The organism is Butyricimonas sp. DFI.6.44 (assembly GCF_022132345.1).
GTDB classification, from domain to species: domain Bacteria; phylum Bacteroidota; class Bacteroidia; order Bacteroidales; family Marinifilaceae; genus Butyricimonas; species Butyricimonas muris.
This window is the reverse complement of record NZ_JAKNJD010000010.1, coordinates 115,344-173,014: the sequence shown is the minus strand read 5'-3', so window position 1 is coordinate 173,014 and position 57,671 is coordinate 115,344. Positions and strand designations below refer to the sequence as shown.

40 protein-coding genes (1 of these 40 only partly in view) are annotated in these 57,671 nt (G+C 44.9%); 13 read left to right on the top strand and 27 right to left on the bottom strand.

Features of this window, described 5'->3' with window-relative positions; genetic code table 11:
* Nucleotides 1–76: 76 nt before the first annotated feature.
* The 13 genes from L0M98_RS14925 to L0M98_RS14865 form a co-directional block, all read right to left on the bottom strand.
* Nucleotides 77–1,063: a hypothetical protein gene (locus L0M98_RS14925; RefSeq protein ID WP_227216752.1), complete on the bottom strand. Its 987-nt coding sequence runs from the start codon at nt 1,061–1,063 to the stop codon at nt 77–79.
* Between the two features lie 75 nt (nt 1,064–1,138).
* A complete protein-coding gene (locus L0M98_RS14920) occupies nt 1,139–2,515 on the bottom strand; it encodes a hypothetical protein (protein ID WP_227216753.1) in 1,377 nt (458 codons plus the stop codon).
* An 11-nt stretch (nt 2,516–2,526) separates the two neighbouring features.
* Nucleotides 2,527–4,053 (bottom strand): RagB/SusD family nutrient uptake outer membrane protein, encoded by a 1,527-nt coding sequence (locus tag L0M98_RS14915; RefSeq protein ID WP_227216754.1) that lies wholly within the window; start codon nt 4,051–4,053, stop codon nt 2,527–2,529.
* Nucleotides 4,054–4,066: 13 nt separating this feature from the next.
* Entirely contained in the window at nt 4,067–7,564 is a 3,498-nt protein-coding gene (locus tag L0M98_RS14910) for a SusC/RagA family TonB-linked outer membrane protein (protein WP_227216755.1), read from the bottom strand.
* 139 nt (nt 7,565–7,703) lie between these two features.
* Complete coding sequence (locus tag L0M98_RS14905) at nt 7,704–8,825, bottom strand: FecR family protein (RefSeq protein WP_227216756.1); 1,122 nt, start codon at nt 8,823–8,825, stop codon at nt 7,704–7,706.
* 46 nt (nt 8,826–8,871) lie between these two features.
* Nucleotides 8,872–9,426, bottom strand: a complete 555-nt coding sequence (locus L0M98_RS14900; protein WP_186978247.1) for an RNA polymerase sigma factor — start codon at nt 9,424–9,426, stop codon at nt 8,872–8,874.
* 202 nt (nt 9,427–9,628) lie between these two features.
* On the bottom strand, nt 9,629–10,723 hold the full coding sequence (locus tag L0M98_RS14895) for a TlpA disulfide reductase family protein (RefSeq protein ID WP_227216757.1): 1,095 nt from the start codon (nt 10,721–10,723) through the stop codon (nt 9,629–9,631).
* Nucleotides 10,724–10,881: 158 nt separating this feature from the next.
* Nucleotides 10,882–12,264 (bottom strand): hypothetical protein, encoded by a 1,383-nt coding sequence (locus L0M98_RS14890; RefSeq protein ID WP_227216758.1) that lies wholly within the window; start codon nt 12,262–12,264, stop codon nt 10,882–10,884.
* 20 nt (nt 12,265–12,284) lie between these two features.
* Nucleotides 12,285–13,781, bottom strand: coding sequence for a RagB/SusD family nutrient uptake outer membrane protein (locus L0M98_RS14885; RefSeq protein WP_227216759.1), 1,497 nt, complete (start codon nt 13,779–13,781; stop codon nt 12,285–12,287).
* 10 nt (nt 13,782–13,791) lie between these two features.
* Nucleotides 13,792–17,295, bottom strand: a complete 3,504-nt coding sequence (locus L0M98_RS14880) for a SusC/RagA family TonB-linked outer membrane protein (RefSeq protein WP_227216760.1) — start codon at nt 17,293–17,295, stop codon at nt 13,792–13,794.
* Between the two features lie 146 nt (nt 17,296–17,441).
* Nucleotides 17,442–18,545, bottom strand: a complete 1,104-nt coding sequence (locus L0M98_RS14875) for a FecR family protein (RefSeq protein ID WP_227216761.1) — start codon at nt 18,543–18,545, stop codon at nt 17,442–17,444.
* A gap of 51 nt (nt 18,546–18,596) precedes the next feature.
* A complete protein-coding gene (locus L0M98_RS14870; RefSeq protein WP_237961740.1) occupies nt 18,597–19,133 on the bottom strand; it encodes an RNA polymerase sigma factor in 537 nt (178 codons plus the stop codon).
* A 688-nt stretch (nt 19,134–19,821) separates the two neighbouring features.
* Nucleotides 19,822–22,125, bottom strand: a complete 2,304-nt coding sequence (locus L0M98_RS14865; protein ID WP_227216763.1) for a sensor histidine kinase — start codon at nt 22,123–22,125, stop codon at nt 19,822–19,824.
* Between the two features lie 111 nt (nt 22,126–22,236).
* Here L0M98_RS14865 and L0M98_RS14860 point away from each other — a divergent pair, with 111 nt between their 5' ends.
* From L0M98_RS14860 to L0M98_RS14845, 4 genes are all read left to right on the top strand, one after another.
* Nucleotides 22,237–23,601: a glycosyltransferase family 2 protein gene (locus tag L0M98_RS14860; protein WP_227216764.1), complete on the top strand. Its 1,365-nt coding sequence runs from the start codon at nt 22,237–22,239 to the stop codon at nt 23,599–23,601.
* A 56-nt stretch (nt 23,602–23,657) separates the two neighbouring features.
* On the top strand, nt 23,658–24,599 hold the full coding sequence (locus L0M98_RS14855) for a DUF4922 domain-containing protein (RefSeq protein ID WP_227216765.1): 942 nt from the start codon (nt 23,658–23,660) through the stop codon (nt 24,597–24,599).
* 55 nt (nt 24,600–24,654) lie between these two features.
* Nucleotides 24,655–26,064 (top strand): SpoIID/LytB domain-containing protein, encoded by a 1,410-nt coding sequence (locus L0M98_RS14850; RefSeq protein ID WP_227216766.1) that lies wholly within the window; start codon nt 24,655–24,657, stop codon nt 26,062–26,064.
* Between the two features lie 154 nt (nt 26,065–26,218).
* Nucleotides 26,219–27,496, top strand: a complete 1,278-nt coding sequence (locus L0M98_RS14845; protein ID WP_099294245.1) for an MFS transporter — start codon at nt 26,219–26,221, stop codon at nt 27,494–27,496.
* Here the strand turns inward: L0M98_RS14845 and L0M98_RS14840 are convergent.
* The 12 genes from L0M98_RS14840 to metG all read right to left on the bottom strand — a co-directional run bounded on the left by L0M98_RS14840 (nt 27,486) and on the right by metG (nt 46,838).
* Entirely contained in the window at nt 27,486–28,847 is a 1,362-nt protein-coding gene (locus L0M98_RS14840; protein WP_099294246.1) for a TIGR00341 family protein, read from the bottom strand. The two genes, L0M98_RS14845 and L0M98_RS14840, sit on opposite strands and share 11 nt — an antisense overlap.
* Before the next feature lie 118 nt (nt 28,848–28,965).
* A complete protein-coding gene (locus tag L0M98_RS14835) occupies nt 28,966–31,641 on the bottom strand; it encodes a TonB-dependent receptor (RefSeq protein WP_099294247.1) in 2,676 nt (891 codons plus the stop codon).
* Between the two features lie 253 nt (nt 31,642–31,894).
* Nucleotides 31,895–34,195: a Gldg family protein gene (locus tag L0M98_RS14830; protein WP_227216767.1), complete on the bottom strand. Its 2,301-nt coding sequence runs from the start codon at nt 34,193–34,195 to the stop codon at nt 31,895–31,897.
* Between the two features lie 12 nt (nt 34,196–34,207).
* Nucleotides 34,208–35,137: an ABC transporter ATP-binding protein gene (locus L0M98_RS14825; protein ID WP_186978276.1), complete on the bottom strand. Its 930-nt coding sequence runs from the start codon at nt 35,135–35,137 to the stop codon at nt 34,208–34,210.
* 76 nt (nt 35,138–35,213) lie between these two features.
* Nucleotides 35,214–36,635 (bottom strand): hypothetical protein, encoded by a 1,422-nt coding sequence (locus L0M98_RS14820; protein ID WP_227216768.1) that lies wholly within the window; start codon nt 36,633–36,635, stop codon nt 35,214–35,216.
* Nucleotides 36,636–36,666: 31 nt separating this feature from the next.
* Entirely contained in the window at nt 36,667–37,359 is a 693-nt protein-coding gene (locus tag L0M98_RS14815; RefSeq protein ID WP_227216769.1) for a DUF4843 domain-containing protein, read from the bottom strand.
* 11 nt (nt 37,360–37,370) lie between these two features.
* Nucleotides 37,371–38,849: a RagB/SusD family nutrient uptake outer membrane protein gene (locus L0M98_RS14810; RefSeq protein ID WP_186978282.1), complete on the bottom strand. Its 1,479-nt coding sequence runs from the start codon at nt 38,847–38,849 to the stop codon at nt 37,371–37,373.
* A 23-nt stretch (nt 38,850–38,872) separates the two neighbouring features.
* A complete protein-coding gene (locus tag L0M98_RS14805) occupies nt 38,873–42,109 on the bottom strand; it encodes a SusC/RagA family TonB-linked outer membrane protein (RefSeq protein ID WP_227216770.1) in 3,237 nt (1,078 codons plus the stop codon).
* Between the two features lie 139 nt (nt 42,110–42,248).
* The gene (locus L0M98_RS14800) at nt 42,249–43,409 is read right to left on the bottom strand and encodes a FecR domain-containing protein (protein ID WP_227216771.1); all 1,161 of its coding nucleotides are present in this window, start codon (nt 43,407–43,409) and stop codon (nt 42,249–42,251) included.
* 68 nt (nt 43,410–43,477) lie between these two features.
* Complete coding sequence (locus L0M98_RS14795; protein ID WP_237961738.1) at nt 43,478–44,071, bottom strand: RNA polymerase sigma-70 factor; 594 nt, start codon at nt 44,069–44,071, stop codon at nt 43,478–43,480.
* 137 nt (nt 44,072–44,208) lie between these two features.
* The gene (locus tag L0M98_RS14790) at nt 44,209–44,433 is read right to left on the bottom strand and encodes a hypothetical protein (RefSeq protein WP_099294257.1); all 225 of its coding nucleotides are present in this window, start codon (nt 44,431–44,433) and stop codon (nt 44,209–44,211) included.
* A 374-nt stretch (nt 44,434–44,807) separates the two neighbouring features.
* Nucleotides 44,808–46,838 carry a methionine--tRNA ligase gene (gene metG / locus L0M98_RS14785; RefSeq protein WP_227216773.1) on the bottom strand — a complete coding sequence of 677 codons (2,031 nt, stop codon included), beginning with the start codon at nt 46,836–46,838 and terminating at the stop codon, nt 44,808–44,810.
* Nucleotides 46,839–47,228: 390 nt separating this feature from the next.
* Between metG and L0M98_RS14780 the strand changes: the two genes are divergently transcribed.
* The 6 genes from L0M98_RS14780 (at nt 47,229) to mnmA (ending at nt 53,054) form a co-directional block, all read left to right on the top strand.
* Nucleotides 47,229–48,119 carry a S66 peptidase family protein gene (locus L0M98_RS14780; RefSeq protein ID WP_227216774.1) on the top strand — a complete coding sequence of 297 codons (891 nt, stop codon included), beginning with the start codon at nt 47,229–47,231 and terminating at the stop codon, nt 48,117–48,119.
* 99 nt (nt 48,120–48,218) lie between these two features.
* On the top strand, nt 48,219–49,985 hold the full coding sequence (locus tag L0M98_RS14775) for a gamma-glutamyl-gamma-aminobutyrate hydrolase family protein (protein WP_227216775.1): 1,767 nt from the start codon (nt 48,219–48,221) through the stop codon (nt 49,983–49,985).
* A 27-nt stretch (nt 49,986–50,012) separates the two neighbouring features.
* Entirely contained in the window at nt 50,013–50,645 is a 633-nt protein-coding gene (locus L0M98_RS14770) for an NUDIX hydrolase (RefSeq protein WP_099294265.1), read from the top strand.
* Nucleotides 50,645–51,112 (top strand): gliding motility lipoprotein GldH, encoded by a 468-nt coding sequence (locus L0M98_RS14765; RefSeq protein WP_099294267.1) that lies wholly within the window; start codon nt 50,645–50,647, stop codon nt 51,110–51,112. Before L0M98_RS14770 ends, L0M98_RS14765 begins: the two co-directional genes overlap by 1 nt.
* Before the next feature lie 11 nt (nt 51,113–51,123).
* Nucleotides 51,124–51,864, top strand: a complete 741-nt coding sequence (gene trmB / locus L0M98_RS14760; protein WP_099294269.1) for a tRNA (guanosine(46)-N7)-methyltransferase TrmB — start codon at nt 51,124–51,126, stop codon at nt 51,862–51,864.
* A gap of 116 nt (nt 51,865–51,980) precedes the next feature.
* On the top strand, nt 51,981–53,054 hold the full coding sequence (gene mnmA, locus L0M98_RS14755; protein WP_227216776.1) for a tRNA 2-thiouridine(34) synthase MnmA: 1,074 nt from the start codon (nt 51,981–51,983) through the stop codon (nt 53,052–53,054).
* Nucleotides 53,055–53,063: 9 nt separating this feature from the next.
* On the opposite strand, the gene L0M98_RS14750 is transcribed toward mnmA, so the two are convergent.
* The gene (locus L0M98_RS14750) at nt 53,064–54,038 is read right to left on the bottom strand and encodes a D-alanine--D-alanine ligase (RefSeq protein ID WP_227216777.1); all 975 of its coding nucleotides are present in this window, start codon (nt 54,036–54,038) and stop codon (nt 53,064–53,066) included.
* A 92-nt stretch (nt 54,039–54,130) separates the two neighbouring features.
* Between L0M98_RS14750 and L0M98_RS14745 the strand changes: the two genes are divergently transcribed.
* Nucleotides 54,131–55,546 (top strand): MATE family efflux transporter, encoded by a 1,416-nt coding sequence (locus tag L0M98_RS14745; protein WP_227216778.1) that lies wholly within the window; start codon nt 54,131–54,133, stop codon nt 55,544–55,546.
* 249 nt (nt 55,547–55,795) lie between these two features.
* On the top strand, nt 55,796–56,734 hold the full coding sequence (gene mdh / locus L0M98_RS14740) for a malate dehydrogenase (RefSeq protein ID WP_099294277.1): 939 nt from the start codon (nt 55,796–55,798) through the stop codon (nt 56,732–56,734).
* 16 nt (nt 56,735–56,750) lie between these two features.
* Here mdh and L0M98_RS14735 read toward each other — a convergent pair whose 3' ends face one another.
* Nucleotides 56,751–57,341, bottom strand: a complete 591-nt coding sequence (locus tag L0M98_RS14735; protein ID WP_186978296.1) for a dual specificity protein phosphatase family protein — start codon at nt 57,339–57,341, stop codon at nt 56,751–56,753.
* Nucleotides 57,342–57,450: 109 nt separating this feature from the next.
* Between L0M98_RS14735 and L0M98_RS14730 the strand changes: the two genes are divergently transcribed.
* A protein-coding gene (locus tag L0M98_RS14730; RefSeq protein WP_099294281.1) for a hypothetical protein crosses the window boundary here: on the top strand, nt 57,451–57,671 show its start. It continues 418 nt past the right edge of the window; 221 of the gene's 639 nt are visible here — the first part of the coding sequence; the start codon lies at nt 57,451–57,453; its stop codon lies off the right edge, out of view.

Here is a 57,671-nt window from a genome sequence, read left to right as displayed (position 1 = left end):
CAAAAAACAATATCATTTTACTCATAAACATTATCTTCCACAATATCGCTATTTTAACATAAAGCCAAATCTCACATTAAAATCTCCAACAATAAAATTCAGTTAATGAAGTTGTTCTATCACTGACAAATCCTAAATATCCCCAAAGGTCACCAAATATGTTATCATCATAAGATGAAGTCACAACACTTTTCTCTATAACAATAGCACGATAATCACGCCCTTTAGCCTGTAATTCTGAAATCGTTAACAACTCCGGCTCAAAATAAGCTTCTGATAAATAATCATATAAAGTTTTAAAAGCGACCAAATAAAATCTACCTTCAGAATCTATCTGACCACCCAAGTGTTTAACTCTATTCGCACTAATCGGATCATCACTTTGTTGAAAAGCATAACAAATCCTTAACAAATATTCGTCAAATTCATTCATCAACCAAGTTGTTTCAACATCTCCACCAATTTCTTCCAATAATTTTTGCGTACTTCGGTTTAAAGTATATTTATATGTTCCCACAATATCGGGAAGTTTAAAATCATGTGCTCCTCCACCTCCACCCGTCGAATCCTTTGGAGTTTCTTGCCAATTCTTACATTTTCTAATGCCCGCAACCTCTAGGGCGCAGCCCACTGACCATTCAATATTCCTCAACCATGAATACAATGCAGACGTGATTGAATTTCTAACATCCATAAATACTTCACATTGTGGACACGTCATTTTTCCAGTATACTCAATAGCCTTTATTTGTGCATTAATCCTATCGCCATATGAATTATTATGAAACTCTACATACTTGTTAAAATCAAGATTGAAACAATCTTTACAACATCCTTTTTTTTCCTTATAAACTTTGTATCCTTCATCCATTATTTCCCTATACTGACCATATGTCTTATTAAAAGCACTACAAATATCACACGAATCAGACCACAAATTAATAGAACGAGAAATAGAACCTTGCAATTCTTCTATTTCCTTTTCTTCATTCAAAAACTCTTCATTTCCTCCATAACATCCTATAATTAGGAAGAATATTAATACATACCAATTCTTTTTCATAACTTCGATTTTTAGTAAAAATCTCCCCTCCTGTCCGTTTGACAGGAGGGAGATTCACACACACTATTAAAATTATTACTTCCCGGTAAACGCCCAATCGGATTTATATGCCCAACGGGACGGACATTGTTTCAACACTTTACGCATCCGCAATGCTTGATCAATACTCACGGAATTTTTACGACTATACCGGTCTATCACGTTAAATGAGGTAAACCATTCCAATTCGAGTTCCTCTGGTTGACCTTCTAAATTATTTGCTTTGAACACCAAAGGATAATAATTAGCATAAGAAGTATACGTGTCGGGGCAATAATCAATATCCCCATCAGAATTCAAATTCTTATAATAACGTGTATTCGTTGATAACAAACCATAATATTCAGCCAATACAGTTGCTAGTGTAAATGTATTTGTCCCTTGTACCGACGGGTTTAAAAAAGTCATATAATTTACAAGCACACCAACCTCCAAACAACTCGTTACATCGGATAAAGTAAATCTATCTTTTGTTTGTACATCAGACAATCCGGGAATAGACTCAATATCATAATCTGAGTGCATCACAGTAGGCGATGCAGTTTCATAAGAATACGTCCCGGCTTCATCTGAATACATTGAAAATCTTGTCAACCAGATATTCAAATATCTTTCAGGATTCCAAATGCACGTACTTTTATATCTCACGATAAATTTATCATATCCAGTGACATAACTTGCAGTACTGGTACTTTGATCCTCTATATATTTTATATTAGACTCCGACAAATTTATCACATTCTTTCCCGCCTCCTGCAATTTCACCCCGGAAGGATCATAAACTGCCAATTTAAATGTCAATTTCACGTTTCCTCCATTCGGATCTGTCGTTATCCGTCTATTAAATATATTATTTACCCCCTCCAAAACTTTTTCCATATATTCTTGAGAAATGTCATACGTCGGACCGGCCGATGCGGGCGGCAGCAACATATGGAATATCACTGGAACGACGATTTCATCGTACGATTCATCCGGTAAATCCCGGATTGTTATCGGCAAACGATTACTTTCAATCGCACCTGCCTTCGCATAAAAATTTAAAACCGTCCCCGGAATCTCCGTTGTTGTAGAATAAACATTTTCTTTTATTTCATTCCCCGCCTGATCATATACCTTAACGCATCCTTTCGGCAACTGGTCATCCGGAATCAGATACTCTTCCTCAACCATTTCTGAGATATACTCCCCCTCTTCATCTTTTCCATACTTCATCACGTTCTTTTTACCATAAACAAACGGATAAAACTCCATTTTTGCCTCCCCGTTTGGCAAAAGCGTTTTATGATCTGCCCGCAATTCGATTCTCGAAATATCATCCACGGATGCTTCAAAATCCCAAATTGTAGTTTTCTCTTTTGCACAAGCACAAAAAAGAATTGACATCAATATATATTGTAAAATCTTTTTCATATCACAACAATTTAATCTTCTTTACTTGCCGGCCAACCCGGGTTTTGAGAAATATTATTATACATCAATTCCGATTCCTCCGGAATAGGCAATGCATACCTGTAATCATTTGCTTCTAACGTGTAAACTTGAACTTTATTATCATCGTCCAAAGCTTCCCGACTCACCGATACACCCAAGCGCTTCATATCCAACCACCGCATCTGCTCTTCCAAAGCAAACTCCTTACGCCGTTCCCGTAAAATCTCATCCAATACATCATTGCCTTGATAACCGGCATATCCCGGTATCTTACTACTCTTGAACTCATTCAACAGTGAAAGAGCTTCCGGATCATTTTGCCGAGCCTTAGCCTCGGCTTCAATCAAAAGTAAATCCGAAAACCGGAACAAAGGATGGGACTCACTACAAACATCCACGCTACCGCGGCTCTGCAATTTTACCCAACAAGGAGAGTTATTTACGACTTTGAAAAAAACTGAAACACGAATATCTTCTGCATCATACATCGCAAACAATTCCGGATTTACCTTTTGTTGCGGATCAGAGGGTATACCCCAAGGAGCGTAATTATTCCCCCCGTCTCCCGGGTGAGCGATTCTTAACAAAGCAAACAAATGAGGTTTATCTAACGTATAATAAGCTTTATCCGCCGGAGCATAATTCAACTCCTTTTGTTCGTCTACAGTGTTTTCAATCCGAGCTCCGTCACGAGCCTCCCGGGCATAAGTTTCCGCCTTACTCCAATCATCGGGTTCTCCGGCACATGATTCTGCTTTATATTGGTAAATTTGCGCCAGAATTGCTTTAATAATTCGCTCGTTATAGAATATATTCCACGAAACCTTAGGCACCGTTTCGTATTCCAATACCTCCGTCAATTCATGAATCAAAGTCTTGTAAATATCTGTTTGCTTCCATCTGGAACTACCGCTAGTCACTTCGGCATCAAGCGTCATCGGAATACCGTAATTATTATTGTCATAAGGAGCAAAAAGAGCATTTAACCTAAAAAGATAATATGCCCGAATCACCCTCGCTTCCCCAGAAATCCTTTCGTGTTCTGTTTTGTCATAATCCGGCACCTTACTCAAATCATTTAACACGTTATTCAAATATCCCACCGCCAGAAAAGCCGCTTTCCAAGTCTGATTCGCGAACCGATAACTCTCCCAGTTTCTAATTTCACTAAACTCTCTCGCATAAGTAGAGCCTCCACGGGCTGGACTACTCATATTTTCGTTCACGAACCCCAACATCTCGACGTCATCGGATGCCATCGCCGCACAAATATTCACGTACCGGGAAAAAGGATAAATAATTCTTCCTCCCCCATAATAAACAAGGTTGTCTAACGACTTTGGACTATATCCTCCCGCATTCGATTTTGTCGTTCCAACTAGAAATAAGCTCATAGCTTCCTTCACGTCCTCAGTTGTATAAATAACTTTTACATTCTTTGGCGGCATATCCAAAAAATCTTTACACCCGGTCATAAAAAGACCTATTGCCAATATAAATAATAATATTCTCTTCATAGTCATTTTCATTTTATATACCAATAGAAACCGAAAAATTATACCTTCTTGCACTAGGATACCCGAAAGCTCCTCTATTCTCGGGATCGATCCCCCTGTATTTGGTTAACGTGAACGCATTAGACACATTAAAATTCAGACGCATCCGAGTCAAACGCAACAAAGAACAAAGACGAGGTGAAAGATTATACCCCAAAGAAATATTCGTGCATTTCAGATAATTCCCTTTTTCAAACCTAAAATCATAAATATCATATAAATAAGAAGAGTTATCCGACTGATATTTAGGCTTATCCGTAATATCTCCCGGTTTCCTCCACCGATTAGCTTCCATTGCCAATACATTCTGTGAAGTAGCATAAATATCTCCGCTACTCGTCATACTTTGGAATGATGGAATAAGATGCCCCGCCATAAAAGAAAAATTAGTAGAAAGACTGAGGCTTTTATAAGTAAATGAAGTACTGAAACCTCCGGTATAAGGCGGATATTTTTCACCTAAAAATACTCTGGCTAACATCTTCTCTTGGCCTGTCGGATTTGCATCCATATTCACCACGTACCGTCCGTCCTTGTACAAACTTCCCAACTGATTCCCCTCCTCATCCAAGCGATCGATATAAGCCAAAGCTCCCCCTGTTGCCGGATCCACGCCTGCATATTTAAAACCATAAAACGCAGACACCGGTTCATCCTCAATATACAAACTGTACAAATAGCTCATGTTGGAATGTACACTCACGGGCAGTTCATCCACGCTCTTGTAATAAGTTTCCGTCACAACACTTTTATTGGTCGCGAAATTAAAAGAGGTCGTCCAGCTAAAATCATCCGTTCGGATATTCAAAGTTTTAACTGAAAACTCCCAACCGGTATTTCTCAACGATGCCACGTTTGCCTTGATACTCTTCTTCCCGGATGAATACCCCAGTATCTTGTCATCCAACAAATTTCTCGTGTCATTATTATAATAATTCACGCTTACATTAATCCGGTTATTTACTAAAGAGGCATCGAACCCGAAATTACGATCTTCTTTCCGTTGCCACTTGATCGAAGGATTACCCGGCACATATTCATCCATCAACTCCATTCCATCATAATAATAATTCGAGTAATTCCTGATCATAAGCGAAAATGGCAAAGCATTCCGGTCTATGCTTCCGGTAAATCCATAAGAAACTCTCAAAGCCAATTGATTAACAAACCACACATTTTCCATGAAAGATTCATTGTGCAAATTCCATTTTCCACTCACGTTCCATAATGGAGAGAAACGATTCTTCGTACCGATAATATCCGCACCATCCAAACGAGCCGAACCGGCAACAATGTAACGATCCTCGTAACTATAAGACCCCGTGGCAAAGAAAGAAACACTTCTATCCTGAGATTCTCCATGGCGTCCTAAGCTCGTGAAGGACACTTTTGAACTGATTTCTATTCCCGTTAAATCCGGGTATGTCCCGACACCATATGTCGGATTCCACTCCGGAAGCATACTGGCAAAGCTATAACCTTTCTGGGAAGATACCTCATGCCCAAGTAATATATTCACGTAATGTTTGTCAACAAAGCCCCGCGCGTAAGTCAACTGGTTCCGGACCGTCCACCCTTGAGAACGGGATGTTGACTCGGAAAGTTTACCTTTATTCAAATAATCCGGTGTTTCATCACCATATACATTTTTAACCCAAGATGTCAATTTGGAAGTATATGAACCGGGTAAAAGTTCGGACATCATATGATTGTTTGAATTTGACAATGTTCCCATCGTCGAAAACATCAACCCCTCGATAATCTTAAATTCCAATTTAAGATTCAACTGGTTACTCAAATAACGGGTTTTATTCGTGTTCTCGTTCAAATCTTTGAGAATATTGAAATCATACAAATACCCGTCACGGATAGTACTTAATGCTGAAGTATAACTTCTATCATATGCATAATCTCCGTTTTCATCATAAAGACGTTCATACGGGTTAGCGTACGTGGCATATTGCAGAGGATTTACAGCAGAAGCAGAACTACGGTCATTACGCAATGAACTCCTAGCGTCAAAATAAATCCGTAACCATCTATTGAAGTCATGCGTGAAATTTAGTGTCGCACCCACCGTTTCATATTTATTATTCGGCATCACCCCTTCCTGAGTCATGTAAGAAAGACTTCCGTAATACTGAGTCCGCTCATCCCCTCCGGAAAGCGTAGCGCTATAATTTTGAGTCTGTGCAACCCGAAATATCTCTTTGAACCAATCCGTATTAATCCTACTTAACCTTTCAATTTCAGCCTCCGCATCAGAACGGCTAATCAACCCGTTATCCGCATCACGAAGTAACTGTTGAACGCGTCCGCCCAAACGATAAGACGAAAAGTCCTCGTAAATACTTCTCTCGAAATCAACTTTTTGCCGAGAATTCATCATCACCAAACGATTTTCCGGCGCCTCACTCACTCCAAAAGAAGCCTGAATATTCAAATAAGATTGACCGACAGTTCCGCGTTTTGTTTTAATAACGATCACGCCATTTGCAGCACGGGCTCCATAAATAGCCGTTGCAGCAGCATCCTTCAACACAGTAATACTCTCTATATCATCCGGAGCTATATTCCCGATACCACTGGTCAGTACGGTTTCTTGAAATTCAGTTCCCCCCATACTAACTTTAGGCACATCTCCTTGTAAAGGCATCCCGTCAACAATCCACATCGGATCGGAACTTCCGGTCAAAGAGTTTATACCCCGGATTCGAATCTCTGCTTGTGCTCCCGGACGACCGGATATACTCATCGTTGAAACACCCGCCATAGTACCTTTTAAAATTTCTTCCACGCTGGTATATCCTTTATTCATAATATCCTTTGACGTTATCGTTTCCGTCGATCCCGTCATCCGCTCTTTCTTGATCTCTTGATAACCGGTTACCACCACTTCCTCCATCTCCGTTGCACTCTCTTCAAGAATAACCACGATCGGCTTATCCTGCTTTTTATAAACCACGTCTTTTATCTTCATCCCGATAAAAGAAAAGCGCAACACGATAGAATCCCGCTCCGGTATAGTCAACGTAAACTCACCTTTTACATCTGTAGCCACACCGACCGTAGTCCCTTTCAACACGACGGATACACCCGGTAATGTTTCACCTTTCTTGTCCTTCACGATACCTTTTATGATGATCTTTTTCACCTCATCGGGTATCGTCATTTTTCTTTCCGAGATCAAGATATAATTATCTTTCACTTGATACACGTACTTATCCCCCAAAACCTGTTCAAGAATTTCGTCCAATGTTCCGTTTTGCACATCCAACGCAACACTCTTTTTCACGTCTAAAATTGACGTATTATAAAAAAACTCGTAATGACTCTGCTTTTTAATTTGTTTAAAGATAGACTCGATCGTCCCGCTCTTCACATTGAAAATCTCCTGTGCCCCTTGGGAATAACAATCTTTACCCCAAACACTAGAGGCTGAAATCAATAATAATAAAAATAGATTTCGCATGTACCTCAAAATTTTACTGCTCCATTTTTTTTTCATACATTTGTAATTAAAGTTCATGACTCATTCACGTACATCGTCTGTAAACTTTTGCGTGAATGTTGTTATCCATAAAGACAGGGAGGGTGAGAGCTCCCTGTTTTTATTTATGTTCTACTAAAATATTCTTTCCGTTTATTTCGAATTTCACATCCGTGATTGTTTCTATCAATTCAAGTAAATAACTTGCCGAGCGATCTTTTTCCGCGGCTCCTGTAAAACGTAAATTCTGCAATGTACTATCCTCATAAGCCACGCTGCAATCATACCAACGATTCAGTTTGACCATAATATCCTCCAAACGCATATCCTCAAATTTGAAAATCCCCAACATCCATGAAATATAAAGCTCCGGATCAACCTCTTCCAACTTTACCTGCTTGTTCTCTTTATTATATTCAAACCTCATTCCCGGGGTAATATTAAACTCTTTTTGTTCATCACGTCCCCGCACGGATACTTTCCCGGCAACCAATGTTACTGAAGCCTCATGATCCGCCGCATAATCGGAAAGATTAAAAGAAGTACCCAGTACCCGTACATCAATATTCGCGGTATTCACGATAAAAGGTTTATCCGATTTAGCCACATCGAAATAAGCCTCCCCCGTCAATTTCACTTCCCGCACATCCCCCGCAAAAGCTACCGGATAAGTCAACGCAGAACAAGAATTCAATCGCACGCTCGACCCATCGGACAAAAGTACCCGGTATTCCCCTCCCGCGGGTACAGTGATCGTATTATAAAGGAGTTCCGATCTTTTTTCTGCTAAAGTGTAATCCAATATCTGCAAAGAATCATTCTTAATCATCGCACCCTCTTTATCCCGGATAACAGACACTTTATCCAAAGGTACTTCCCGACCGTCACTCAATCGCAACACCGCAATTCCTCTTGCCGGTAATATATCCTGTTTTGCTAACCCCGGTTGTTCTTGTTTCCGTGTTTCGTTAAAATAAAATACACCCGCCCCCACGATAAATAATATGGCAATCACCGCGGCATATCGAGAAAATACAAGTACACGACGCTTTTGGGTGATATTGCTTATCCTTCGATGAATGAAATACCACAATTGGGCTAATTTACCTTCGGGTATTTCCGGCAGGTTCTCGACGTCATCATTGAATTGATCATACCAACGCATAACCTGTTCTTCTTCTTCAGGCGTACATTGATGCTCCCTGTATCTTTTTAAAAGATCATATATTTCTTTTGTCCCCATTTTTCACCTTCTTTTCCTATAAGACAGTTCCGGGGAGCAAAAAGTACTAAAAAGAAAATAAAAAATTTTTCTGTCTCACTTCATGTTGAAGTCTATGAAGTATATCACCTAACTGGTTTTTAATAGTTTGCTCCGAAACTGATAATTTCTCGGCAATCTCTTTTATGGATAAATTTTGTTCGTGACGAAGCATATACACGCATTGTAGCCGGGACGGGAAACCCGACACAATCCGTCGTATATTCTCGTTCAAATCTTCTGATACAATCTTTACCCACGTGTAATCGTCTGTTTCCTCCGGTGCGCATTTTCCCTGATACTTATCACGCACCTGTTCCTGTTTTATCGAATTCAGTATATGATTTCTCAACCAAATCAAAAGATAACCCTTCACGGAAGAAGTAACCAGAAAAGAACTCCTTTTCTCCCATACTTGTATAAAAAACTCCTGAAAAATATCATCCGCATCAAAGGAATTATTTACACGAGCGAGAATATTCCGATAAACCATATCGGAATAACGGGAATACAACTCGTGGAAAGCAGCAACACTCCCTTTCTTTATATCATTTACAATTTCAATGTCCGCTCTATCCGGCACAATCCTCTCTTTTTAGATAAATATTCGAACGATTAATGAGCTAAAAAAAAGAGATATTCTTAATCTTCCGGACAGAACTCGTAAACATTGATAATTAGATAGAAAAAAAATCCAAGCTTCTTGGATAATGTTTAAAAATTAGATAATTTTGAAACTCATTAATCGTTCGTTTTTTGCGTTCAATATTTTCATGCCAAGTACCTCATAATAAACCTTGTACACAAGTCCTTATATTTTCCCCTCTCACGTAACTCCCCACAATCCTATTGGTAGCATCCAACACGAAAACAGAAGGAACCGCACTAATCTTATACAACTGTGCAGCAGACGATTGCCAACCTTTCAAGTCCGACACGTGCCTCCACGTCAAGCCGTCTTCCTTGATCGCTTTCAACCAAGCCTCCCGGTTTGAATCCAATGACACGCTGATAATTTCCAATCCCCGCTCCTTGAACTCGTGATATATTGCCACCATATTAGGATTCTCCGCACGGCAAGGTCCACACCACGATGCCCAGAAATCCAGTATTTTCACCTTCGCTTTCACCGAATAAAGAGATAACGAATCCCCTTCCGGTGTCAGTAATGTAAAATCGGGAGCTATTTCCCCCTTCGCTGTTATTTTCGCATCCAAATAACGTTGAGTGATAATCTTCCCGTAAGGAGTATCCTTCATCTCGTCACTCAATAAATCATACATCGGCTTCAATCGCTCGAATCTCATTCTCGGGTTCTGTTTGAACACGACATACAATCCAGGTAAGCTATTCCCTTGTTCCTTCAAAAAACGGAATTCACTTTCCCCGTAAATAGAATCCAACTCATCATTTCTTTCTATCAACTGCCGACAAGTCTCCCGCTCCCCCGCTTTTCGTGCCTCTGCAAAAGCCTTTTCCAACTCGGGCATCTCTTTATATATATCCGCCTTTTGCATCATAAATTCATTATAACTCTTCTGAAGCCCGCCCCCGTTCACTTCCGATTGCTCGAATTGCCCCTTATTCAAATAAATATGAAAAGATTGATTCTCCAAAAACAAAGGCAACACCTGACGTCTTGATTTCCCTTGTACTTGTGCAATTAAAGGCCGCGGGACACTCCCTTCAAATCTAAATATCCCGGACTCGACAACCGCCACACCTAACGTATCCCATTGGCCTTCAATATTTCGAGCCGCAAGAAAAAGTGTATCCCCCTCCATTCCATCAACCTCTCCAAAAACGATAAACTTCTGTTGTTCACCACACCCGAACAATAAACTCAAACAAAAAACAATAAAAGATATTCTTCTCATCATACATCTGTTTTAATACACGGTAATCACATCAAATAAAAGACAGTTGTAAACACCCGAAAGTACTATTCCGGCAACAAATTATTCCTAAAAACTCTCTCCGTCAGCTAAGCCGACGGAGAGAGTTCAAATCTCAACTATCAATACCTCCTAAAAATACATCAATCTCCCCCGGTAAATGCCCAATCGGACTTATAAGCCCAACGGGAAGGACATCGCTCCAGTACCATTCTCAACCTTTTCACTTGATCGACAGAGAGAGAATTCTTGTAACTATACATATCCAGCACATTAAAGGACGTGAAATACTCCATGGGACGGGTCGGATCATTCTCCGGTTGACCGTCCAGATTATTTCCTTTATAAACAGTGGGATAATAACCATAGTCAAAACTATAAGTATCCGGACAATAGTCGCTATCCCCATCCGGGTTCAAATAACTATACTTGTCACACCTCGTCTGAAGTATCCCGAAATACTCCGCCACCGGAGTTGCCAGACTAAATTCATTCTTCCCTTGCACTGTTGACGGGGACAACAAAGCCGCCAAATTCACCATAAATCCGACATCACGACAATCCGTTACATCATTTACCGTGAAACTATCCATATGTTTCATGGTCAATCCCGGGATAGATTCCAAATCATAGTCGGAATGTATCACCGAAGGAGCCAACATCCTGTACGACGTCGAAGCACCCGTCGTTGAAGTCGAAGTCGTGAATCTCGCGACCCAGATATTCATATACTTATTCGGGTCCCAGATAAGCGTTTTCTTCTTATTCAAAATATAGGCCAAATACTGGGTAGTCTTCGTGGAGGAAGTTCCCATTGCCGTGAAATCGGCTGCCGAAATATCCACGATATTCTTTCCGGGTTCCTGCATTTTCAACCCGTTGTAATCATAGGTCGCCAATTTAAACACGACCTTCGCGTTTCCGGCATTCGGGTCTGTCGTGATCTTCCGGTTAAAAGCATCGGACACCCGTTGAAGTTGCCCTTCCAAAAATTCCACGCTCAAATCATAACCGGGAGCAGCCGTGGCAGGAGGCACGAGTATATGGAAAACAACCGGAATCACGATCTCCTCGTAACTCTCGTCCGGCAACTCCCGAATCGTGATATCCAACCGATTACTTTCAAGATTTCCCCCTTTCGCGTAAAATTGTAACACCGTCCCCGGGGCATCCGTCGTCGTGGAATAATAATTACCTTCCACCACCTTACCATTCCCGTCATACACTTTCACGTAGTCCGCCGGTAACTGATCCGAAGGAACCAAAAACTCTTCCTCAATCTCTTTCCCGTAAAATTCTTTCGTGTCTTCATCCCGACCATACGCCATCACCTTTCTCTTGGCATACACGAAAGTACGGAAACCCATCTTATTGACTCCGTTAGGCACTAACGTCTTATGATCCCCGCGTAACTCGATTCTTGAAATTTCATCCGGTGAAATATTCAAATCAAAAATCACACTCTCTTCTTTTTCACACGAGGTCAAAAACAACATCGTGATTAAAAAAACGATTATATATCTCATAACATTTTCATTTACATTTATTACTTCCAACCCGGATTCTGGGGTATATTATTGTACATCAACTCGTAATCAGCTGGTAGCGGGAACGTGTACCTGTAATCGTCACTTTCCAAAGTGTACGTTTTCACTTCGTTCGTCGCCTCGTCTTTTGCCTGACGCGTAACCTTTACTCCTGTCCGTTTCATATCCAGCCAATTCATTTGCTCCTCGTAAGCGAACTCCTTACGACGTTCTTTCAGGATCTCACCGATCACGTCATTACCGGTATAACCCGTGTATCCCGGAATCTTGCTACGCTTGAACTCGTTCAGTAATTCCAGCGCCCCATCTTTCCCTTGACGGGCAAGAGCTTCCGCTTCAATCAACATCAAATCGGAATAACGGAATAAAACATGCACATCGTTAGCGCTATGATCATCCGTCGCCTGCCACCTCGTCACGCATATTTTACCATCAATCTCCTTAAAATACACCTCCCGACGGATATCATTCGCATCATACAAGCCGTACAATTCCTCGGAAGGACATTGTACCAACAACTGTTCCGGTCTTCCCCATGGAGCATAATCATTCCCCCCGTAAGCGTATATCGCGAAACGCAATAAAGCGAACTTATGCGGTTTCGTCGTACCTTTCCCGAAAGGAACCGTCGTCAACTCGAATTGTTCGTCTACCGTATTTTCTACACGTTCATTTTTTCTAGCCTCCTTCGCGTAATATTCCGCCTTACTCCAATCATCATCTTCCGCCGCACAAGACTCTGCTTTAAATTGATATGTTTGAGCGAGAATAGCGTATATTATCCTTTTATTAAAAAATATATTCCAAGCTTCGTCAGGCACTGTTTCATACGCGAGAACATCCATGAGCTCCCCGATTAGCTTCGCATACAAATCCGTCTGTTTCCATCTTTTCCCGCCTTGAACCACATCGGCATCAAAATTAAAGGGGATACCGTACTCGTTTTTGTCATATGGAGCAAACAACTGATTCAACCGAAGTAAATAATAAGCTCTGATCACCCTCGCTTCTCCCGATATCCTCTCGCCATCCGTTTTATTATAATCCGGCACATTCTCCAAATCTTTCAACACCATATTGATGTACCCGATAGAAACAAAGACCTCCTTCCATAGCTCACTTGGAAATAAATATCCTTCCCAATTCTTAATCTCCCCGTATTCCTTTACAAAATTCTGACCACCGCGGGCAGGATTGGCAAAATCGTCAAAAAGGAAATTAACCATATCCAAATCGTTCGTGTATAAAATGGACGATACATTATTACGCCTCGTGAACGGGTACTGCACGTATTCATCATTAAACCGTACACCATTACTCACGTATCCCTTGCAATAACTCGAGGATGTTGTCGCGAACAACAACGTGGACATAGCATCCCGGACATCACTGATAGTATAAACTACTTTCGTATTTTTAGGAGGCATATCCAAAAAGTCAGCACACGCCCCGCAGAAAAACACCATGACAAACAATAAAAATATATTTCTTTTCATAACCTTCAAATTAAATACCTATTGACAACGAAACAGTATACGAGCGAGCACTCGGGTAAGTAAAAGCACCTTTCGTCTCCGGGTCTATTCCCCTGAATTTCGTCAACGTGAAAACATTAGACATATTAAAGTTAAGGCGAGCCCGGGTGATCCGCAATTTAGCGCATAACTCCGGTTCCAGATTATACCCGAAAGAAATATTGTTGCATTTCAAATAATCTCCCTTCTCGAAGCGGAAATCAAATAACTGGTATAAATACTCCGTCCTACTCGTGCCGTACTTGGGAATATCGGTTTGATCTCCCAACTTTCTCCAGCGGTTCGCTTCAATCTTCAGCACATTCTTCGCCGCGGCATAAGCCGTCCCGCCGGAGTAATACTGGAACGAGCGGGCCAGATGCCCCGTCATGTAAGTGAATTGGGCGAAAAGACTAAACCTCTTGTAATTGAATTGAGTCGTAAAACCTCCGGTAACAGGCGGATCACTCCGTCCCAAATATCCCCGGGAAGCGTTAGCTAATTGCGTAGTCAAATCATTATCCATATTATACACGTACTTCCCTTCCGCGTTCAATGTACCCAATCGGTTACCGTCATCATCAAACCCATCCACGTAAGCTAACGTATTTCCCGTGTACGGGTCTACGCCCGCGTATTTATAGCCATAATACGCCTTCACGGGTTGTCCTTGAATATACAAACTATACAAAGATTCAAAAGTAGAATTTGTGCTGGCGGAAATCTCGCTCAACTCTTGATAGTAGGTATCCGTAACCTTATCTTTATTCTTTGTAAAGTTCACGGAAGTAACCCAACTAAAATCATTCGTCCGCACGTTCAGGGTTCTCAAGCTAATCTCCCATCCCCTATTATTCACCGATGCCACGTTCGCCGCCACGGAAAGACGTCCCGTGGATGCCGCTATCTTCTTATCGTCCAACAGATTTCGCGTATCATTATTATAATAATTCACGACCAGATTTATCCTGTTATTAAACAACGACGCGTCGAACCCGATATTCCGGTTCTCCTGACGTTGCCACTTGATCGACGGATTGGAAGGATCGTAACGATCCATAATCTTCTCTCCGTTGTACGAGAAATTATCTACCTTACGCAAAACAGAGAAAGGCAAAGCGTTGCGGTCGATACTTCCGACAAAACCGTAAGAAACCCGGAAAGCCAACTGATTGATAAAACCGAATCGACTCATGAAAGCCTCGTTATGCAGGTTCCACTTGCCACTCACATTCCAAAGCGGAGAGAAACGATTCTTCGTCCCGATAATATCCACCCCGTCCAAACGGGCACTTCCTTGAAACACGTAGCGGTCTTTATAACTGTAAGATCCCGTCATAAACAAGGATACACTTCTATCCTGCGTTTCGGAATGAGATCCCAGACTCGATAACGAATTTTTAAAAGCCGATTTCAACGTCCATCCTGTCAAATCAGGATAAGTAGCCACCCCGTAGACATCACTCCATTCCGGGATCATGCTCGTGAAACCGTATCCTTTTGAAGAAGAAACCTCCTGCCCGAAATAAGCATTGATATAATGATCCTCACCGGAGAATCCGCGTGCAAATTCCAACTGATTGCGAATCGTCCATTGCTGAGAACGGGAAGTCGATTCCCGAATCATACCGTTATTCATCTCGTCCGGCACCTCCCCCTCCGAGTACAATCCCGCAAGCCATGAAGAGGCTTTCGAGGCATACGAGTCAGGAACCAATTCCTTCTTCGAGTGATTGTTCGAACTCGAGAATGTCCCCATGGAAGAAAGCATCAATCCTTCCAGAATCTTGAACTCGAGTTTCAAGCTGACCTGATTGCTCAAATATCTTGATTTCGTCGTGTTCTCGTTCATATCCTTCAAGATATTGAAATCATACTTGTACCCGTCCTTTATGGCGCTCAAAGTGGAATAAGAACTACGGTCATACTCGTACTCCCCGTTCTCGTCATACACGCGCTCGTAAGGATTGGCATAAGTCGCGTAATCCAGCGGGTTCACGGGAGAGGCGGAACTACGGTCATTACGCAAACTACTTCGCACATCGAAATGAACCCTCAGGAATTTATTAAAATCATGAGTCAATTTCATCGAAGCACCCATGCTCTCGTACTTGTTGTTCGGCATCACACCCTCTTGTGACAGGTAAGAAAGACTACCGTAATACTGTGTCGTTTCGTTACCGCCGGAAAGTGAGATACTGTAATTCTGCGTCTGCGCCACCCGGAAAATCTTATCGAACCAATTCGTGCTGATTTTACTCAACCTCTCAATTTCCGCCTCGGCATCCGATTTTGAAATCAAACCGTTATCCACGTTCTTTAGCAACTGATATACCCGTCCCCCGATATTCAATCCCGGGAAATCTTCATATATACCCCGTTCGAAAGCGATTTTCTCCCTCGTGTTCATCATCTTCAGGCGATTATCCGGGGCTTCGCTCAAACCGTAAGAGGCTTGTATATTAATATACGACCGCCCGGCAGTTCCCCGCTTCGTCGTCACCACGATAACCCCGTTCGCCGCACGGGAACCGTAAATGGCAGTGGCGGCAGCATCCTTCAACACGGTGATACTCTCGATATCATCCGGCGGGATATTACCGATACCGCTCGTCAGCACCGTTTCCTCGAACTCCGTACCACCCATGCTCACCTCGGGAACATTTCCCGTGAGCGGCATCCCGTCCACGATCCAGATAGGATTCGTATCGCCGGTCAGCGAATTGATACCCCGAATCCGTATACGGGCTTGGGCTCCCGGTCGTCCGGAAAGATTCATTACCGCGACTCCCGCCATTTGTCCCTTCAACACGTCCTCCACGCTGGTGTACCCTTTATTGGCGATATCTTTCGAGGTAACCACCTCTACCGATCCCGTCATCCGCTCTTTCTTAATCTCCTGATAACCGGTAACGACCACCTCGTCCATCTCCGTCGAACTCTCCTCCAACACCACCGTGAGCGGTTTGTCCTGCTTCTTGTAAACCACGTCTTTCATCTTCATCCCGATGAAAGAAAACCGCAAGACGATCGTATCCTGCTCGGGAATGGTCAACGTAAACTCACCCTTTACATCTGTTGCCACCCCGATAGCCGTACCCTTCAACAGAACGGACACGCCCGGTAGCGTCTCACCCTTTTTATCCTTCACGACACCCTTTATCGTGATTTTCTTTACTTCGTCCGGTAATACCGTCTTTCTCTCCGAGATCAGGATATAATTATCCCTGACCGTGTAGACGTACTTATCACCCAACACCTGTTCCAAAATCTCTTCCAACGTGCCGCTCGTCGATGTCAAAGCAACGTCTTTCTTCACGTCCAGAATCGACGTGTTGTAGAAAAACTCGTACTGACTCTGTTTCTTGATCTGCTTGAAGATCGATTCTATCGTACCGCTCTTCACGTTAAAAGTTTCCTGTTTTCCCTGCGAGTATCCTACCCTAGCCCATACACTAGAGGCTGAAATCAATAATAATAAAAATAGATTCCGCATGTACCTCAAAATTTTACACATCCATTTTTTTTTCATACCTTTGTTATTATAGTTTATAACTCATTCACGAAAAGAGTTTGGTCGACACGCTTCGCGAATGCTGTTTATTGATTATTTAAACGGGGAGGGTGAGAACTCCCTGTTTTTCATTTATTCATAACTAAAATCTTCTTGCCCGAAACCTTGAACTTCACGTCCGTGACGGTTTCGATCATCCCTAATAAATAACTCGCCGGTCGGTCTTTCTCCGCGGCACCGCTAAAACGTAATCCGCGCAAAGAGGCGTCCGCGTATTCAACTTCACAGTCATACCAACGATTCAATTTGGTCATAATATCTTCCAGACGCATATCCTCAAACCGGAATTTCCCTTTCATCCATGACACGTAAAGATCGGTATCCACTTCCTCCGTCCGTACCTGCCCGTCCCGCTTGGAATAGGCAAGCATCATACCCGGCGTAATTTCATATTCTTTTACAGCTACACGCCCTTCCAGCAAAGTCGTTTGGGCTTGATAGTCATCCTCGTAGTCCGACACGTTGAACGAAGTTCCCAACACACGCACATCCATACTCGAGGTCTTGACAATAAACGGCTTCACACCTTTCACGACATCAAAAAAAGCCTCTCCCTTTAATTTCACTTCCCGCGCATCACCGTGAAACGGTACCGGGTATGTCAACGACGAACACGAATTTAACCGAACACTCGAACCGTCCGACAAAAGTACCCGATACTCTCCCCCCGCCGGAACCGTGATTGTATTATACACCGGCTGTACCGCACCGTCCCCCGCCAAAGTATAATCCAGCACTTTCGTCGAATCATTCTTGATAATCATCCCCTCCCGATCTCTAATCGTCACCGCCTCCGTCAACGGGACTTGACGCCCGTCACTCAATTGCAAAACGACAACTCCCTTTGCCGGAAGTATCTCCTGTTGAACCAATTCCATTCCATTTTTCTTCGCTCCTTGATTGTAGTAAGCAATGCCCCCCGCGACCAAGCATAAAATAACCGCGGCAACGGCACAGCGGTATATCCACCCGATGCGTCGTCCTTTCCTTCCGTTTACCCGGTTTTCAATAGAACTCCACAATTGATCCAACTTTCTCTGCGGAATTTCAGGCAATAGCTCGGCTTCCTGCTCAAACTGCTGATACCACCGAATAATACGTTCTTTCTCCTCCGGGGTACATTCATTCTCCCGGTATTTTTTCAATAAATCATATATTTCGTTTACGCTCATAAATTCTTGTCCTTTATTATATGACAAATCGGAGCGACAGGTAGTACTATTCTAAAATAAAAAATTATTCTGCATCATTTCATTTCGCAATCGCCGAAGCACCTCAGTCAATTGATTTTTAACGGTTTGCTCCGACACGGAAAGTTTACCAGCGATCTCTTTCACTGACAAATTTTGTTCCCGACTAAGTATATACACACACTTCAACCGGGGCGGCAATCCCTCGACGACCTCTTTTAACTTGTCATTCAAATCTTCCGCCACAATTTTCACCCACGTGTAATCATCCGCTTCCTCCTTCTCACCCTGCGCCAACTCGTGATGTTTATCCCGGATTTGTTCCAATTTTATCGTGTTTAGAATATGATTCTTCAACGAAACCATCAAATACCCCTGCACGGAAGAAGTTACTTCCAGAGAACTCCTTTTCTCCCAAAACTTGACGAAAAACTCTTGAAAAATATCATCCGCGTCAAAAGAAGAATTTACCCGAACAAGAATATGACGATACACCATTTTGGAATAACGGAAATACAACTCATGAAAAGCAGCCGCGCTACCTTCACGAATCGCATGAATAAGCTCCATATCCGACTTCCGCGATTGCATAAGACCCCTGTATATTACATGTTCGAAAATAACCCTTTATCTCAGACCTTTGAAACAAAGTTAGCAATAATTTCCTTAATCGCAAGTTTCCGAACATTTGTCTTGTATCCCGAAAGACCTTTCACACGGGTACGCCGATCATTTGCTTTCCCCATTAGCTTTCTTTTTTTATTGGCAGAAAAAAAGACGGTTCCGCCTGTCCCGTTGCGTAACACCTCAACGGCTGTGGATGCATTAACACTCCATCACGGGGGTACGGAACCGCCGTATGGAGATAACAGGCACAAAAAATGCCTGTCACATTGTGGCAGGTTTCCCCGCCGTTGAGTATGTTACGCATTACAAATATACAAACATTTCTACAAAAACAAAACACTTTTTCACTATTTAGCCCACTCACCCTCCACTCCTCACTTGTTGTATACCAACCGTTATACTAGGGTATACCTTGAGCGAAAGATAAAACGATCTTCCAACCTGCCGGACAAATCATAAACGGGGCAAATCATAAGCGGGTGTTAAAAAAGCATATTCTTTGCTAAAACGTGGGCGAACAGTAGGCGAACAGTAGGCGATATGTAGGCGATGCCGCCCAATAGTCACCCAATAGTCATAAGAAAGCCGCATGACAGTAGAGTTTCACCCCTATTCAGAGATAGTTAAAGACTTATTCTTCCGAAACCAATTTCACATTCAAGGGATGCCGCACGACAAAACGGGCTCCCTCCGTGTAATTCTTGTCAATCCAGATATCACCGCCCATCATGGTGATTGTCAATTTACAAATTGCCAATCCAAGCCCTGTACCCTGCACGTATTCATCCAATTTCTCAAAACGCTCGAATACCTTCTTTTGCTTCTCTTCCGGGATACCGCAACCGGTATCCGTCACGCTGAAATAAATACAATCTTCTTTCTCGTCGACCTCGAAAGCTAAAGTGATACTTCCTCGCGGCGTGAATTTATTGGCGTTGGATAATAAGTTTATCAATATCTGCTGCAAACGCTGAACGTCTGTCCGCAACATATATTGTTCACACGGAGCCTTGAACACGTATTCGACACCATCTTTCTTACCATAACTCGTCGTTGCCAACACGCTCTGGCACAACGAAACAAGTTCTGTTTCCTCGAACGAGAATTTCAAACGCCCTGTTTCCAACCGGGATATATCCAGAATATCATTAATCAACCGAAGCAAGAGATCCGAATTTTTCTGTATAATTTCTACAAATTCACGACGGGTAGCGACATCATAGTCATCCGCCACCAGCACACCGGAGAAATCGACGATAGCATTCAACGGGGTACGAATCTCGTGGCTCATGTTAGCCAAGAACGCTGATTTCAACCGATCCGATTCCTCCGCCCTCTCTTTCGCCTGACGTAATTCGATTTCTATCTGTTTCTGCTTGGTCATATCTTCCAGACGCATCACCACTCCCAGTAAATTCTTCTCCTCGTCAAATACCGGATTCGCCAGAATATAAATGTAATAATTTCCCTGTTTCACAATCGTGTCCGCCACCTTACCCGTTCTCATCGCCGTAACAGCCGGACAGTACGGGCAAGGCTGATCCAAATTCCGTAACGCTTTATAGCAAACCTCCCCTTTCGAATTGGATACACATTCCATAAGAGCCGTAAAATCAACCCCATTATGCCACTTGATCGTAAAATCGGGATTAATAAATTTAATTCCCGTGTTCACGTTATTCAGAATAAGGGTATTATCCTTCTGCGCTTCAACCAAAGCATCCTTAAACCGCTTCGTGCGAAGGTAAAAATACATCGCCAACACGAATCCCAGCAATAACAGGATAAATGCCAGCACAACCCCTATGATTTGATACTTGTATTCCTCGAAATAAGATAACTTCTTGTTGTAGAAGAGGGCACCCTTTGCCACCTCTTTATTCAAAAAGTTACCCTTCCTCAATTTCTCGTAATCGAAACAATATTGATTGGGAATAATCTGTAACCCCTGTTCGGACAATACCGAATCGGACTGGTTTTCCAACCCTATGACCAAACGGGCAATATCCTTACCGACAGTCCTGTATTCCGGTACGCATCCCCCGGTAGCCCAATACCCCATACCGATAGAAGTAACGGTAAAAGCCGACAAACCCGGATTCGTCATCATCATCGAATACGTGGCATTCCGCATGAAATACCCGTCATTCTTGTCCACCCGCCAAGTTCCCAATAAAATCGCGGTATGCTCGGGTAATGTTGAGATTCTTTCGGTAATCGAATAAACGGTATGTTTCCGACCGTCCAATAAAATTAGATCCAAATCGGGATACTTTTCCCGCATTTCCTCTTTTACAAGAGCCTGCAAAGAAACACCGCCATAACTATTATCGGAAATAAAGGCAATATGCTTCGTGTCGGGATAGAAATCCAGAATCAACTCAATATTTTTTTCGACATCGTACTCGTAAGCGAATCCTAAAATACGGAAATTCTTTAAACTATCATTGACAACATCCACACTCTCCGATTCCCAATTCTCGAGATCCGTCCCATCCTCCGGCAGCAACACGGCGTTCCGGCTCACCATTCCCCCTATAATCGGAATATGAAAAGAGGTCAGTGAATCCTGTGAAAGATAGGATGTCCATGCTTCCTGCCCCAGCAAGATAATCGCCTTGGGCAAACTCTTGCCGGTGTATTTCGCCAAAATATCTTTCATCCGGGATTTCCAAGAGCAAGCCTCGGAAAAACTCTTACAGTTCATGTTCTCTATTGCCACCGAAGATTTACCGCTCGAAGCATTGTATTCATCCAAAAATTCGGATATATTCCGGGATGTCTGCGAGGTTTCGGGGTTATAAGAACTGATTATCAATATCAATGAATCCGGGCCAAGATTCTTGCCTGTCGTCGTCCAGCTTATGCACAACAACAAAAAGAACAAGCATCCATGCTTCAAATATTGATATTTTTTCCAGAGGAATTCCAACATCTTCTTTTTAGTAACGACGCAAAGATATTAATTTTCATACAAAATCGAACAAAATATTTCATTTCCTGCAAAAAGAATATATCTTTGAGTTCAACCTAAATAGTATTCTTTATGTCAAAGATTTCTTGCGTCAGCAGCAAATATTTTGAAAACACCGAAACATTAAAGCAAATAGCTGATTCCGTGTATACTCCCTATTTCTTTCTTTACACGAAATCTCCCTCTCCCCGGCTTGGGGCATACGCCGAGGAACGTTTTGTTCAAATCGCCCGGGCGACCGGAGCCGTCATGCTCTATTCAGATTATTACGCGGAACGCGAGGGACACCCCGCTCCCCACCCGACCATAGAATATCAGGCGGGGAGCCTCCGTGACGATTTCGATTTCGGTTCCGTGCTTCTTGTAAAAACAGAAACGTTCAAAAAAGTCGTTGGAGAAATGGACACGAATTACCGGTACGCGGCACTTTACGACCTGCGCCTGCGCCTCTCCCGGGAAGGGCAAATCTTCAGGATTCCCGAATTTCTGTACACGGAGATAGAACAGGACACCCGGCGTTCCGGGGAGAAGCAATTTGATTACGTGAATCCCCGGAACCGGGAAGTACAGATAGAAATGGAACAGGCATGCACGGCTCACCTGAAAATGGTAGGAGCCTATCTTTCCCCGCGATTCAAAGCCATTGACCTGACCCGCGAATCATTCGAGACGGAAGCATCGGTCATTATTCCCGTGCGCAACCGGGAGAAAACCATTGCCGACGCCATTCACTCCGTCCTCACGCAACAAACCGGTTTCAAATATAATATCCTTGTCATTGACAACCATTCCACGGACAACACCACCCGAATCATATCCGACATCGCCTCAAAAGAACGGCGAGTGATTCACCTCATCCCGGAACGCACGGATTTGGGTATCGGCGGGTGCTGGACGCACGCCGTCATGCATCCGGCTTGCGGACGTTTTGCCGTGCAACTGGATAGTGACGACCTCTATATCAACGAGAAGGTATTACAAACCATTGTCGACACTTTCCGCAAGCAACAATGCGCTATGGTCATCGGCAGTTACCGTATGGTCAATTTTAATCTGGAAGAAATTCCCCCGGGAATCATCGACCACAAGGAATGGACTCCCGACAACGGACGCAACAACGCCCTGCGCGTAAATGGATTAGGAGCTCCGCGAGCCTTCTATACCCCTTTACTCCGGGAAATAAAAATCCCGAATGTCAGCTACGGGGAAGATTACGCTACCGCTCTGGCCATTTCACGGGAGTACCGGATCGGGCGTATATACGAACCGCTATACCTGTGCCGCCGCTGGGAAGGTAATTCCGATGCAGACCTTGACATTCAACGGGTAAATCAACACAATTTCTATAAAGACAAGATTAGAACGATAGAATTATTCGCGAGACAAACAATTGAAAATGGAGAATTGAAAATTGAAAATGAACAAAACAAGAGTTGAATTTGTGCGGCTGGAATCTAAAATCTAAAATCTAAAATCATAAATCTAAAATCAGCATGTTTTTTGATCCATTCTTAGAAGACCAATTAGCCGTTTGGGCAACAGCGAGCAACAATTACGACCGTTTAAAACAGGTGCTTTATCGCTCGGTAGACTTTGGAGATTTCCAAATACGCGTACAACACAACCCGGACAGGATACTGTCTGCCGCGGCAAAAATAGACGAGGCCTCTCTTAAAGCGAGAGCTTGTTTCTTGTGCAAAGAGAATATGCCACCGGAACAACAGAGTTTTGATTATAATCCGACATTTGATATACGGGTGAACCCTTATCCCATATTCTCCCGGCATTACACGGTTCCGGCAAAACAGCATATCCCGCAACTCATTGCCGGGCATTTCGGAGATATGTTGGACATCGCCCGCACCTATCCGGAATATACCATCTTTTACAATGGTCCCCGAAGCGGAGCCTCCGCTCCCGACCATTTTCACTTCCAACTGGCGCCTCGTTATGAAATGCCCTTGGAAACGGATATAACCCATTGTAGCAAAGAAATCTTATTTACCACTCCCGACAAAACCTTAATCGTAGAAAGCATTGAAAACTATATCCGCAAAAACATCATCATCCGTTCCGCCGACAAGGAGCTTCTTGAACGAAATTTCCATGAGATTTTAAACATGATCGGCAAGGTCACTCCCAATGATCCGGAACCCATGATTAATCTTTTCGCTTGGCACGAGAACGAGGAATGGCAAATCGTCATATTCCCCCGCCGTCAACATCGTCCATGGCAATTCTTTGCCGAGGGAGCGGATAACATATTGTTCAGCCCCGGTTGCGTGGACTTCGCCGGATTAATCATCTCCCCCCGCGAAGCTGACTTCAACCGCCTCGACGTTCCCCTCCTGCGGGACTTATTCGGCCAACTGACCTTAACTGATGAACAATTTAATAATTTACGATTTATGATTCACGATTTACGAATGTCTTAAAAGCGCAAGCACGTGTGTCATAAATCTAAAATCATAAATCTAAAATCGTAAATTCATGAATTTATCTGTCGGTATCCTCTTCGCCCCCTGCATCAAGTTCCGTCTAAACGGTATCTACCGGAACGAGGAGCAAACTTACACGGGGGAATGTTCCGTTATAAAAAACGAGGAGGTATTAATCTTACAAACTTCCGCGGGACAGCAAACCATATCTTCCGGCTTCACGCTCACGCCCGATGATCACGAGCAAGCTGATTTCGATTTACTCGATGTCGTTATCGGTATCCATTTTCATTGGGAACGCACGGAAAACCAGAAGTTCAAAGGAGCATTACAAATATTAGACGAACAACAATACCTGACTGCCGTCAATATTCTCCCGCTCGAAGATTATTTACTGAGTGTCATTTCTTCCGAGATGAGTGCCACCTCTTCGCTTGAATTATTAAAAGCCCATGCCGTTATCTCTCGCAGTTGGTTGATCGCCCAAAAAGTAAAAAAGGAACGACTCTCCGAGGATTACCAATCTTGTCTTCGAGATGAAAACCAATATATCCGCTGGTTCGACCGGGAAGACCATGACCATTTCGACGTGTGTGCCGACGATCATTGCCAACGTTACCAAGGAATCAGCAAAGCATATACCCCTGCCGTGCAACAAGCGATAGAGGCTACCCGGGGGGAAGTACTTCTTTATGGAGAAGAGATTTGTGACGCCCGTTTTTCCAAATGTTGCGGGGGAGTATCCGAGCGTTTTGACAACACGTGGGAACCCGTCAATCACCCGTACCTCACGAAGGTCATTGACAGTGCCTCCCTCACCCCTGTACCGGATCTTTCACGGGAGGAACATGCCAAAGCATGGATTACCTCTGCCCCGGATGTCTTCTGCAACACGCGGGACAAACAAATACTCTCCAACGTATTAAACGACTACGACCAAGAAACACAGGATTTCTTCCGCTGGCAGATTTCTTATACAACCGAGGAATTATCCGCCCTCGTGAAGACCAAACTCGGTATTGATTTCGGCATCATACACACTCTCGAACCCTTGCAACGAGGCGTATCGGGACGTATCATCCGCCTCCGCATCTCCGGTTCGAAAAAAAGCATGGTTATCGGCAAGGAACTTATCATTCGAAAAGCCCTCTCGCCGTCACATTTATACAGCTCTGCCTTTATCATCGAAACTGAAAAAAACTCTTCCGGAACTCCCGTCCGTTTCACCCTCAAAGGTGCCGGCTGGGGACACGGCGTCGGTCTTTGTCAGATCGGTGCTGCTGTCATGAGTGCCAAAGGATACAATTACAAAGAGATACTGACACATTATTTCCCCGGAACTAAAATCGAAACAATTGAAAATGGAGAATTGAAAATTGAAAATGAAAACTCCTCCGTCAGCTTCGCTGCCACCTCCTCTATAAACAGAGGAGGAGCTGGGGACTCATCCCAAAAACGGTGAGTAATTCAGCTCTCCCTCTGTTTATAGAGGGAAACTGGCGAGTAAGCGAGAGTAGCGGGGAAACTTGTTTTCACGTTACCGAGCGAGAGCCAGTTCGAGCGAGAGCTCAATACGGCGAAGCCGGAAGAGAGTTTAAAATCTTAAATCGTAAATCATGAAATCAAAAATCAATACTTCCGGTTGGTCTTGGATACCCTCCCTATATTTCGCACAAGGTCTTCCCTATGTCGTCGTCATGACTCTCGCGGTCATCATGTTCAAACGACTGGGGGTAAATAACACGGACATTGCCCTCTACACAAGTTGGCTCTATCTCCCTTGGGTGATCAAACCCCTGTGGAGCCCTTTGGTAGACATTGTAAAGACAAAACGCTGGTGGGTAATATCCATGCAACTCCTTATCGGGGGCGGTCTTGCCGGGGTGGCACTTACCTTACCCGGTCCCCATGCTTTTCGTTACTCTTTAGCTTTCATGTGGTTGCTCGCTTTCAGTTCCGCCACTCACGACATCGCTGCCGACGGCTTTTACATGCTCGGTCTGGATACCAAAAAGCAAGCCTTCTTCGTGGGCATCCGCAACACGGCGTACCGCCTTGCCATGCTCACCGGACAGGGACTCATCGTTATGCTTGCCGGCTGGCTTGAAAAAACATATTCCGCCACTCTTCCCGAAGAGATTGCCGTCCCGCGGGCTTGGTCAATCACTTTCTATCTATTGGCAGCCCTCTTTGTCCTACTCTTCTTGTATCATCAGTTTATACTTCCAAAACCGGAGAACGACGTCCCCGTGAAAAACGGCAGTCCGCTCAAAGCCTTCCTTGAAACCTTTGTCACATTCTTTCAAAAAAAAGGCATACTGGCGGCATTGGCATTTATCCTGTTATTCCGTTTTGCAGAATCCCAACTCGTGAAAATAGCCTCTCCTTTCCTGCTGGATCACCCGGAAGTGGGCGGACTGGGACTGGACACCATTCAAGTCGGCACCATCTACGGCGTGGTCGGGTTAATCGCCTTAACTGTCGGCGGCATCCTCGGCGGTATCGTTATGGCAAAAAACGGCTTAAAGCACTGGATTTGGTGGATGACCGCCGCCATGAACCTTCCCAACCTCGTCTACGTCTATCTGGCATTTGCCCATCCATCCGCCATGTGGCTCATTTCTACCTGTGTCGCTGTCGAACAGTTCGGCTACGGTTTCGGCTTCACCGCCCTCACCTACTTCATGATGCTCTTCAGCAAGGGACAGCAACAAACCGCCCACTACGCCATCTGCACCGGCTTCATGGCTCTCGGCATGATGCTTCCGGGCATGATTTCCGGCTACATTCAGGAACTCGCGGGATACCAGAACTTTTTCCTCTGGATCATGTTTTGTACTATACCCAGCTTTTTAGCCGTACGATACGTTATCCGGGGAGCGATTACTCTTTAATCAATTTCAGCGTTTTCACGCCAACCCGCGCGGATAGCCAAGCCGTCAACTGTTCTTCCTCCGGCACAGCCAAAGGCTTTTCCAAGGCGACAATTGCAATGGTCAACGTGTCGGTATAAGAAGAATCGACACTGCTGCGAATCACTTTGGAAATGGCAATATTCTTTACCGAAGGATAAAGGATTTTTATTTCCGGGCTAATCAGCCGCCCGATCGTGTCGTATAACAGATAAGACTCCAAGCGGGAACGCAATTGTACAATCTCCTGTTCCTGCGAAGCAATCCGCTGTTTATTCTGCATATAATAATCCTGCAACAACATATTGCTCACGTCATTCTGCAACCCGGCATCCTCTTTCCCGAATCCCTGTTGAATGATTAGGGGAATATCACCCAACCCGTATTGCAACATCTTTTCTTTCAGCGAAACAATCACGTCTTCCGAAATCTCTTTCCCGATTAACGAAACTTCAATCCGCCGTTCCGGTTGCTCTGCTTTGACTATCTTATCGACAACCAAAGTATTCGGGAAATTAAATTCATTCTTTATAAAACGACTGGCATTCGTCTCGAAGATATTCGTCTTCACCATGTTGTAAGTAATATACAAACTCGGCACCATCGTAAGGAAGATAATCGAATACACGATACGGTGTACTTTCTTCTCCCGCTCCTTATCCATGAACTTCTTTTTCGAGAAATGCATCAAACGAACGCCCAAGGTCGTGGCAACCGCGATAAATACCGAGTTAATCGTGAACAAATAGAAAGCCCCGAAGAAATAGGTCAGGTTACCACTCGCCAACCCGAACCCCGCCGTACACAAGGGCGGCATCAATGCCGTGGCAATAGCCACTCCCGGGATCACGTTCCCTTTCAACTTCGTGGCAGAAGCCACAATGCCCGCCATACCGCCGAAAAAGGCAATCAACACGTCGTATATCGTGGGAGTCGTCCGTGCCAATAACTCCGAACGAGCCTCGTTCAACGGCGACAACAAAAAATACAAAGTAGAGGTCAACACGCTGAAAATCGTCGCTATCATCAGATTACGGAACGCCTTTTTAATCAACTCGAAATCATTGATACCGACTCCCAACCCGATTCCCATAATCGGTCCCATCAGTGGAGAAATCAACATGGCTCCGATAATCACGGCCGTGGAATTAGTGTTCAATCCCAACGAAGCTATAAACGTCGCGAAAATCAATACCCACAGATTCGTTCCCCGGAACACGATCCCTTTTCGTATCGACTCGACGGTATCTTCCTCCCGCTCCTGCTCATCCGACGGATCAAGAATCTGACGCAAATACACCCTAAAACGCTGCAATATACTCATGAAAGCCATAATAGTCAAAAGTTTATAAAGTCCATAAAGTTCATAAGGTCTTTAAAGCCCACAAAATTATAAAATAATTCAACATTTTATGACTTTATGGACTTTAAAGACCTTACGGACTTTGGAACTAAAATGTAATTTTCAATCTTAACGAGAACGTACGTCCGAAACCGTAGAACACCTTCGCGGATGCCTCATCATGATCTTTACCATCCTCGGCATCGGCAATATACTCTTTGTCCAAGACATTATTCAGGTTACCGGAAATCATCACCCCGAACAGTTTTCCCACGGGAAAACGATAACTGATATTGGCATCCAATACCCCGTAAGACGGCATTCTCCAAGGTGACTCGAATGCCTTCTCCGCTCCCAGGTCATACGCTAAAGAAGGTGTAAACTTCGCGTAATTTCTAGCAAAATGAGAATAATTCACTCCGACATGCAATCCCTTCAAGAACTGGTATTGTCCCCCCAAGGCAAAAGTAGTCTGTGCTGAATTTCCCACCCGAACATCATCCAATTTAACTATATTTTGAGCATGATCCTTTCCCCCGATTTCACTCACCGGCTGACCATTCTTATCCACTGGCTGTCCGGACGAATTATAAGCATATCCTTTACCGTCACCGTTCCAATACCAATCCCCGATAGAAAACATTCCGGTAATCTTCAAATCTTTCAGCGGACGCAACTCGAAATCCAACTCAATCCCTTGATGCAACGCATCCAATCCCGTCAGATTCACCCGTACACGTTCTCCATTCTTTTCAAAGAAATTAGCCAACGTCTTATCCATCCACGAGGTACGGTACAAATTCACGTTAGCATCCAACCAAACGGAACGGAACCCATACCCCAATTCAAAAGTAAACACTTTCTCGTTCACCGCGTCCGGATTAGTTTCGTTGCTCACGTCCTGTTGCAAGAACACACCTCCTTGCATATAAGGAGCCCGGGAGAAATACCCGATATTCGCAAACACGTTGTGATTCTCCGTCAGATTATAATTTGCCCCTCCTTTTATAGTATATCCCAAGAAGTTCTCCTTATCCGACTTAGCATCGGCTTTCGAGTAATAAAAATGGTCTTTCCGCCAATAGGTAATATTTGAAAGAGAACCCGCGACAAACACGCTCAACGCGTCCCGGTTATATTCCCCTTGCGCGAAAAATCCTTCCTGCATCATATACCCGTCATAATTCCGGTAAACGATATCCCCCTTCTTCAACTCCTCGTTTTGCCATAAATAATCATCAGCCTTATATTTTACATTCATACGGCTATCGTCAATAAAATATTTCCCGCCGTACAAATCCACTATCTCGTTATAGTGTTTCCCCTTGTAATAGCGCAAATCTATACCGCCATACACGTCAAAATACTGCCCTAACTTTGTCGTATAGGTAGAAATCAGACCGTACCAATTATGCTCGTTCTTACTCATTGCCATAATCATCTCCGAACCGGTTACACTTGCCGCATTCAGTTCATAGATACCCGTGTAATTAAACGTGCCGTCCGCGTTCCGGAACTTCGTGGTAGGCTTCCCGCCATAAGTACCATACCAGTCATTCTTATGAGCCTTATTACCCCGCCCTCCATATCCGCCGCCTCTACCCAAAGACACGTAAAACACGTTCGAAAGGCTTGACTTCTCGTTTATCTGCCAAAGGTGATTCAAAGAAATCTGCGGTTTGTGATACTTGTTATAAGCGGATACCTTCCGTACCTTCTTTTCCATCCAAGTTGAGAAACCGTAACTCGGGTTATATTTCGTATCATTCAATTCTTTCCAAGCCTCGACACTCATCTTATCATTCCTATTCCGCTGGTTATGCCATTGGGGAGCACCCAGTGCGGTCAATGACAACTCGTGATTATCCCCCAATCGCTTGGAAATATTAATGAAATAAGAATAAGCCACGAAATCGGTTCCTTGTATATAACCGTCGCCCCAAGTCCTTGAGCCCAGTATAGACATCGCCCAGCCCTTCTCGCTCAACCCGGTAGAAGCACTGAACGCTACTTTATTGTACCCGTCATTCCCCACGCTATACGCGACAGACGCCCCGCTCTTCGCGTTGGTTGAATTAGTGACGATATTAATAGATCCCCCTACAGACGGCACGGATACCTTGGAAGCTCCCAATCCCCGTTGCACTTGAATCATACGGGTTACATCAGCCAAACCTGACCAGTTGGACCAATAAATCCCGCCCCACTCCATTTCATTCACCGGTACGCCATTCACCATGACGGCAATATTCTCCGTCTCGAATCCCCGGAGATTAATACGCCCGTCACCAAAAGCACCACCTTCCTTCGTGGCATACACGCTCGGCGTGGCTTTCAATATCTCCGGAAACTCCTGTGTCGACAACTTGTTCTCGATATCCGAAGCCGTGATCACGGACAAGGCAACCGGGGTCTTCCGGTCTATCGCCAACGAGCCCGTCACCACCACGTCGGACAAGCCGATCACTTCCGGCTCCATCTCGATAATACCTAAATGGATTGTTTTATCCCCGACAACGACCTTCTTTTTCAATTCCGTGTAACCCACATTACGGAACCGCAACACGACTTCCCCTGTCTTTTTTAACTTCAATTCAAAATACCCGGTCGTGTCCGTCACCGTTCCGGCAGAAACACCCTCCACGTAAACCGTGGCACCGACAAGCGCCTGCCGTGTTTCCATATCAACAATTTTTCCCTTGACAATCCCCTCTGCCACAACTTCCCACGACATACATAACAGGCAAATGACTACACCTAACACCTTCAATAATACGTTACGCATAAATTCTTTTTTTGAATTACTACTCTTGTATCACAACACTTTTAATACCTCACTACATAGCATTAATTTGAAGGCGAAGATAATGATAAAAAAGCATTTTATATCATTTATTGTTTTTTTTGAGAGTTTTATTTTTTAAACCATTATCCCCCCTCTCCCTAAAACGAGAAAATAATTAAAATACTTTTATCAATGAAATGACCGGGACAAGAAAAACTGTCCCGGTCACCCATCATAGCACACTACATCATTTCTACCTTCCTCTTCGACGCAACCAAATAAAGAGAGCCGTAACAAGCATCAGACCCGGTAGAATCCAAGATAAGAAAATATCCCAGAAACGGACAACAGCCCCGCTCACCTTATAATCATTATCACGCGGGGACTCCCGGCGCACGTCAATCGGGACTTCCCCGTCGGACAACCAATAGAATCCTCCCATGATTACCGTATAGTTCGCGGACCGTATCCCCTGACGTCCCATGCTTAGCTCCGCGTTACTAATACAATCGGCATCACCGAAAATCATAATACGTTGCTCATGCCCCCATATCTGACGGGTTAAAGCGACAGAAGTTACATACTTCTGTTGAGCCTCTCCGGTTCCGGGATCGAAAGTCACGGAATCATCTATAAAATCCGTCGTCTGCAATTCGTTCCATACCAAAGAATCCGTTTCAAACAACGGTGTCACGTTATATCCCATGTTCCCATCATATGCCAAAGCTGAAACCGAAGGCATCGTCACGGAGTAACCTTGCGCACGCATGGCATCAAAATAATAAACCAACCCGGCAGCCGCTTGAGTCGGACGGGCTTCAATCAAATCCGGACTAAAATCTTTCGTCTGTCTTACCAAAGTTCCCGGTATCAACCGCACCCCAAAATCAGCCAACACCTCGCCCATGATACTTCCTCGTCCGGGTTCACTCAATATCATCAGATTCCCCCCGCGAGCGATATATTTTTCCCAATTCTCCCGTTCTACCGGGGTAAAGGAACTGCGCATCTCCGCCACGATCAAAATATTAATTTCCTCCGGAATCTCTTTTTCCAAAGAAATCTCCTGCATCTCGAATCCTTGGTTCATCAAGGCATAACGGAAATGTTTATCCTCCCCGAAAGAAGTATAATTCCGATCTCCCGCCTGATGTATATTCCGCTCTCCGTGTCCTGTCAACACCCCGACCGTCGGCAGTTTCATCGCGATTCGTTTCATGGCAGCCGTGATCTCCGCTTCTTTCGGCATCCTGTCCATCCCCCGGAATACCCGCAAGAAAGTCTTCTCTCCACTCTCCCGTTCCAACTCCCGCACGAACCAATTATCTTCTTTTACCAAATCAATCTTAGCCCTAATCTCTTTCGGGGTTAACACTTTCGTGGAATCTATATTGTAAATCTTCATCGTTTCATGCGCCCTCTCCTTCAATGTTTTCCTTTCCGCGTACCGACTCGGGTCTACCCCTAAAAGAGTGTCATAGTAATAAACATACTTCATTTTGATTTCCGGTTTAAACCGAATATAATGACGGAAATTCTGTTGATCATACTTGACAGCCCCGGGAACCCCGTAATAAAGATTATTACCATCCAACAAATTCACGTACGTGGTTATCGTCAATCCCCCATCCAGCTTGGATATCACTTCCTGACTATGCTCCGTCAACGTATTCCTTTTGGTAGAGGAAGCATCATAATAAGTCATCAAAGAGGGGCGGGAAGTAAAATACCCCAACACGACCACCACTAAAACAACTCCAGCGTATTTGCCTACCGTTTTTGTCCACCGCTGCTTCTGCCGGGCTGCTTGCAAACGAATCGTGGCCAAAGTCAAAAACATCATCGTCACAATAATAAAATAGAGAAAATCTTCACTACAAATCAACCCCCGGATAAATTCATCCGCACGTCCCGAAATGGAAAGCCAGTAGGTAATCTCTCTCACGAACTCTACATCCTGCCACATTCTCCCCACGTAATTCAACAATCCCAACACGGTCAGCGTCAACACGGCAGCCACCACTTGATAGGAAGTTAAACTAGACATGAAAAGCCCTACCGCCGCGTACACGCAAAGCAAGAAATACAACCCGAGCAACCCCGAGAGCACCATAGGCAGATCAAAGTCCTTGATTGAAAAATAAGCAATCAGAATAAAGACTACCAAAACAAACATCATCACCAACCCGTAAATCATCATGGACAGATATTTCCCTAAAATAATCTGCCAATTCGTCACGGGAGAAGAATATAACAGCTTGATCGAACCACTGCTTAATTCCCTGCTCATCAGCCCCATGGTCAACAATGGAATATACAGGTACAGGTATCCCTGTATCACGGGGAAAATCCCACCACTCCATTGGTCCACGAAAAGCTTAAACGTAAGATCGGAAATCGAATACCCCAACTCTTTAGGCATAATCGCGCCTGCCAGATGCCCGCCAAACAGTCCGGCACTCTGAAAAGTGAAAATAATCAATATCAACCACGCGATGGGAGAATAGAATAAAGATTGCAACTCAGCGCGCGCTATATCATATATATTTCTCATAACATTCTATTTTTAATTCTTCTTTTTTGACAATTCGGCAAACACATCATCCAAAGACGTCTTTTCCATCCGAATCTCTGTCAAACGCCAATCTTTAACCACACTCGTTTTTACCACTTTCTCGATGACCTCCTGTGGCAAATCACTAAATCGCAACCGATAATTCGGTCCACCCAACTCTTCCACTCCCACCACTCCCGGAATCTGTTGCAACTCCTCTATTGGCGGAGCTTCCACCAAAGTCACGAACACCGTACTCGGTGAGATATAATTATCAAATTCATCGACTGTCCCGGAAAACACCAATGTCCCCTGCCCGATCATACGAATATAGCTACAAGTTGCCTGAATTTCCGATAGAATGTGCGTAGATAAAATCACGGTACAATCTTCCGCGATTTCTTTAATTAAATGACGAATTTCAAGAATCTGATTCGGGTCCAGACCGTTCGTCGGTTCATCCAATACCACGAAATCCGGACGATGAATAATCGCCTGTGCAATTCCCACGCGTTGTTGATACCCTCCGGACAAATTCCGAATCACCCGTTTCCTGAAATGACCGATTCCGCATCGTTCCAATGCCTCCGTAACCGCTTTATCCTCTTCCGCTCTGGATATCTGGCGCAACCGGGCACTATACAACAAGTACTCTTCCACCGTCAGATCCGTGTGCAAAGGCGGTTTCTGCGGCAAGAACCCGATATGCCTTTTTGCCTCCACCGGATTCTCCCGCATATTCACCCCTTTGATAAACACGTTACCCTCGGTTTGTTTCAACACCCCGCAGATAATGTTCATCGTGGTGGATTTGCCGGCTCCGTTGGAGCCGAGCAAACCATAAACACCATTCCGCGTAATTTCAAAATTAATGTCCCGTATCGCCCACTGCACACTGTAACGGTGCGACAGGTTTTCCACTTTCAAAATTGGTTCTTCCATACTATGATTTATATAACAGTTTACCGGACGAATAGATTTATTCGTCAACATCCTTTCAATAATTCAGAATTAACAATCAGTCCTCGTTATAGTTACGATTTCTAGGTTTATACAACATTTCCACGATCTCTCCGGCAACGTTCTCTTCTTTCCATTTCAACTCTTTCGTTTCAATATCATAACAATAAACAGCACCTTGATATTCCCCACTCGGAGCATCCACCGCCACATACATCTCGGATTTATCATCATTCAGTATAATCTTTTTAATCAAACTACCGGAAACTCCGACCGTATAATCCGATTTCGTCGGGAAATTTCCCGCAGACAAATAATTATACCGGTAAATTTCATTCCCAACCGAATAATACAAGATATTCTCCTTCGTGCTTGATGCGAACACACTCTGCTTATTTATTTCTGCCGCAGCCGGATAAATCGATTTAAAATCCCAAACTGACACTTTCGACCAACCCACGTATTGCAAGGAAATATTCAAGTACACCACCTTATTTTCCCCGTTCTTATCTTTCAACAAAATAAGTATATCCTCCTCGCTCACACCAAGAAGCATATCATATATTTCACTCGCTTCAACAACTTCATCCCCCACTTTGATCTGATAAGGTTCGATATCCCTTGCGCTGAACAAAAGCTGATTCTTCATATCGAATACCAGCAAGTACCAATTCCACTTTCCTCCATAAACGACAGCTTTATCGGATAACTCCGCATCCGGAAAATTCCCGTACTTTCCTGTTAATCCCTGTTGAAGATTATTTCGGAAATACGCGTTACGACAATCATAATCCAACGTCTTTCCATCAGTCATAATATACAAACAATGATCCTTTTCTAACATCCGGTCCACCCGCTCCTCCGGGTAAGATACCTCATCCAACACCTCCATCGTATAATAATCCAATTTCAAAAAGCGAAAAGGATTTTCGGTCACGACGTAAATATAGGGAGTATAATATTCCGTTGGAGAGCAAGCAACGGCAACCGGCTCGGTACCCAAAGGTATTCCCGGATTATTCGACGCGTACACATCCTTTTCAAACCCTCTTTCCGGCCAATTATCATTGCGGAAAGAAATCATGGAACGCCCGTCATACTTACTTAACAGTAAAAGTCCCTCGTCATAAGGATTAGGTACCCGTAATTTAAATTCTTTGAAAATAGCCCCGTCCTCATTATACACCTTCAATCGACAAGGGAAAAGTCCGCAACTATCATAAGCATGTTTCAAAACTCTCTCCGTGGAAACCACGTCATAATTGATCTGCCATTCATACGATAAAGCCTTATCCTGACTTTCCTGTTTCGTTTCCGGGGCTTCAATTTCGAATTCCACGTTTCTTTCCGCATAATACAACGTATCCAACTCCGTCTTAAACGACAAGTAAGAAATGGCATTTTCACCCATTTTCGTCTGATCGTCCAAACAACCTATCAACGAAAACAACACACCTGCTATTAATATCAATTGTTTCATCTATCTCGCTTTTTAATCCATTAAAAATCTACTACTCGTAAGGCCATGGTGCCGATTCGGGAAATTCCATGCCATACTCGGGATGCAACTTAAAGTAATCATACATCTTTTTCCCACACAGAATCACTTTAATCATACTATTCATGTAATCTTCAAAACTTATCGCTCCTCCCCAGAACTCCATCATCTTCTGGTACTTCTCCGGTCTATAAGCTCCCCAGTACATAGCCTCTAAAGCATACCACCAATCAGGTTCCTGCAAATAATTACTAAACACAACCTTACTTTGTAATTTTTCCTGTACCCCTAACCCAAACATATCATTTGCCTCCAGATCCAACACGATCCGGTACACCGTGTCCACCATCGGGTCTATCCTACTCCTCAACAATTCTATCGGGATATACGCGTTCACGGAATCCTTATCCACCACAAATTCTGTCGACAATGAAGTATAAGAATCTCCCGGGGCTGTTGTCAACTCTTGATTCACGTTTATTTTAAACATTCGATTCTCCCCGAGAGGTTGCCCCAACACCTTCACCGGAACCTTCACCGTGTAAGTTTCCACATCCATCTGCATCTCCCCCAACCGGCAAACAAGACTGTCCTTCACAAAATAAATCCGGTCTTTATCCTCATAATACCCGCTCTCTCCATTTTCATCACACCCCGTAAACAGAGAGGCTGTAAACACAATCAACAATATATATAACTTTCTCATCTCTTTACATTTTATTGGTTAGTAACTCCATACTCCTGTTCGGACTTGGGCCACGGGAGAACGAATACATCTTTAGACGGAACCACATCCACTTTATCCAGAAAATCTCGAAAACCCAAATTATGACACTTGTAAAAACTGAACATCTGCCCTTCCCCGTAAAATTCCCTCGTGCGTTCCCTCGTCATCTCCTTCAGAAATTTATCTTGAGAATCCACCAGCGAAGCTTCAATGTCAGCCAATCCCCGGCTACCGCGAACCGCATTCAAATAACCAAGAGCCTTCTCTTTATCTTTCGAATAATTAGCCTCAGCTAAAATATAGTACATTTCAGGCAAACGTACCAGACAAGTTCCGTTAAAATACTGTGTCGGCTTATTACTCGCCCCTTCCGTCGGGCTTAATAATCGAATAAAGAAATGCCCCTCGTACCCTTTATCCTGAAAAAAACTCGTGTAACGCAAATCCTTACTATCTGCCGTGAATTGCGACACCTCATATAAAGCCTTTATATCCGCCCGCAACGTTGCATTCAAGGTAACGGCACTCTGCAAGAACAATTCTTTATAATCCGTGTACATCTTGTTGGTAAATAACCCCCAAATTAATTCCGTGTGCGTACCGTAGCGTTTTACATGCTCAAAGTTCTGTCGTTCCGTCAAGCCCACTCCCGGGGAAGCAATCACCTTTTCAGCATAATAAGCGGCACTATCCAAATCCCCTCTGGTATAAAATACTCTGGCCTTAATTGCCCACGCCGCATACAAATTACAATGTGAATAACGTTTTCTACGATACGAATCTACTGTTGTCGTATTATAAATATCGCCATCCCCGGCTAAACTACGGGCAGCCTCACTCAAATCCGCCAATACATTGTCATAACATTGCGCCAACGTGTATACTTTTTTACTACTTAAATCAAAAGTATAGGCATAAGGAACACCACCTGCGTCGGGATTCATCCGGTAATTATCACAGAACAGACGCATCACCTCGAAATGTAAAAAAGCTCTCACCGCATATGCCTCTCCCTTGATTAACTTCAGATCAGGATCTTTATTCAAATCCTCTCTATCTATGTTGACAATCACATTATTCACGTAAGAAATACACTCGTACAACTTCGTCCAGACAGATTCAATTTGCTTTTCCATCCGCTGATCCTTATAATCATAAATCGAGGCATATTTAATATAAGCATATTTACTTCCAGCCCACCCGTCACTTGCATCAGCAAATTGTCCGTATTCATCCCCGAATTGCTGACCGAGAACATCCGCCAATCCCCAATTCATCATCATCCCGTACAACTCCCCCTGTGCCATAGACGCGTAAATCCCGTACATTGCGTCCCGGTATCCCTGCACATCTTTAAATTGTTCATCCTGCACTAGCTCACCCTCCGGCTTGATATCCAAAAAGCTGTTACAACTGCCCAAAGAGAACAGTACCAGCATTGCCATCCAAATATATCTTCTATTTTTCATATCATTCGTTTTAGTAGTTCGTATCAAAATGCTGCACTAAGCGAAAATTCGAAACTCCGGGCAAAAGGGTACGAGAACCCTCGTTCCTGCTTGATCGTTGAAGCCCGGAACACATCATTCATCAAAAACTCCACCCTCAAACGGCTTAAATAAAGTTTTTGACAAATCTCCGGGGTAAAATCATATGAAAGACTCAAACTCTGCATATTAATCATATACTCGTCCCGCACGAAACGACTGGTAATATCGGGAGTTGTCTGATCCGCGATATTCTTATATTTCACCCGGTCCCCCACCTCTTTCCAGCGACTTTGGAATACCCGTTTATCTGCATTCCGTCGCGGATTGGCACCTTCAACCCGAGTCACCAACGTCTGGTTATAAACCGTCGCACCCAACTCGTAATTAAACAACATATTCAAAGCGAAACCTTTAAACGTCAAATAGGTACCCAACGTCCCGGACACCGTTGGGTCCGAATCCCCGTACGTCCGCTTATCCCAATAATTATAAATAAAAGTCGGGACACCAAACCGATCAATAAAAACCTCCTGCCCGGTAGCCGGATCAATACCCCCGGATTTCACGGCCTTCACGGCACTCAATGACTCTCCTTCCACGTAAACAGGGGGTGGCAACAACGTCCCCTCCGCCGTATTCAACTCCTCGTTCATCTTCTCCAAGGCATTACTGATCTTTTTAATTTTATTCTCGTTATGCTGCATATTCAACGATAGCGACCAATTCCAACTTTTATTGGAAACCGCTACCACCCGGGTCTGGAACTCGATACCGGTATTCAACAATTTACCCATATTCTCTTTTGCCGTGGTCGTTCCCACGGAAGGAGCTTTCGCCACATCCAACAGCAAATTATCCGTTGTCTTGCTATAATATTCCAACGTGAAATCCAACCGGTTCTTAAACAAAACGACATCCAACCCGACATTATAAGTCAACGCCCTCTCCCACTTCAGATCCGGATTGCCGATAGCCATGGGAATCGCCCCTATCCCCTTATCATAATCCAAACCTGCATCATATTTATACGTTGTCATTGCCTGATAGGGAGAAAAAGAAGCGTTACCCGTGTATCCCAAACTCCCGCGCAACTTAATCCTATCCGTCGAAGACATATTCAAAAATTTCTCTTTATGAATATTCCACCCCAACCCTAAACTCCAGAAAGGCGTAAAACGCTGATCTTCGCCGAATTTGGAAGACCCTTCATACCGGATTGAAGCATCGGCAAAATAACGGTCATCATAAATCACGTTAGCGTTCAGGAACAATCCCATGGAACGTTCCAAATCCTGACTTCCGCTCGGGGTCGCACCTTCCGGATACCTTGTGGCAAAAGCGGGATGTCCCAGCTTATCCGAATAAAGCCCCACCCCCGCGTAACCATTACCGTTCCTTTCCGAGGACTGTACATTCCCGCCCCCCATCGCGTTCAACAATGTTCCCGTCCCGAACATCTTATTATAAGACAGAGTAACACGCCCTTCATAAGTCATCGCTTTATTATTCGACACCTCTATTCTCCCGGATTCCGAAGCATCCTTATTCCTGAACTCGTACGACTCCGGAGAAGTAAATTTCTCCGTATCATCTTTTGACTTATTCAGCGAGAAAAAACCTTCCACCCGAAAACCCGGCAACACCTCTACACGCAAATCAAGCACATTATTCAAATAAAATTGTTCACTTCGATCATAACTACCCAGCGTCGCCTCGAACAACGGATTGGAAACACCAAAACTCAACACCTTATTCAACGTTCCATCCAAATTATAAGCCCGATCATACGGGTTCAACTCGACATATTTATTAAAAGTGCCGTAAGGTGATTCCTCGCTATTCACCGAGGTAATCGTCGTCGTGTTCGACACGTAAACCTTATCCTGTTTATTATACGACAACCTGAAGTTCAAAGAATAACGATCACGTTTTGATTTTTTCATCACCCCCTGTTCCGAACCGTAACGGGTCCCCAGAGTATAACGGATATAATCATCCCCCCCGGCAACATTCAAATTATGATTCTGTGAAACAGAATTACGTAACGGTTTGGACAACCAGTCCGTATTCACACCTTCCCGTACCCGCTTGAATTTTTCATTATACTCAATATCTTTCTCGTATTGCGATTTTCCACTATCATCATACACCCCTGCCAAACGCTCGTACTCCAATTTTTCCGCCGCGTTCAACAAATCATAATCCCGCACATCCGGTATCGAAGTCCGTAAAGTTCCGCTGTAAGAAACCCTCAACTTTCCGGCACGCAAAGGTCTTGTCGTGATAACCACCACGCCTTTTGCCGCTTTAGAACCGTATAACGCGGAAGCCGAAGCATCTTTCAACACGGTCACCGTCTCCACGTCATTCATATCCATATCGAAAACATAATCCAAATCGACCTCAGCCCCATCCACGATAAAGGTCGGTACATTGGAAGAGCCCTCGAAACTGCTTCGGCCGCGAATCAGAATCTCCGGTCTCGTGTTCGGGTCTGACCCCATATCATTATTCTTCACGATTTGCAGCCCCGGAACAAAAGCCGCCAAGCTCTGTAACAAACTCTTTGTCCCCACGCTCATCAACTGCTTACGGCTAACGACAGTTGCCGAACCCGTGAAACTGCTTTTAGCCTTATTCCCCATACCGGTAATAATAACTTCCTCCAGTTCTTCCTCGTCCGGTTGCATGACTATTTCAAGTCCCTCCTTCACGTACTCTTTTATCTCCCGTTCCTGAGTGACCATTCCGATAAAAGAGAATACCAGCGTAACGGATTTCTTTTCAGCATCCAAAAACTCTATTTTGAACTTTCCGTTCGCGTCTGTCGCCGTTCCGGCCTGTGTACCCTTTATCACTACCGTCACCCCGGGCAGAAGCTCACCTTTATTATCCTTCACCACCCCGGAAATCCGCCATACATTCTTTTTCTCATCCGTGGCTTTCTTCGGGGTAATAATAAACACGTCATCCACGATGTGATAAGTCAATGACGTTCCTTTCAAAACTTGGTCCAGAATCTCCTGCACCGTCGCGTCCTTCGCGGACACGGACACCTTTACCCCGGTAACTTCGTCATCATTGTAGAAAAACTCATAACCGGACTTCTCCCCAAGTTCATTCAACACATTCAATAAACTCACGGACTTTTTCTCCATAGACAGTTTCACGTTCTGCGCCACACCGCGTGCAGACACGGACAATACCGCCAGTAAAGATAGAACAAGACATAGTTTCATAACTGTACAAATTTTCCTAAAAGCAGGTTCCCCCGCTCTTACATTCGGTTTTTTTTTCATAACTTTGTAATGTTAAATTGTTTGTGGTAAAATCAATTTCTCACTTAAGACAGGACGTGTTAGCCGCACTTCCTGTTTTTTATTGTATAATAATCGTCGTTCCCCGTATTTTGAATTGCACGTCGGAAGTCATCTCTATCATCTTCAACGCTTGAGAGATCTCCGTGTATTTCGGTATAGTTCCCGTGAAACGTTTATCCTTCATCGAGACATTCGAGAAAACATACTCCACGTTATACCAACGCGATAATGTTCGCATAACCCCTTCCAAATCCTCGCTCGCGAACGAAAAACGTCCTTTTATCCATGAACTGTACAACCTCGTGTTCACCGTTCGCACCTCCAACATCTCTCCCGACAACACCGCCTGCTCTCCCGGGCTCAACACCACCTGCTTCCCGTTCTCCTTATCGTTTACCTGTATCCGCCCCTTCTCAAGAGTAGCGTGACATACCTTTTCATCCGGGTACACGGATAAATTGAAAGAAGTCCCCAACACCTTTACATCCATTCCCCTCGTATCTACTATAAAAGGAGCCTCCTCGTTCGGTGCGACTTTAAAATAAGCCTCTCCTGTCAATTGCACGCGTCTTTCCGTCCCGACAAAATGAGACGGGTATCTTAACTCGGTATCACTATTCAACCAAACCTCCGTCCCGTCATCCAACGTAATCTGGAACTCACCACCCCGCGGGATCTTCAATGTATGCCATTCCGGTACAGTCGAAGCTGTAGTCAGATGATATTTCAAACGACCGTCTTCACTGATCTCCACGCGTTCATTTCCGGCAAACACAAGCGTGGTATCCTTCATTCCCAAAAGCGATACTTGTTTTCCGCTCTCCGTGATCAACACGGCGTGCGAGCTTCCGGGAAGAATCCGTACACTGTCCGCCACTTCCACCCCCGGACTGTCATACGCCTGCCAATAAAACACCCCGGTCAAAACCGCAACAGCAAACACCGCGGCAACCGCCACCCAACGAAGCAATAGCCGGGATTTCCCGCGAGGCACCTTATTCATCTCCTGCCGCAACCTCTTCCATCGTCCTGCCGTATCGAACGAGGCATAAATAACCGCATCCCGCCGGAGCACGTCCTTACTCTTCAACTCCTCCAACAACTCCCCGTGACGACGATCCCGCGCCAACCATTCCCGCAACACAACCTGTTCCTCCGTGGAAATATCTCCCCGCAGATAAGCAATAATCAATTCATGTATTTCCTTTTCTATTCCCATCTTTCACGTTCATTTACACCAGAAACACACTCGTCCGGCAAATGGGTGACACGGAAGTAAAAAATATTTTAGATTCCCGGGAAGAACATCCCTACATAAACGAATAAATCCCCCAAACGTACCCTCAGAAAAGACTTTGCCCGTTGCTTTTGAGTTTTAATCGTGTTCAACGAAATTCCCAACTCCTCGGCAATCTTCTTATCCTCCTGCCCGTCGATATACGATTTCTTGAAAATCTCCTTGCTCTTCTCCGGCAATTCGTCTATTGCCCCGAAAAGCTCCGCGACAATTTCAGCACGAATCTGCTGGCACAGGAAATAATCCTCGTCCAATTCTTCCCGGTTCAGATTCCGGTAATTCCGGTCCCGAATCTCCAAATTCCGTAAATAATTCAAACAACGATTCTGCACGCTATTATAAAGAAAAGTCTTGATCGTTTTCAAATTTGGGAAACTCTCCCGCTCCATTTTCCAGAACGAGAGAAACACCTCCTGCACGATATCCTCCGCCTCCTCGCCATCCCTCACGACACGGGCGGCAAAAAAACACAAGGGTTTATGAAAAGACATGAACAAAGCTTGGAAAGCCTCTTGTCTTCCTTGTTTCAAATCTTCCAAAAACTCCTCTGAATGAATGTTTATAGCCTGCATCCGGTTCGTCATCTAGTATTCAGATACAAAAATAAGGATTATTTTGTCAATCCAAAATAAATGCAACGATACACGCGGGGCAAATATTCGGGCAATAAAAAACGAGGCCTGTCAAAAGCCTCGTTTTCCTATTCTTTACAAAAGCCGATTCATGCTTTCCTCTTCGTGCTTACAACCACCTCGGGCAAGCTCACGGGACCGTAAATCACATCTTTTCCCACTTTCTGTACTTTCACGACCTTGGAAGTAGCGTTAAGATTCTGTTGCTTAGCGTAAGCACACTCTATTCCGTTGGTCTGAGTTTTTGCTAAACTGATTCCACCTACAAACAATGCTAACATCCCGATGCAAACTAATACAATATACTTTTTCATATCATTATTTTTTAAATTATTATTCTTATTCATTCTTGCCATATTGGCTTTTGTAATTTCTTACGATACAAAGGTAAGGCATTACTCCATGAAAATGAGATTATTACTGTTATACTTTAGTTGAGGTAAGGTTAAATATTTGTTAGTCTTAAAAATGACAACTATTTTTTTAAGAATTACATTTCAATACAAATACAACTGATAATCAGCACATAACACCATCACATCTCCTCGTGAACCGAAGTTAACAAAATCCTAATTCACCTCCCTATTCTGAAATTTTATAACAAATCATCCAAGCAAGAAAACAAAAAAAAGACTGCCAAAAAATGGCAGCCTCAAAGTATATTCTTCAAAAATTGTTCATTTCCCCGTTATCGTATCTCCGATCCCGGTTTCACCTCCTTATCGGGAGTAACAAAAGAAAGAGTCCCGTCGACATTCTCCGCCATCAGTATCATGCCTTGTGACACAATCCCCTTCAACGGTTTCGGCTCCAGATTCACCAGCACGCTCACCTGCCGCCCGATCACCTCCTCCGGCGCATAATGCTCGGCAATGCCCGACACGATAGTCCGCTGATCGATACCCGTATCGACAGTCAATTTCATCAACTTCTTCGTCTTAGCCACTTTCTCGGCGGCAATAATCTTACCCACGCGAATATCCATCTTCATAAAATCATCATAATTGATGTTCTCCTTCGCGGGAGCAGCCGTGGCAGACGCCATCTCGTTCGCTTTTTTCGTGGCAAGCAGTTTATCAACCTGCGCTTGAATCACGTCGTCCTCGATCTTGTCGAACAACAATCCTGCCTGTCCCAACTCGTGTCCCGCTTGGATCACGCCGTCGCCCATCTTGCTCCACTCGATCGCATCGATATTCATGAACTCGCGCAACTTTCGTGAAGAGAACGGCATAAACGGTTCCATCAAAGTGGAAAGATTAGCCGAAATCTGCAAACAGATATTCAAAATGGTTTTCACCCGCACCTCGTCCGTCTTGATCACTTTCCAAGGTTCGGTATCGGCAAGATATTTATTACCCAGACGGGCAAGATTCATCGCTTCCTTCAAAGCGTCGCGGAAATGGAACGTATCCAAACTCTTCTCCACGCGTTCGATGATTCGCGGTATCTCGGCAAGAACCTCCCTGTCGTAATCCGTCAATTCACCCCGTTCCGGCACGATATTATCGAAATACTTCTGCGTCAGCACCAGCGTGCGGTTGATGAAATTCCCGTAGATAGCCACCAGCTCGCTATTATTGCGGGTTTGGAAATCCTTCCACGTGAAATCGTTATCCTTCGTTTCCGGTGCATTGGCGGTCAACACGTAGCGCAACACGTCCTGTTTCCCGGGGAAATCCACCAGATACTCGTGCAACCAAACCGCCCAGTTGCGGGACGTGGAAATCTTATCTCCCTCCAGATTCAGGAACTCGTTGGCAGGCACGTTGTCCGGCAAAATATAAGCACCCTCGGCTTTCAACATCGCCGGGAAAATAATACAATGGAACACGATATTATCCTTACCGATAAAATGAATCATGCGCGTTTCCGGGTCTTTCCAATACTTTTCCCATTCCGGCGTGAGATCTTTCGTGGCGGAAATATAACCGATAGGGGCGTCAAACCACACGTAAAGCACTTTCCCCTCGGCTCCCTCTACCGGGACAGGCACACCCCAATCCAAATCACGGGTCACTGCGCGAGGCTGCAAACCGCTATCCAACCACGATTTGCATTGCCCGTAAACGTTCGGCTTCCATTCCTTATGCTCCTCCAGAATCCACTCCTTCAACCATCCCTCGTATTGATCCAAAGGCAGATACCAGTGTTTCGTTTCCTTCAATTCCGGTTTATTCCCCGTGATAGCGGATACCGGGTTTATCAGATCGGTAGCGTTCAGGCTCGTGCCGCATGCCTCGCACTGGTCGCCATACGCCCGCTCGTTCCCACAATGGGGGCATGTACCTATAATATAACGGTCGGCAAGGAACTGCCCCGCTTTCTCGTCATAGAACTGCATGGAAGTCTTCTCTATAAACTTCCCCTCGTCATAAAGTTTCTTGAAAAACGCCGACGACAACTCGTGATGCGTCTTCGAACTCGTGCGGGAATATATATCAAAAGAGATGCCCAACTCGGCAAATGAATCCTTAATAATCTTGTGATAACGATCAACAATATCCTGCGGGGTTACCCCTTCCTTCTGCGCCTTGATCGTGATAGGTACCCCGTGCTCGTCCGAGCCGCCGATAAACGCGACCTCCTCACCCTTCTTTCTCAAGTAACGCACGTAAATATCAGCGGGCACGTAAACACCTGCCAGATGCCCGATATGCACAGGACCGTTAGCGTAAGGCAACGCCGTGGTAACCAAATTTCTCTTGAACTTGCTCATGTATTTAGAGTTTGTAAAGTTATAAAGTTTATAAAATCCATAAAGCCAAAGGAAAAAACTTTAGTGCTCCATGAAGTCGCAAAGTTAATAAAAATATCGCTAACATCACGTTAAAATCAACACGCTAAATCACTGTATCCTTCCCCGCACATTCCCCGAGTTTTCCTCAACTGTTATACGATTGCTATTCGATTGTTATTCGATTATAATACGATATAAATCATTTAATAATACTTTATCAATACTTTTATTCAGAGCTAGCGATGAATGAATCCCTCTGGACGAGTGGGAGAAATCCCCCGTCAGCCCGCGGCGAGTAATTCTATTGACAAAGTATAATGTGTTTTCAAATTAAAACCGTACCTTCGTACAATAAAAACTATCGTTATTATGTTACGACCTATATACCTGCAGCCGGGGGATAAGGTGGCGCTTATTTCCCCCTCGGGCATCACGACAAAAGAACAACTGGACGCTGCAGTAGCATTACTCGCCTCGTGGGAACTGATTCCCGTTCCCGGGGAACACGTCTTGGCGCGGGACGGACGAATGGCAGGGACTGATGAAGAACGTTTGGCAGACCTACAAGCCGCGCTTGACGCCGAGGACGTCAGGGCTATCTGGTGCATGGCGGGAGATTACGGGATACTCCGCATCATCGAGGATGCCGACTATTCCGTGTTTCAGGGAAACCCGAAATGGGTAATCGGCATGAACGACATTACCGTGCTGCACTCGAAGTTACACTCGTTAGGCATCGAAAGCCTTCACGCTTCCATGCCCTCGAACCTCCAAGAAACGACACCGGAAGCGTTGACACAACTCCGGAATTTCTTGTTCGGTATTATTTCGGCGTACGCCACGAAACCTCACCCGCTGAACCGCACGGGACTCGCGGAAGCGGAACTTATCGGCGGAATGCTGACATGGATTCACAGCTTGCACGACACGCGCATCGAACGCGATACGCGGGGCACGATTCTTTTCCTTGAAGACCCGACAGACGATATATACCGGATTGACCGAAGCATCCGATGCATGAAATACGCGGGCAAGTTCCAACATCTGGCAGGACTCGCGGTCGGGGAATTCGGACGGAATGACGATCCCGAATTTAAGGAAAGGGTGAACCACATCATTCACGATGCCGTGAAAGATTACGCGTACCCGGTTTGCTTCGGGCTACCGGCAGGGCATACCCGAGGCAATTACCCGTTGATACTGGGAACGAACGCGGAACTTATCGTGCAACCGAACGGGGGCGAATTAAAATTCCCGTGACCGATGATTTATAATTTATGATTTATGATTTCAGATTTATGGCGAATACTTACATTTTCAATTCTCCATTTTCAATTTTCAATTGTAACTTGCATTTCTATGAATAACATTATTTATCCGGCAAATCTGGATACCTTATACAAGGCGATAGACGATCGCCAGACACAAGCCCACGCACCGGTTATCGGTATCACGGCAAATTTCGAGAACGGGAACTCCTGTATAGAACATTCATACGTGATTTCCATCCTGCAAGCGGGCGGTATTCCCGTGCTAATACCCGTGCATAATGACATCGAGAGCTTGCGGGCAACGATAGACACGCTCGACGGGCTTATGCTCACGGGCGGGGGCGATATCAACCCGCTGTACGGGAACGAAGACCCCATCCCTCCCCTGCGGGACGTGGATGCCGCGAGAGATCAATTCGACCTGACGCTGGTAAAACTGGCATCCGACCGACAAATCCCCATCTTCGGGATATGCCGCGGACACCAGATTATCAACATGGCTTTCGGGGGTACCAACTATCAGGATATCTACTCGCAACACGAGCAACCGGCTTTAAAACACAGCCAGACAATCAGCCGGGAATACGGCTCGCACCGGGTGAATATCATCAATAACTCGATACTCCACTCAATCATGGGAGAAGACTCCATCACGGTTAATTCTTACCATCATCAGGCCATCAAGGACATCGCCCCCGGATTCCGCGTGACGGCGACCTCTGCCGACGGGATTATCGAGGCGATGGAAGGTATGCCGGGACACCGCGTCTTCAGCGTGCAATGGCACCCGGAGAAAATGGCGGTACGCCCCGACGAACAGATGATGAAACTTTTCTATTATTTCGTCAGCGAGGCCACCCTGTTCAAGAAGGCAAAAGAAATCCACCGGAACAGCTTGATTGTCGATTCACACTGCGATACCCCGATGAAATTCACCCCGGGTTTCAATTTCGGACAACGCCACGAGGACGTGAAAGTAGATCTCCCCAAAATGCAGGAAGGAAGAGAGGACGCCGTCTTCATGGTAGCTTACCTGCATCAAGACAGCCGGGACGAGGAAGCCTCACGTGCCGCCACCCGAAAGGCTGTAGACATCCTGTACCAGATATCGGAACAAGTGAAACTGAACCAGTCGCGAGTGGGAATTGCCTATAACGAGGACGACCTGCTTTACCTGAAGAATGCCGGAAAGAAAGCGATATTCCTTGCCATCGAAAACGGGTACGCTATCGGGAAGGATATCGCGAACCTCGAGATGTTCAAGAAAATGGGAGTCACTTATATCACCCTGTGCCATAACGGCAGCAATGACATTTGCGACTCGGCAAAAGGCGAACCGGAACACAACGGGTTGAGTGATTTCGGACGGCAAGTCGTGAAAGAGATGAACCGCTTGGGAATTATCGTGGACATCTCGCATGCCAACGCCAAAACCGTGCAGGATGTGCTGGAAACCAGCGAAGCCCCGATTATCGCTTCCCACTCGTCCGCGAGAGCGTTACGCAATCACCCCCGCAATTTGACAGATGACCAGATTCGAGCCATCGCCGACAAGGGAGGCGTTGTACAGGTGTGCCTGTACAACTCGTTCCTGAGCGAGCAACCCAACCCGACCATTCTGGACGCCGTGGCTCATATCAACCACATCGTCCGCCTCGTGGGCATCGACCACGTGGGCATCGGCACGGACTTCGACGGCGACGACACGGAAAAACTTATCGGCTGCCGTGCCGCCAACGAGGTTATCAACCTCACCGTGGAACTCCTCCGCGAAGGCTACACGCCGGAAGAATTGCACAAGTTGTGGGGAGATAACATCTTAAGGGTGTTGAGTGCCGTACAAAAACCATACTGATTTTAGATTTTAAATTTTAGATTAACGGTGACAATTGAAACAGTTCAAAAAGTTCTAGCACGAGAATTACCGGGAGCGGCGGCACACGCCCTCATGACACCCGAACCTAATCACGTTAAGGGAATAGAAGAAATACATCAGCATTCCCCCGTGAATAGCGCCGTGCTCATGCTGCTGATGCCTTACCGGGAGGATTGGGCAATCCCTTTTATACAACGTACTTCGGTGGGGAAATATCACGGGGGACAAATCGCCCTGCCGGGTGGGAAGACGGAGCCGGAAGACACGAATGCACGTGATACCGCTTTGCGGGAGTGTCACGAGGAGATCGGGGTAAACCCCGAAGACGTCACGATTATCGGGAGTTTGAGCGACGTGTATATCCCGTTAAGCAACTTTAATATAACACCCATTGTTGGAACAATCCCGAAAATACCTAATTTTGTACTCTCGGAAGATGAAGTGGAGGAAGTGATAGTCATCCCGTTAAATGATTTATTTGACGACAAGAATAAAACTTCGCGTTCGCTTTACCGGAACGACCGACAGATTGTCGCACCGGGCTACAAGATTGATAATCATTTTATCTGGGGAGCCACGGCAATGATGATCGCGGAACTGGAAACACTATTAAAAACGAGCAATAACGACCGAACGTGATGAGCAAGAAACTTGGTATTTACACTTTATTCATTTTATCGTGTTGCATGGCTTGTAACATTACCCCCGACGCGGGAAATTACAAATCCATCGCCCGCGAGACATGGAACCGGGATAGTAATTACAAATTTGAATTCAACATCACGCGACCGGGCGATTACGTGTTAAGCACATGCGTACGGCACTCGACGGATTATAAACTACATGGTCTGAGTTGTTGGCTCACCATCTCCCACCCGCACCTGACAACAATCAACCTAAGTTCGGACATCACTTTGGCGGATAAGGACGGCGAATGGGTGGGACAAGGATTGGGAGGATTGAAAACCGTAACCCAAACCTCGGAAGAAATACTTCACTTGGATTCCGCGGGTATCTACACGGTAGAGATCGGTCACCGCATGAAAGAAAAGGAATTGAAAGGAATAAAAAATATAGGGGTTAAGATAACTAAATTAGAAAATTAAGCGATTGGGATATGGCGAAGAATAAGCTGGCAAAATTCGCGGAAATGGAAACACTGGATAACGTGTTCCAACCGAAACATGACGAGGTTTTCCGCACGGATTACAAGCTAAAAGGGAAATGGGGAGAACAAGTGTTCGGCAACGCCCACCCGATTGTACTGGAAGTGGGATGCGGCAAAGGCGAGTACGCCGTGGGACTGGGAGAACTCTACCCGGAGAAGAATTTTATCGGGTTAGACATCAAAGGAGCCCGGATGTGGACCGGGGCTAAAATAGCCCAAGAAAAGGGCATGAAAAACGTGGTATTCCTGCGCACGCATGCCGAGATGCTTGAGTCGGTATTCGCCCCCGGGGAAATCTCCGAAATATGGATCACGTTCCCCGACCCGCAAATGGCAAAGGCCCGCAAGCGCCTGACGGGAACCCGCTTCCTCTCGCTCTATAAAAAGATGCTGAAAGAAGACGGAATCATCCACCTCAAAACGGATAGTCCTTTCCTGTATCAATACACGGCTGAACTTATCCGCCTGAACGGATTGACCGCTTTTGTCAACACGGACGACCTTTACGCGAGCGAACTGGATGATAAAATACTAGGTATCAAAACATTCTACGAACAACAATGGTTATCCCGAGGGAAACAGATCAAATACTTGAAATTCACCTTGTCCGGCTCCGGCGAACTCATCGAACCCGATATCGACATCGAGAAAGATAATTACCACAGCGAGGCAAGATTTATGAGTAAATAATTGAAAATGGAAAATGGAAAATGTCCCCTCCAATTCACCTATACAGTGGTAGTTGAGCGCACGAACAAGGGGAAGCAATCTAAAATCTAAAATCTAAAATCATTAAATCTAAAATTATGAGGGTTTTAATGGCCATGAGCGGTGGGATTGACAGCACGGTTGCCGCCATGTTATTACAAGATCAGGGATACGAGTTGGTCGGGGTTACCTACCGGGTGTACGATCAAATCTCGCAAGCCTGCATGGAGAAGGAAAAAGGGTGTTGCAGCGTGAACGCGATCTTCGAGGCAAAACACATGGCACAGCAAATGGGCTTTGAACATCATATATTGGATATACGTCAGGATTTCAAAGATCTGGTGATACGGAATTTCATCGACGAATATTTACAAGGACACACGCCCAACCCTTGCGTACTTTGCAATTCCACGATCAAATGGGGCAAATTGATCGAAATGGCCGACGAACTCGGGTGTGACTACATCGCTACCGGACATTACGCCCGCATCGGGCAACTGAACGGACGTTACTTCTTGCGCAAAGGAGTGGATGAAACTAAAGACCAGACCTATTTCCTGTGGACACTGACACAAGAGAATCTTGCCCGGACGCTGTTTCCTTTAGGTGAACTGACAAAACCGGAAGTCCGGCAAATCGCTCTCGCCAAAGGACATGAAAAACTTTCCAAGAAAACTGAAAGCCAAGAGATATGCTTTATCCCGGATAACGATTACCGCGCTTTCCTTGCCGAGAACGTGGATAACTTCACGGAGAAATACGGTCCCGGGCTATTTGTCGATACATCCGGCAAGCGCTTGGGTGAGCACCGGGGTTTCCCCAACTACACCATCGGGCAACGCAAAGGGCTGGGCATTGCCCTCGGACATCCCATGTTCGTCGTGGCCATTGACCCGCGGAAAAACGAAGTCGTGCTAGGCACCCGTGAAGAACTGACAGGTAAAGGTTTCCGGGCAAAAGATATCAACCTCATGAAATACGCTTCTCTACCGGACGGCTTCGAGGTGTATGCCAAAATCCGTTACCGCAACCGGGGCGCCCAAGCATCCGTCTACCACGAGGAAAGCGGGCTACGGGTAGAGTTCCACGAAGGCATGGATTCCATCACTCCCGGTCAGAGTGCCGTACTCTACGAGGGCACGGATGTCGTGGGCGGCGGCATTATCGTTTAAGGCGGAAATTCAATTACTCAATTTGGCTTCAATAATCTTCGTCAACACATCCCGCAACGTTCCGCCCATAGCCCGCACCATTTTAGGCACAAAACTATTGGAAGTCATTCCCGGCGTGGTGTTCACTTCAAGCATGAATATCTCGTCATCACGCACGATATAATCTACCCGGATGATACCGTCACACCTTAGTATATCGTAAATCATCGACGACAACGTCTTGATGCGATGGGTCAACTCGGGAGAAATACGTGCCGGAATAATCTCGTCGGACATCTTGGGATCGTATTTTGCCTCGAAATCAAAAAACTCTTTCTTCGGGATCACTTCCGCTATGGGCATTGCAAAATCCAGCTCCCCGGCTTTCACGACACCACATGTCAACTCTTTCCCGTCAATAAACGTTTCAATCAGCACTTCCCGGCAAAGAGCGAATGCTTCCCGCAACGCCTTCTCCAACTGTCCCGCCTCTTTCACCTTCGATACCCCGAAGCTGGACCCCTCGGCATTCGGCTTCACGAAACAAGGCAGACCGACTTCCTCTATGATCTCGTTCACGTCATACGCCATCCCCCGTTTCAGCATCACGGAATTGGCCACGTTCACCCCGTAACTCTTTAAATAAGCATTGCACGTGTGTTTATCAAAAGTCAACGCGGAAGCCAGCACGTTGCATCCCCCGTAGGGTACGCCCATCATATCGAGGTATCCCTGCAACAACCCGTTTTCACCGGGGTTGCCATGAATCGTGATATAGGCAAAATCAAACGCAATCCTCTCCCCGTCTTTCGTGAAGGAAAAATCATTCTTGTCCACCGGGTAAGTCACATCACCAATCTTCACGTGCCAATCCCGCCCCTTTAATATAACAAGGTATTTATTATAACGGGTTTCATCCACCTCGTTATAAATATTGTTTCCCGACTGGAGCGACACCCCGTACTCCGAAGAATTTCCTCCTGCAATAATTGCGATATTTTTCATATTAATCATTTTTACATCTTTCCGCAAAAGTATAAAAAAGTGAGAGGAAATTGCCAAAAGGTTTATATTTTTGCAAGCCAAAAAACAAGAGCATGACAAAAGTAAACGACCTGACACACGGAAGCATCAGCAAAGGGATATGGAGTATGGCAATTCCCTTGATCACAGCCTCTTTCGTCCAAATGGCCTACAGCATGACAGACATGATCTGGTTGGGGCGATTGGGAAGCGAAAGCGTGGCAGCCGTGGGTGTTGCCGGATTCTTCACGTGGTTGTGCAATGCACTTTCGTTTATCAGCAAAGTCGGCGTCGAGGTTACCATCTCTCAATCTCTTGGCGCACGTACAGGCAAAAGAGCCCGCGTATACGCCAATCAGGCAGCCATGCTCTCGTCAATTATCGCTTTATTCTACGCTTGTTTCATATTCATCGCGGCTCCTGCCCTAGTGGGATTATTTCATCTGGAAGGAAATATTTCCTCGCTCGCGGTCAATTACATGCGATTGATCACCCCGGGATTATTCTTCACGTTCAACAACAACACGTACAGCGGGCTGTACAACGGGCAAGGCAATAGCAAAACACCCTTGAAAATCGTCGCGACGGGCTTGGTGTTTAATATTGTACTCGATCCCTTGCTCATATACGGGTGCGGCTTTATTCCCGCCATGGGTTCGGCGGGTGCGGCAGTTGCCACTACCTTCTCGCAACTGGTCGTGTTCGCAATCTTTATACGCAATCTTTACTTCCGCGAATCCTCTATCGGCAAACTCCATTATCTCACCCGCTTGCGTGCCCGTTTCGTGAAGCGGATATTTTCTCTGGGTTTCCCCGTCAGTATGCAAAGCGCCTTGTTTGCCATGTTCTCGCTGACGCTTGCCACCGTGGCGGCACAATGGGGACATATCGGGGTTGCCGTGCAAAGTGTCGGGGCACAAATAGAGGCCATCACGTGGATGACTGCCGCGGGATTCTCGACGGCACTGGCAGCCTTCACTGGACAGAACTTCGGGGCACGCGACTTTGTCAGGATACGTCAAGGGTATCACTACACGCTAAAACTTGCCGGGGGAATCGCTCTCGTTGCCACGGCAGCTTTTCTCTTTCTAAGCAAAGAAATTTTCAGCATTTTCATCAACGAACCGCAAACCCTAATTGCCGGAAGCGCCTATTTAAAAATCCTTGCCGTTTCGCAAGTTTTCTCTGCAATCGAACAGGTCACGGCCGGAGCTTTCAATGGTTGCGGGCGTACCACACCCCCGGCAATCGTGGGTATTCTGCTCACCGGGGCAAGAATCCCGCTTGCCTTTTATCTCGTGACCTTCCCGATTCTGGGGTTGAACGGTATCTGGTGGAGCATCTCCATCTCCAGCGTACTCAAGGGAATCGTACTCACCCTCTGGTACCTGTCATTCCAGAAAAAATTACAGAATGGAAGTTACAAACCGACCGGAATTTTAGGACAAATGCACGCTGTTGCAAGCCGCCTATGGCAACAACTTCATTGAGTTTATAAAGTTTGTAAAGTTTATAAAGTTCATAAGGTTCACGAAGTACCCCTCCTTTTTATTACTTTACAAACTTTATAAACCTTACAAACTTTATGAACTTTATAAACCCTCTTTTCATTGCAGAAAAAATTCTGTAATTTTTCGGCATAAAGATTGTTGAAATAAAAAATAAGGCTTACATTTGACAGCGCAAAAAGCAAACAAATAGCCAAAAAACGAAACGTATAACAATAAAAAATTACAGAAATGAAAGTAACAGTTGTAGGAGCAGGAAACGTTGGTGCAACATGCGCGAACTGCATCGCTGAAAAGGACATCGTGAATGAAGTTGTTCTTTTGGACATCAAAGAAGGCGTTGCAGAAGGAAAATCATTGGATATGTGGCAAACAGCCCCGATCAATCTTTATGATACCCGTATCAAAGGTGTGACCAACGATTACGAAGCGACCAACAATTCTGAAGTAGTAGTAATTACTTCCGGACTACCCCGCAAACCGGGAATGAGCCGCGACGACTTAATTGCAACTAACGCCGGCATCGTAAAATCAGTAACCGAAAATATTATCAAGCATTCACCGAACGCTAAAATTATCATCGTGTCCAACCCGCTCGACGTAATGTGCTATTGCGCTTACTTGACGGCAAAGATCGATTCCAGCCGCGTATTCGGTATGGCAGGTATCCTCGATACCGCACGTTACAGAGCATTCTTGGCCGAGGCATTGAATGTTTCCCCGAAAGACATCCAAGCATTGTTATTAGGCGGTCACGGGGATACCATGGTTCCACTTCCGAGATATACCACCGTTGGCGGTATCCCTGTAACGGAATTAATGGATCATGACACGCTGCACGCTATCATCGAGAGAACGAAAGTAGGTGGCGGCGAATTGGTGAAATTAATGGGTACTTCCGCTTGGTACGCACCGGGAGCCGCTGCCGCTCAAATGGTTGAGGCTATCGTATGCAACCACAGAAGAGTATTCCCGGTATGCGCTTTATTGAACGGAGAATACGGGATGAACAACATTTACCTTGGAGTTCCCGTAATCTTGGGCAAAAACGGTATCGAGAAAATTATCGAGGTTAAACTCGACAAAGACGAGCAAGAATTACTGGCACAATCTGCAAAAGCAGTAAAAACGGTAATGAACGTACTCGACGACATGAAATTATTTAACTAACAATAGTACTTCACGATCATTCTGTTAGAGAACCGTTCCGGGGCGCCGGAACGGTTTTTATTTTGGGTTTCGCCTCTAGTTTCCGTTTTATTGCCGCGATATCAGCACGATTTATCATATCTATAATTTGGCTGAATTGCCTGTGAAAACCGAATCCCTCCTCCGTCATTTCCTTTATGGCATTCTCTTTCGACCAACCTTGAAAAACAATCCTGTACATCGCTATCACGGCACCCGTCCGATCCGAACCATGCCAGCAATGAATCAATATCGGCCCTTTCCGGTTCTTTATAATTCGCAACGCCTTCACGATATCCTCCTCATCGATCTTCGAGGCACGTGTCTTCAAGCGGTGCAACTTTAAAGCGGTTCCTTTTGCCTCGTCATCGTCACTGTGCCAGTTTCTCAAATTCAATATCTCCTTTATGCCGTATCGTTCGAGTAAAACAAAATCAGCCGCCGAAGGCTGGTCTGCCCGGTAGACACTCGTGTCAACCCGATAAAAATTATCCAACCCACTCCCCGGAAGAGTTATTTTCTCGGCCTTCTGCCCCACTCCTTCCAAAAAGCAACAAACTAAAAAAATCAACGCGATATACTTTCTCATAACTTCATATAAATTATCCGGTTAATACAAATCTATAAAAAATACACGCATTTCATACACGATATTCAAAATTTATCTTTAACTTTGCATCACAAAGAACTTTTAAGACATGAAAAACAACGAAGCACTCGATACCTTGCACGACATCAAGGATCTCATGGAAAAATCCACGAAATTCCTCTCCATAAGTGGTTTATCATCCATACTCGTGGGTATATACGCTTGCACTGCAACGGGACTGGCATACTCAGTTCTGACCACACACGAGCAAATCAACGCGTCCCAACGCCTCACGCTGCTCTGCCTTATCGCAATCGCCGTATTACTGAC

Coding starts and splice junctions, on each gene's coding strand:
- L0M98_RS14925 (WP_227216752.1), bottom strand. CDS start 1,063: ATGAAAAAGAATTGGTATGTATTAATATTCTTCCTAATTATAGGATGT.
- L0M98_RS14920 (WP_227216753.1), bottom strand. CDS start 2,515: ATGAAAAAGATTTTACAATATATATTGATGTCAATTCTTTTTTGTGCT.
- L0M98_RS14915 (WP_227216754.1), bottom strand. CDS start 4,053: ATGAAGAGAATATTATTATTTATATTGGCAATAGGTCTTTTTATGACC.
- L0M98_RS14910 (WP_227216755.1), bottom strand. CDS start 7,564: ATGCGAAATCTATTTTTATTATTATTGATTTCAGCCTCTAGTGTTTGG.
- L0M98_RS14905 (WP_227216756.1), bottom strand. CDS start 8,825: ATGGGGACAAAAGAAATATATGATCTTTTAAAAAGATACAGGGAGCAT.
- L0M98_RS14895 (WP_227216757.1), bottom strand. CDS start 10,723: ATGATGAGAAGAATATCTTTTATTGTTTTTTGTTTGAGTTTATTGTTC.
- L0M98_RS14890 (WP_227216758.1), bottom strand. CDS start 12,264: ATGAGATATATAATCGTTTTTTTAATCACGATGTTGTTTTTGACCTCG.
- L0M98_RS14885 (WP_227216759.1), bottom strand. CDS start 13,781: ATGAAAAGAAATATATTTTTATTGTTTGTCATGGTGTTTTTCTGCGGG.
- L0M98_RS14880 (WP_227216760.1), bottom strand. CDS start 17,295: ATGCGGAATCTATTTTTATTATTATTGATTTCAGCCTCTAGTGTATGG.
- L0M98_RS14875 (WP_227216761.1), bottom strand. CDS start 18,545: ATGAGCGTAAACGAAATATATGATTTATTGAAAAAATACCGGGAGAAT.
- L0M98_RS14870 (WP_237961740.1), bottom strand. CDS start 19,133: ATGGAGCTTATTCATGCGATTCGTGAAGGTAGCGCGGCTGCTTTTCAT.
- L0M98_RS14865 (WP_227216763.1), bottom strand. CDS start 22,125: ATGTTGGAATTCCTCTGGAAAAAATATCAATATTTGAAGCATGGATGC.
- L0M98_RS14860 (WP_227216764.1), top strand. CDS start 22,237: ATGTCAAAGATTTCTTGCGTCAGCAGCAAATATTTTGAAAACACCGAA.
- L0M98_RS14855 (WP_227216765.1), top strand. CDS start 23,658: ATGTTTTTTGATCCATTCTTAGAAGACCAATTAGCCGTTTGGGCAACA.
- L0M98_RS14850 (WP_227216766.1), top strand. CDS start 24,655: ATGAATTTATCTGTCGGTATCCTCTTCGCCCCCTGCATCAAGTTCCGT.
- L0M98_RS14845 (WP_099294245.1), top strand. CDS start 26,219: ATGAAATCAAAAATCAATACTTCCGGTTGGTCTTGGATACCCTCCCTA.
- L0M98_RS14840 (WP_099294246.1), bottom strand. CDS start 28,847: ATGGCTTTCATGAGTATATTGCAGCGTTTTAGGGTGTATTTGCGTCAG.
- L0M98_RS14835 (WP_099294247.1), bottom strand. CDS start 31,641: ATGCGTAACGTATTATTGAAGGTGTTAGGTGTAGTCATTTGCCTGTTA.
- L0M98_RS14830 (WP_227216767.1), bottom strand. CDS start 34,195: ATGAGAAATATATATGATATAGCGCGCGCTGAGTTGCAATCTTTATTC.
- L0M98_RS14825 (WP_186978276.1), bottom strand. CDS start 35,137: ATGGAAGAACCAATTTTGAAAGTGGAAAACCTGTCGCACCGTTACAGT.
- L0M98_RS14820 (WP_227216768.1), bottom strand. CDS start 36,635: ATGAAACAATTGATATTAATAGCAGGTGTGTTGTTTTCGTTGATAGGT.
- L0M98_RS14815 (WP_227216769.1), bottom strand. CDS start 37,359: ATGAGAAAGTTATATATATTGTTGATTGTGTTTACAGCCTCTCTGTTT.
- L0M98_RS14810 (WP_186978282.1), bottom strand. CDS start 38,849: ATGAAAAATAGAAGATATATTTGGATGGCAATGCTGGTACTGTTCTCT.
- L0M98_RS14805 (WP_227216770.1), bottom strand. CDS start 42,109: ATGAAACTATGTCTTGTTCTATCTTTACTGGCGGTATTGTCCGTGTCT.
- L0M98_RS14800 (WP_227216771.1), bottom strand. CDS start 43,409: ATGGGAATAGAAAAGGAAATACATGAATTGATTATTGCTTATCTGCGG.
- L0M98_RS14795 (WP_237961738.1), bottom strand. CDS start 44,071: ATGACGAACCGGATGCAGGCTATAAACATTCATTCAGAGGAGTTTTTG.
- L0M98_RS14790 (WP_099294257.1), bottom strand. CDS start 44,433: ATGAAAAAGTATATTGTATTAGTTTGCATCGGGATGTTAGCATTGTTT.
- metG (WP_227216773.1), bottom strand. CDS start 46,838: ATGAGCAAGTTCAAGAGAAATTTGGTTACCACGGCGTTGCCTTACGCT.
- L0M98_RS14780 (WP_227216774.1), top strand. CDS start 47,229: ATGTTACGACCTATATACCTGCAGCCGGGGGATAAGGTGGCGCTTATT.
- L0M98_RS14775 (WP_227216775.1), top strand. CDS start 48,219: ATGAATAACATTATTTATCCGGCAAATCTGGATACCTTATACAAGGCG.
- L0M98_RS14765 (WP_099294267.1), top strand. CDS start 50,645: ATGAGCAAGAAACTTGGTATTTACACTTTATTCATTTTATCGTGTTGC.
- trmB (WP_099294269.1), top strand. CDS start 51,124: ATGGCGAAGAATAAGCTGGCAAAATTCGCGGAAATGGAAACACTGGAT.
- mnmA (WP_227216776.1), top strand. CDS start 51,981: ATGAGGGTTTTAATGGCCATGAGCGGTGGGATTGACAGCACGGTTGCC.
- L0M98_RS14750 (WP_227216777.1), bottom strand. CDS start 54,038: ATGAAAAATATCGCAATTATTGCAGGAGGAAATTCTTCGGAGTACGGG.
- L0M98_RS14745 (WP_227216778.1), top strand. CDS start 54,131: ATGACAAAAGTAAACGACCTGACACACGGAAGCATCAGCAAAGGGATA.
- mdh (WP_099294277.1), top strand. CDS start 55,796: ATGAAAGTAACAGTTGTAGGAGCAGGAAACGTTGGTGCAACATGCGCG.
- L0M98_RS14735 (WP_186978296.1), bottom strand. CDS start 57,341: ATGAGAAAGTATATCGCGTTGATTTTTTTAGTTTGTTGCTTTTTGGAA.